Origin of the sequence: Kribbella sp. VKM Ac-2569 (assembly GCF_004216905.1) — a bacterium.
Classification (GTDB): domain Bacteria; phylum Actinomycetota; class Actinomycetes; order Propionibacteriales; family Kribbellaceae; genus Kribbella.
Map to the genome: position 1 here is coordinate 860,205 of NZ_SGXJ01000001.1, position 57,671 is coordinate 917,875.

General features: G+C 67.3%; 49 protein-coding genes and 1 pseudogene (1 of these 50 only partly in view). 18 read left to right on the forward strand and 32 right to left on the reverse strand.

What is annotated here, in order from left to right:
• From EV649_RS03905 to EV649_RS03930, 6 genes are all read right to left on the reverse strand, one after another.
• Nucleotides 1–409, reverse strand: the 5' portion of a protein-coding gene (locus EV649_RS03905) for an aldo/keto reductase (RefSeq protein WP_157996163.1). 398 nt of this gene lie to the left of the window's left edge; the window shows 409 of its 807 coding nt (coding positions 1–409); it begins with the start codon at nt 407–409; its stop codon lies beyond the left edge, outside the window.
• A 69-nt stretch (nt 410–478) separates the two neighbouring features.
• Nucleotides 479–2,935: a LamG-like jellyroll fold domain-containing protein gene (locus EV649_RS03910; protein ID WP_130380573.1), complete on the reverse strand. Its 2,457-nt coding sequence runs from the start codon at nt 2,933–2,935 to the stop codon at nt 479–481.
• 79 nt (nt 2,936–3,014) lie between these two features.
• Entirely contained in the window at nt 3,015–4,085 is a 1,071-nt protein-coding gene (locus EV649_RS03915) for a lactonase family protein (protein ID WP_241997694.1), read from the reverse strand.
• Nucleotides 4,082–5,671 carry a CocE/NonD family hydrolase gene (locus EV649_RS03920; protein WP_130380575.1) on the reverse strand — a complete coding sequence of 530 codons (1,590 nt, stop codon included), beginning with the start codon at nt 5,669–5,671 and terminating at the stop codon, nt 4,082–4,084. The genes EV649_RS03915 and EV649_RS03920 overlap by 4 nt, the downstream gene beginning before the upstream one ends.
• A gap of 59 nt (nt 5,672–5,730) precedes the next feature.
• Nucleotides 5,731–6,660 (reverse strand): oxidoreductase, encoded by a 930-nt coding sequence (locus tag EV649_RS03925; RefSeq protein ID WP_130380577.1) that lies wholly within the window; start codon nt 6,658–6,660, stop codon nt 5,731–5,733.
• Between the two features lie 38 nt (nt 6,661–6,698).
• The gene (locus EV649_RS03930; RefSeq protein ID WP_130380579.1) at nt 6,699–8,168 is read right to left on the reverse strand and encodes a M36 family metallopeptidase; all 1,470 of its coding nucleotides are present in this window, start codon (nt 8,166–8,168) and stop codon (nt 6,699–6,701) included.
• A 219-nt stretch (nt 8,169–8,387) separates the two neighbouring features.
• On the opposite strand from EV649_RS03930, the gene EV649_RS03935 reads away from it, so the two are divergent.
• Nucleotides 8,388–9,503 carry a winged helix DNA-binding domain-containing protein gene (locus EV649_RS03935; protein WP_130380581.1) on the forward strand — a complete coding sequence of 372 codons (1,116 nt, stop codon included), beginning with the start codon at nt 8,388–8,390 and terminating at the stop codon, nt 9,501–9,503.
• A gap of 196 nt (nt 9,504–9,699) precedes the next feature.
• Here the strand turns inward: EV649_RS03935 and EV649_RS03940 are convergent, their stop codons facing one another.
• From EV649_RS03940 to EV649_RS03950, 3 genes are all read right to left on the reverse strand, one after another.
• Nucleotides 9,700–11,184, reverse strand: a complete 1,485-nt coding sequence (locus EV649_RS03940; protein WP_157996164.1) for a TraM recognition domain-containing protein — start codon at nt 11,182–11,184, stop codon at nt 9,700–9,702.
• A gap of 161 nt (nt 11,185–11,345) precedes the next feature.
• The gene (locus EV649_RS03945) at nt 11,346–12,221 is read right to left on the reverse strand and encodes a M48 family metalloprotease (protein ID WP_157996165.1); all 876 of its coding nucleotides are present in this window, start codon (nt 12,219–12,221) and stop codon (nt 11,346–11,348) included.
• A gap of 241 nt (nt 12,222–12,462) precedes the next feature.
• Nucleotides 12,463–13,608, reverse strand: coding sequence for a hypothetical protein (locus tag EV649_RS03950; RefSeq protein ID WP_130380587.1), 1,146 nt, complete (start codon nt 13,606–13,608; stop codon nt 12,463–12,465).
• A 244-nt stretch (nt 13,609–13,852) separates the two neighbouring features.
• Between EV649_RS03950 and EV649_RS41945 the strand changes: the two genes are divergently transcribed.
• A complete protein-coding gene (locus tag EV649_RS41945; protein ID WP_277875611.1) occupies nt 13,853–13,975 on the forward strand; it encodes a hypothetical protein in 123 nt (40 codons plus the stop codon).
• Nucleotides 13,976–14,445: 470 nt separating this feature from the next.
• On the opposite strand, the gene EV649_RS03955 is transcribed toward EV649_RS41945, so the two are convergent.
• The 5 genes from EV649_RS03955 to EV649_RS03975 are packed head-to-tail and all read right to left on the reverse strand — an operon-like array spanning nt 14,446 to nt 21,420.
• Nucleotides 14,446–16,443, reverse strand: coding sequence for a hypothetical protein (locus EV649_RS03955; protein WP_130380589.1), 1,998 nt, complete (start codon nt 16,441–16,443; stop codon nt 14,446–14,448).
• Nucleotides 16,440–19,571, reverse strand: a complete 3,132-nt coding sequence (locus EV649_RS03960) for an ATP-binding protein (protein ID WP_130380591.1) — start codon at nt 19,569–19,571, stop codon at nt 16,440–16,442. Before EV649_RS03960 ends, EV649_RS03955 begins: the two co-directional genes overlap by 4 nt.
• A complete protein-coding gene (locus EV649_RS03965) occupies nt 19,558–20,130 on the reverse strand; it encodes a hypothetical protein (RefSeq protein ID WP_130380593.1) in 573 nt (190 codons plus the stop codon). The genes EV649_RS03960 and EV649_RS03965 overlap by 14 nt, the downstream gene beginning before the upstream one ends.
• Nucleotides 20,130–20,417: a hypothetical protein gene (locus EV649_RS03970; RefSeq protein ID WP_130380595.1), complete on the reverse strand. Its 288-nt coding sequence runs from the start codon at nt 20,415–20,417 to the stop codon at nt 20,130–20,132. Before EV649_RS03970 ends, EV649_RS03965 begins: the two co-directional genes overlap by 1 nt.
• A gap of 49 nt (nt 20,418–20,466) precedes the next feature.
• Nucleotides 20,467–21,420, reverse strand: a complete 954-nt coding sequence (locus EV649_RS03975) for a conjugal transfer protein (RefSeq protein ID WP_198682287.1) — start codon at nt 21,418–21,420, stop codon at nt 20,467–20,469.
• Nucleotides 21,421–22,198: 778 nt separating this feature from the next.
• Here EV649_RS03975 and EV649_RS03980 point away from each other — a divergent pair.
• Both EV649_RS03980 and trxA read left to right on the forward strand, forming a co-directional pair.
• Entirely contained in the window at nt 22,199–23,074 is an 876-nt protein-coding gene (locus EV649_RS03980; protein ID WP_130380599.1) for an aldo/keto reductase, read from the forward strand.
• A gap of 151 nt (nt 23,075–23,225) precedes the next feature.
• Nucleotides 23,226–23,615: a thioredoxin gene (gene trxA / locus EV649_RS03985; RefSeq protein ID WP_130380601.1), complete on the forward strand. Its 390-nt coding sequence runs from the start codon at nt 23,226–23,228 to the stop codon at nt 23,613–23,615.
• Nucleotides 23,616–23,681: 66 nt separating this feature from the next.
• Here the strand turns inward: trxA and EV649_RS03990 are convergent, their stop codons facing one another.
• Together EV649_RS03990 and EV649_RS03995 are read right to left on the reverse strand one after the other, a co-directional pair.
• Nucleotides 23,682–24,083, reverse strand: a complete 402-nt coding sequence (locus tag EV649_RS03990) for a VOC family protein (RefSeq protein WP_130380603.1) — start codon at nt 24,081–24,083, stop codon at nt 23,682–23,684.
• Between the two features lie 247 nt (nt 24,084–24,330).
• Nucleotides 24,331–25,605 carry an FAD-dependent oxidoreductase gene (locus EV649_RS03995; protein ID WP_130380605.1) on the reverse strand — a complete coding sequence of 425 codons (1,275 nt, stop codon included), beginning with the start codon at nt 25,603–25,605 and terminating at the stop codon, nt 24,331–24,333.
• A 102-nt stretch (nt 25,606–25,707) separates the two neighbouring features.
• On the opposite strand from EV649_RS03995, the gene EV649_RS04000 reads away from it, so the two are divergent.
• Nucleotides 25,708–27,246 carry a PucR family transcriptional regulator gene (locus EV649_RS04000; RefSeq protein WP_130380607.1) on the forward strand — a complete coding sequence of 513 codons (1,539 nt, stop codon included), beginning with the start codon at nt 25,708–25,710 and terminating at the stop codon, nt 27,244–27,246.
• Nucleotides 27,247–27,474: 228 nt separating this feature from the next.
• On the opposite strand, the gene EV649_RS04005 is transcribed toward EV649_RS04000, so the two are convergent.
• From EV649_RS04005 to EV649_RS04015, 3 genes are read right to left on the reverse strand one after another with little or no spacing between them, the layout of a single operon-like run.
• Entirely contained in the window at nt 27,475–28,491 is a 1,017-nt protein-coding gene (locus tag EV649_RS04005; protein ID WP_130380609.1) for a monooxygenase, read from the reverse strand.
• On the reverse strand, nt 28,488–29,000 hold the full coding sequence (locus tag EV649_RS04010) for an isoprenylcysteine carboxyl methyltransferase family protein (RefSeq protein ID WP_130380611.1): 513 nt from the start codon (nt 28,998–29,000) through the stop codon (nt 28,488–28,490). The genes EV649_RS04005 and EV649_RS04010 overlap by 4 nt, the downstream gene beginning before the upstream one ends.
• Nucleotides 29,000–30,046: a type III polyketide synthase gene (locus EV649_RS04015; protein ID WP_130380613.1), complete on the reverse strand. Its 1,047-nt coding sequence runs from the start codon at nt 30,044–30,046 to the stop codon at nt 29,000–29,002. The genes EV649_RS04010 and EV649_RS04015 overlap by 1 nt, the downstream gene beginning before the upstream one ends.
• Nucleotides 30,047–30,064: 18 nt before the next feature.
• On the opposite strand from EV649_RS04015, the gene EV649_RS04020 reads away from it, so the two are divergent.
• The gene (locus EV649_RS04020; protein WP_241997695.1) at nt 30,065–30,877 is read left to right on the forward strand and encodes a UbiA family prenyltransferase; all 813 of its coding nucleotides are present in this window, start codon (nt 30,065–30,067) and stop codon (nt 30,875–30,877) included.
• Here the strand turns inward: EV649_RS04020 and EV649_RS04025 are convergent.
• A complete protein-coding gene (locus EV649_RS04025) occupies nt 30,874–31,746 on the reverse strand; it encodes a LysR substrate-binding domain-containing protein (protein ID WP_130380615.1) in 873 nt (290 codons plus the stop codon). The two genes, EV649_RS04020 and EV649_RS04025, sit on opposite strands and share 4 nt — an antisense overlap.
• 124 nt (nt 31,747–31,870) lie before the next feature.
• On the opposite strand from EV649_RS04025, the gene EV649_RS04030 reads away from it, so the two are divergent.
• Entirely contained in the window at nt 31,871–33,397 is a 1,527-nt protein-coding gene (locus EV649_RS04030; protein WP_130380617.1) for an MFS transporter, read from the forward strand.
• A gap of 133 nt (nt 33,398–33,530) precedes the next feature.
• Here EV649_RS04030 and EV649_RS04035 read toward each other — a convergent pair whose 3' ends face one another.
• The gene (locus EV649_RS04035) at nt 33,531–34,982 is read right to left on the reverse strand and encodes a lysyl oxidase family protein (protein ID WP_241997696.1); all 1,452 of its coding nucleotides are present in this window, start codon (nt 34,980–34,982) and stop codon (nt 33,531–33,533) included.
• Nucleotides 34,983–35,188: 206 nt separating this feature from the next.
• Here EV649_RS04035 and EV649_RS04040 point away from each other — a divergent pair, with 206 nt between their 5' ends.
• Both EV649_RS04040 and EV649_RS04045 read left to right on the forward strand, forming a co-directional pair.
• Nucleotides 35,189–37,216, forward strand: coding sequence for a fibronectin type III domain-containing protein (locus EV649_RS04040; protein WP_130380621.1), 2,028 nt, complete (start codon nt 35,189–35,191; stop codon nt 37,214–37,216).
• 68 nt (nt 37,217–37,284) lie between these two features.
• Entirely contained in the window at nt 37,285–38,052 is a 768-nt protein-coding gene (locus EV649_RS04045) for a DUF427 domain-containing protein (protein WP_130380623.1), read from the forward strand.
• A gap of 15 nt (nt 38,053–38,067) precedes the next feature.
• On the opposite strand, the gene EV649_RS04050 is transcribed toward EV649_RS04045, so the two are convergent.
• The gene (locus EV649_RS04050; protein ID WP_130380625.1) at nt 38,068–38,841 is read right to left on the reverse strand and encodes an SDR family oxidoreductase; all 774 of its coding nucleotides are present in this window, start codon (nt 38,839–38,841) and stop codon (nt 38,068–38,070) included.
• Nucleotides 38,842–38,849: 8 nt separating this feature from the next.
• Complete coding sequence (locus EV649_RS04055) at nt 38,850–39,230, reverse strand: helix-turn-helix domain-containing protein (RefSeq protein WP_130380627.1); 381 nt, start codon at nt 39,228–39,230, stop codon at nt 38,850–38,852.
• 117 nt (nt 39,231–39,347) lie between these two features.
• Here EV649_RS04055 and EV649_RS04060 point away from each other — a divergent pair, with 117 nt between their 5' ends.
• On the forward strand, nt 39,348–40,682 hold the full coding sequence (locus EV649_RS04060) for a nuclear transport factor 2 family protein (RefSeq protein ID WP_130380629.1): 1,335 nt from the start codon (nt 39,348–39,350) through the stop codon (nt 40,680–40,682).
• A gap of 174 nt (nt 40,683–40,856) precedes the next feature.
• Nucleotides 40,857–42,803, forward strand: a pseudogene (locus tag EV649_RS04065) (bifunctional SulP family inorganic anion transporter/carbonic anhydrase); the annotation flags it as partial.
• Nucleotides 42,804–42,817: 14 nt separating this feature from the next.
• Here the strand turns inward: EV649_RS04065 and EV649_RS04070 are convergent.
• On the reverse strand, nt 42,818–43,645 hold the full coding sequence (locus EV649_RS04070; protein WP_198682289.1) for a phosphatase PAP2 family protein: 828 nt from the start codon (nt 43,643–43,645) through the stop codon (nt 42,818–42,820).
• 231 nt (nt 43,646–43,876) lie between these two features.
• Here EV649_RS04070 and EV649_RS04075 point away from each other — a divergent pair, with 231 nt between their 5' ends.
• Nucleotides 43,877–45,052 (forward strand): MFS transporter, encoded by a 1,176-nt coding sequence (locus EV649_RS04075; RefSeq protein ID WP_241997697.1) that lies wholly within the window; start codon nt 43,877–43,879, stop codon nt 45,050–45,052.
• Here the strand turns inward: EV649_RS04075 and EV649_RS04080 are convergent.
• The 3 genes from EV649_RS04080 to EV649_RS04090 all read right to left on the reverse strand — a co-directional run bounded on the left by EV649_RS04080 (nt 45,042) and on the right by EV649_RS04090 (nt 48,851).
• Nucleotides 45,042–45,434: a DUF126 domain-containing protein gene (locus EV649_RS04080; RefSeq protein WP_130380635.1), complete on the reverse strand. Its 393-nt coding sequence runs from the start codon at nt 45,432–45,434 to the stop codon at nt 45,042–45,044. The two genes, EV649_RS04075 and EV649_RS04080, sit on opposite strands and share 11 nt — an antisense overlap.
• Nucleotides 45,431–46,645: an aconitase X catalytic domain-containing protein gene (locus EV649_RS04085; protein ID WP_130380637.1), complete on the reverse strand. Its 1,215-nt coding sequence runs from the start codon at nt 46,643–46,645 to the stop codon at nt 45,431–45,433. The genes EV649_RS04080 and EV649_RS04085 overlap by 4 nt, the downstream gene beginning before the upstream one ends.
• 109 nt (nt 46,646–46,754) lie before the next feature.
• On the reverse strand, nt 46,755–48,851 hold the full coding sequence (locus EV649_RS04090) for a S41 family peptidase (protein ID WP_241997698.1): 2,097 nt from the start codon (nt 48,849–48,851) through the stop codon (nt 46,755–46,757).
• A 132-nt stretch (nt 48,852–48,983) separates the two neighbouring features.
• Here EV649_RS04090 and EV649_RS41045 point away from each other — a divergent pair, with 132 nt between their 5' ends.
• The 3 genes from EV649_RS41045 to EV649_RS04100 all read left to right on the forward strand — a co-directional run bounded on the left by EV649_RS41045 (nt 48,984) and on the right by EV649_RS04100 (nt 50,770).
• Entirely contained in the window at nt 48,984–49,430 is a 447-nt protein-coding gene (locus EV649_RS41045; RefSeq protein WP_198682290.1) for a hypothetical protein, read from the forward strand.
• A 175-nt stretch (nt 49,431–49,605) separates the two neighbouring features.
• A complete protein-coding gene (locus EV649_RS41050) occupies nt 49,606–50,037 on the forward strand; it encodes a hypothetical protein (RefSeq protein ID WP_198682291.1) in 432 nt (143 codons plus the stop codon).
• A 28-nt stretch (nt 50,038–50,065) separates the two neighbouring features.
• Nucleotides 50,066–50,770, forward strand: a complete 705-nt coding sequence (locus EV649_RS04100) for a M50 family metallopeptidase (protein WP_130380639.1) — start codon at nt 50,066–50,068, stop codon at nt 50,768–50,770.
• Here EV649_RS04100 and EV649_RS04105 read toward each other — a convergent pair.
• On the reverse strand, nt 50,767–51,492 hold the full coding sequence (locus EV649_RS04105) for a DUF5995 family protein (RefSeq protein WP_130380641.1): 726 nt from the start codon (nt 51,490–51,492) through the stop codon (nt 50,767–50,769). The genes EV649_RS04100 and EV649_RS04105 overlap by 4 nt on opposite strands.
• 4 nt (nt 51,493–51,496) lie before the next feature.
• Complete coding sequence (locus tag EV649_RS04110; RefSeq protein ID WP_130380643.1) at nt 51,497–52,525, reverse strand: aldo/keto reductase; 1,029 nt, start codon at nt 52,523–52,525, stop codon at nt 51,497–51,499.
• Nucleotides 52,526–52,575: 50 nt separating this feature from the next.
• Between EV649_RS04110 and EV649_RS04115 the strand changes: the two genes are divergently transcribed.
• Nucleotides 52,576–53,076 carry a DUF664 domain-containing protein gene (locus tag EV649_RS04115; protein ID WP_130380645.1) on the forward strand — a complete coding sequence of 167 codons (501 nt, stop codon included), beginning with the start codon at nt 52,576–52,578 and terminating at the stop codon, nt 53,074–53,076.
• On the opposite strand, the gene EV649_RS04120 is transcribed toward EV649_RS04115, so the two are convergent.
• Genes EV649_RS04120 through EV649_RS04130 form a run of 3 tightly spaced genes read right to left on the reverse strand, consistent with a single transcriptional unit; the run spans nt 53,069 to nt 55,884 of the window.
• Nucleotides 53,069–54,205, reverse strand: a complete 1,137-nt coding sequence (locus EV649_RS04120; RefSeq protein WP_130380647.1) for a hypothetical protein — start codon at nt 54,203–54,205, stop codon at nt 53,069–53,071. The two genes, EV649_RS04115 and EV649_RS04120, sit on opposite strands and share 8 nt — an antisense overlap.
• A gap of 1 nt (nt 54,206) precedes the next feature.
• On the reverse strand, nt 54,207–55,076 hold the full coding sequence (locus tag EV649_RS04125) for an exodeoxyribonuclease III (protein WP_130380649.1): 870 nt from the start codon (nt 55,074–55,076) through the stop codon (nt 54,207–54,209).
• Between the two features lie 31 nt (nt 55,077–55,107).
• Nucleotides 55,108–55,884 carry a uracil-DNA glycosylase family protein gene (locus tag EV649_RS04130; protein WP_130380651.1) on the reverse strand — a complete coding sequence of 259 codons (777 nt, stop codon included), beginning with the start codon at nt 55,882–55,884 and terminating at the stop codon, nt 55,108–55,110.
• Nucleotides 55,885–55,985: 101 nt separating this feature from the next.
• On the opposite strand from EV649_RS04130, the gene EV649_RS04135 reads away from it, so the two are divergent.
• Entirely contained in the window at nt 55,986–57,473 is a 1,488-nt protein-coding gene (locus EV649_RS04135) for an amidohydrolase family protein (RefSeq protein ID WP_157996166.1), read from the forward strand.
• Nucleotides 57,474–57,519: 46 nt separating this feature from the next.
• A complete protein-coding gene (locus EV649_RS40715) occupies nt 57,520–57,663 on the forward strand; it encodes a hypothetical protein (RefSeq protein ID WP_157996167.1) in 144 nt (47 codons plus the stop codon).
• Nucleotides 57,664–57,671: the final 8 nt, after the last annotated feature.

The following is a 57,671-nucleotide window of genomic DNA, read 5'->3' on the forward strand; positions in this document are numbered from 1 at the left end:
CTGCCCCGAGTGCTTTGACCACGCCGTCGCGCCGCAGCCGATCGAGCACCGGGTACGTCGCGTCGTCCTGCGCGAACACCAGATCGACGGCGAGACCGAGTCGCTCGCTGCTCGCCCTGACCGAGTCCTCGGCGTCGGCGCCGACCACCTTCGTCGACACCAGGAACTCACCGCGTGGCCTCCGCTGCAGCGCCGTACCGAGTCGTCGCTCGGATTCGCCGTACGCCGGGGACGTGTCGAAGAACCTGATGCCGGCCTGGTACGCCGCGTCGACCGTCGCGACTGCTGTCTCGGCTGCGGTCTCGTCTCCTGGGTCTTGGCCGCCTAGATGTGAGCCGCCGAGGCCGAACCGTGGCGGCCGGAACCGGGCCGTGGTGCGGGGTGCGAGCACCTGGCTGGGTGCGGCCATCGCACTCACCTCCGCTGGTCGGTTACCTACCAGGATCAGGGCTCGGCGGCTTCTGCGCATCTCGAACTTTTACCGGCCGGATTCGTACAGGGACCGCACCTCCGCGTCGGTCAAGGCTCGGTCGTACAGATGTACCTGGTCGATCGTCCCGTCCAGGAAGTCGACCTGGTTGCCGCCGAACTTCGCCCGGCCGATCAAGGTGTTGCCGGTCGAGCTGGAATCCAGCGTGCAGGCGGACTTGGCGGCGACGAGCTGACCGTCGACGTACAGCCTCAGTTCACCCTTCACCACGTCGCGTACGCCGGTGACGTGGTACCACTGCCCCGGGTTCGGCTTCGTCGGCGACAGCGCGCGGATCCCCGGGAAGCTCATCGCGAACCGCTGGTCCTGGCCGGAGTACTGCAGGAAGAACGCACTGTCGCGATCGCCGTCCTGGCTGACGAACGTCTGGAACGAGCCGTCCGCCTTGTTCAGCTTCACCCAGGCGCTGGCGGTGTAGTTCTTGCTGGTGTCGAGCAGGGCCGCGCCGGTGTCGGCGTACTGGCCGGATCCGTTCAGCGCGAGACCTTGGCCGTTCTTGCCCGGTCCGTAGACCGCGCCGCCTTGCAGCGTCGCGTCGTTGTTGCCGACGGCATCTTCTCCGGATCCGTCCAGCGGGTAGAAGTGGATGCCGTCGACGCCTGGTGTGCCCGGACCGGGATCCGGGGTGCCGGTGCCGGTTCCGTTCGCATTGTCGACAATCTGTTTGTTGATCGTCCGCACTTGGGCGAAGTCCATCTTCGGCACCCGGCGGTCGTAGGTGAAGAAGCCGTTCAGCTCCCCTTCGACGTCGGTGATCTGGGTGTAGACCGAGCCGCTGATCCCGCACTGCTGGGCGGATCTCAGCACATCGGTCTGGTTCTCGACGTACCTGCGGGTGAGAGTCGCCGAGTCCGGCTCCATCTCGTACGCCGACCCGTCGCCGAACCACATGTGGTCAGGCACCTTCAGGCCGAACCCGCCGTGCTCACCGTCGACCGCCGCGCGGTCGCTCGTCGGCGCGGTGGTCGCCGGGCCGAGGTACGCGTGATAGTCGAGGAGGTCGCCGCGGCCAGAGTCGCCGTGGGAGTTGCAGCAGTTCACGCCGCTGTGGGCGTTGACCAGGCGGGACGGGTCCTGCGCCTTGACCGAGTCTGCGATCGCGCCGGTCTCGGTCCGGTCCCACTCGCCCCAGCCCTCGTTGAACGGCACCCAGACGGTGATCGAGGTGAAGCTCTTGTGCTCCTCGACCATCTCGTGCAGCTCGGACTTGAACTGCGTGCGCCACGGCTCGGGCATCGCGTCGGTCTTCGACGCCGGCATGTCCTGCCAGACCATCAGGCCGAGTTTGTCGGCCCAGTAGTACCAGCGGTCCGGTTCGACCTTGATGTGTTTGCGGACGGTGTTGAAACCGAGCCGCTTGTGCTGCTCGAGGTCGAAGCGGAGCGCCGCGTCGGTCGGCGCGGTGTTCAGTCCGTCCGGCCAGAAGCCCTGGTCGAGGGTGGACAGGTTGAACAGGATCTTCCCGTTCAGCGCCATCCGAAGCTTGCCGTCGGCCCCTTTCTGTAGGCCGACCGAGCGCATCCCGGCGTACGAACCGATTTGGTCTACCATTTTGCCGCGGTCGAGCAGCTTGACCTTGAGGTCGTAGAGGAACGGGTTGGCGGGCGACCAGGTCTTCGGGTTCGGGATCTTCAGCCGAAGCTCGGTGTCCGCCTTGCCTTTCACCTGGCCCACTTGCCGGCGTCCGTCGTACGCCGTGACTTCGACGTCGAGGTTCGCCAGTCCGGAGGTGTCTGCCGTGACCTTGAGGGTCTGGTTCGGGAGGTCCGGTGTGACCTGGAGGCGGCTGATCGAGGCGACGTTCACCGGCTCCATCCAGACGGTTCGCCAGATGCCGGAGCTGCCCTGGTAGAAGATGCCGTGGTCGCCGACCTCGCGCTGCTTCCCGATCGGCTGGTATGTCTCGTCGGTGAGGTCCTCGGCCCAGACGATCAGCTCCTGCGGGCCCTTCGCCTGCAGGGCGCTGGTGACGTCGACGTCGAAGCCGTCGTACCCGCCGCGGTGCGTGGCGACCTGATGCCCGTTCACCCAGACCTTCGCGTCGTAGTCGACCGCGCCGAAGTGCAGCACGAGCCGCTGACCCTTCCAGTTGTCGGGGATCTGGAAGGTACGGCGGTACCACATGCGGTCCTCGTGCTTCTGCAGACCGGAGAGGGCGGACTCGATCGGGTACGGGACGAGCACCTTCTCGTTGAGCGTGCGTCCGAACGGGGGCTGCTCGTCAATTGCGGCGGGCGCCCACTCCCAGAGGCCGTTGAGATTGCGCCATTCCGGGCGGGTCAGCTGCGGGCGTGGGTACTCAGGCAGTGCGTTCGTGGGCGAGACGTCGTGTGTCCACGGGGTGGTGAGGGGCGGTGTACCGACGTGCCAGTCGGGTGTTGCCTGAGCTGTCGGGACCATGACGGCCGAGGCCACGAGGACTGCTGCGGTGAGGACTCTGAGCATGGGCGTCGTCCTTTCGGGGCGGAGAAAGGCGATCCCATGACAACGCTCTCACCACAAAAGCGCAAGAGCTCGCGCATGATCAAACATTGACGCAGACCGGGGTCGGCGTGCTGAAGTCGCCGGTCTGCGTCAGCGTGCCGGCGGTTTGGTCTACCGAAAACGTCACGACGTTGTTCGACTTCTGGTTGGCGACGAACAGCAGGCGACCGGTCGGGTCGAACGCGGCATGCCGCGGCCAGTTCCCTCCACAGCTCGGCGTACCTACTAGCTCGAGACCCGCCTCGTTGGTGCGGAAGATGGAGACGCTGTTGTGGCCTCGGTTGGTCACGTAGACGAAGAGGCCGTCGGCTGAGATCACCACCTCGCCCGGGTAGTTCTCCCCCGCGCCGGTCGGGACCGTGTCGAGCACCGTGAGTACGCCGTTGTTGTAGCCGCAGATCGTCACCGTGCTGTCGAGCTCGTCGGCGACGTACGCGTACATGCCCGACGGATGGAATACCAAATGTCGCGGCCCGGCGCCGGTCTTGACCTTCGCCTGATGCTGGAGCGTGAGCTTCCCGGCGGCGAGCGTGTAGGTGTAGATCGAGTCGGTGCCGAGGTCGACGGCCAGCACATACTCGCCGGCCTGCACCACCTGGTGCGCGTGCGGTGCGGTGCCCTCGTGCTTGACCAGGTCAGTCTGTTGCCCAAGGCTCCCATCCGCCGCGATCGGATGGACCGCGAGGTCGCCGGATCCGTAGTTCGCACTGAGCAGATGGTCGCCCACCTTGGCCAGGTGGCACGGACCGGATCCCTTGTTGGGTTGGCGATTCAGGACCTTCGGTGTAGTGGAGATGTCGATCGCCGTCACCGCACCGATGTCCTGCTCGTTCACGGCGTACAAGAAGTTGCCGTCCCGGATCACGAAGGACGGGTCTGGTATACCGTCGATCGTTCCGGTCTTGGTGATCTTGCCGCCGGCGTCGTACGTCGCGATGCCGATGCCGTCGCCGTACGTCCCGAGGTACAACGTCCCGCCGGCCTCGCGGCGTGCTCCCCGGCCTCCGGTTCCCGCGGGGCCTTCGTGGTCCGGGGCCTCGCGGGTTGCGGCCTGGTGGATCGGGACGAGGGCAGCGGTGAAGCCGAGGAATCCCCGGCGGCTGAGGTTCACGCGGCCACCGGAACGCTGACCCACGACGGATCGCCCGCCGGGGAACTGAACGTCACCGTCGACCCGATCACGCTCCGCCCGAGGTACCGCGGATCGACCGTGTCCACCACGAGCACGAGGTGATGCCCGGCCGGCACCTCCCAGCTCGTCGCCTCCAACCGGATGTCGAGCGGGACCGCCTTGCCCGGCGTCGCCCCGCGCAACGTGTACGGCTTGTGGGAGATCAACGAGCCGACGCCGAGCGCGTCGACGTCGTACAGGTAGGCGAACAGCGACGTACTCGCCGCCGACGGCTTCACGGTGAGATGCATCTTCGGCGACCCGTTGACCACGGTCGCTCGATCGAACGCCGGGCCGGACCAGACGCCCGCGAACGTCCTGTCCACCAGCGGCGTCGCGACCCCGGTCGGGATCGACAGAAGCCCTTGCAGAGCGCCCGATACGAGCGCGACCCCGCTGTCGGCGACGGTTGGTATACCGGCCCCGATCGCCCGGCTCCACCCGGTCGACTCGTTCCCCTGCAGCGCACCGGCCTTCGTCAGGTACGACGTACGCTCCTGGCCGACCGCTGCCCAGTTGGCATACCCACGCCACACGCCGCGCTGCGACTTCAGCTGCACCGGCGCTTCCGTGTCGGCGCCGTTGTCCGCGCCGGTGAGGTAGTGCCGCAACCAGCCGGCCAACTCGTCCCACGTCTCATTTGGTAGACCAATCGCGCCGCTCGTCTCCGGCGTGGCGTGATCACCGTGCGCCAGTAGCAGCCGCTTCGGACCGGTCAGCGCGGTGAAGAAGTCCGTGTACTGCGCCGGCGGAAAGATGGAATCCTCGAACGCGTTCGCGAGGAAGACCGCCGGTTTCCGCGCATTGATTTGGTCTACCATCGTCGCGGCCGAGCGGACCGGCGACAACTGCTTCGCCTCCGCGATCGCACCGTCGAAGTCCCCGGTGACGAATTTCGTCTGCAGGGACGCCATCTCCGGCCCGGGCCGTCCGGTGACGTTGCCCAGGGCAAGCAGACCGGCGACGGCCTGGAGCGCGACCGTGTCGTTCGGATTCAGCGACCGGATCAGATCCGCCCAGCCGCTCATCGCGCCGACCGCCTTGATCCGCGGGTCCTTCGCCGCAGCGAGCAGCGACGTACCGGCGCCGTACGAGATCCCCACCGCGGCGACCCGGCTGGCATCCGCGGGCGTGTGCTCGTCGGCAAAGTCGATCACCTTGCTGACATCGGCGACGGTCGGCGGACCGGCGATGTCGATGCCGCCGCCGGTATCCCAGAAGCCGCGGCTCGAGTACGAGATCACCTGGAACCCGGCGGTGGCCAACTTCGCGCCCTGACCGACGTACTCGACGTTCGGCACACCCCAGCTCGACGGCATCACCACGAGCGGGAACGGCCCGTCGCCCTGGCCGGTCGGCGTCAGTACGACGGCACCGATCTCGATCCCGTCGGCGCCCGGGATGCGCTGGTACGACGTACTGAAACCTGGCGCGGCCTGACTCGCGTCCGCATGCGGACCCTTCGCGATCAAGGTCGTGGCGATCAGGGTCAGGGCTACTGCAAGGGCGGCAGCGAACTTGCGCACTGGAGAACCTCCGGCAACTGGAATTACCGGAGGGTAACCAGAAAGTTGCCGCTATGTCACTACCTCGGCACGGTGAGTGCTGGATCGACGCCGGTCGCCTCCACCGACCACGCCCAGAGACGCTCTGCGAGCTCGGGGTCCTGAGCGGTGCGGGTCGGCAGGACGACCTTCGGCGTACCGCGGTACTCGAAGAAGCTCGGGCCGACGAACGATCCAGGACGCAGATCCGGGTACGTCGCGGCGTACAGACTCGGCCAGGCACCGGCCGCCGCGGACTGTGCGACCAAGCGCGTCGCGGCGCCCCACAACTGCGCCTGCCGGGCGCGCCCGGCGAGCTCGGGACCGGCTGCCTGCAAGTGGGTTGCCGCGTACCCGGGATGCGACCCCACGCTCAGCAGATCGGCCCCGGCGGCGCGGGCGCGACGGTCGAGCTCCAGCATGAAGAGCAAGTTGGCGAGCTTCGACTTCCCGTACGACTCCCACTTCCGGTAGCTGCCCGCCGGCCGGCGCAGGTCGTCCTCGCTGATGCCGCGCACGGTCTTGTGCATGAACGAGCTGACCGTGACAACCCGGCCGCCCTTCACCAGCAACGGAAGCAGCCGTCCGGTCAGCGCGAAGTGACCGAGATGATTGGTGCCGAGCTGCAACTCGAACCCGTCAAGCGTCTGCCGGTACGGCGGCGCCATCACGCCGGCGTTGTTGATCAGCAGATCCAGCCTGTCGTACAACTTGACGACCTCTTCAGCCGCCCGCTGGACACTGGCGAGATCGGCCAGGTCCAGCTCGAGGACCGTCGGCGCCCGTCCGGCCTTCTGCGTCAGCGTTTCCGCCGCCTGCGCAGCCTTCTCTGGATTCCGCGCCGCGACCAGCACGTCTGCGCCATGTCTCAGCAGTTCGAGCGCGGTCTCGTACCCGAGTCCACTGGTGGCCCCCGTCACGAGCGCCAGTCGTCCGGTCAGGTCAGGAATATCCGCCGTACGCCAGGTCATGCGCCCACAGTAACTGGGGGCGCACGACCTGGTGTTGTTTACGGGAGGATCTTGCGGTCCTGGAAGGCCTTCGTGACCTGGGCGGCCGTCGGCTTTCCGTAGAGCAGCCGGGCAGCCTGGACGGTGTCCTGGGCCGCGGCGGCGAACGACGTGTCCGGGTCGTAGAAGAACGTCGACTCGAGGATCAGCTTGTTCGCCTTCGTCCGGCCGAGCGCCTGGTGGATGTCCCACAGCGCGTTCGACCAGATCTCGCCGTCGTCGTGAACCTCACCGGTCTTGTCGTCGATGGTCTTGCCGGTGTCCGTCCGGCGCAGGCAGTGCGGCTCGTCCGTCGTGTACGACGTGGCGTCCCAGTCCATCACGCACGGCAGCTCGAACCCCTTGCTGACCGGAACCGACATCGTCACGGCCCAGTAGTCGCCGAAGCCCTCGCCGATCGCGCCGGCCTCCTCCGACTCGCCGAAGTTGGGCACCACGTCGTCCTGGATCGCGTGCCCGTACTCGTGCCAGATCACCTCGGCATCCTCGGCGTCGTCGACACCGCCCTCGCCGACCGTGATCATGTCCGTCGACGGGTCGTAGAACGAGTTGTCCCCGGCGTACGTGTCGACCGAGAAGTCCTGCGACTCGTTGTTGACCTCGGTGAACCCGAGCTGGTGGATGTACTCCTGCGTCTGGTTGATGTGGTAATACACCATCACCTGCTCGAACTTGTCGTTCGCACGCTGGTAGACGAAGGTGTTGGTCTTGCTCTGGGCCAGGCCGCCCTTGGCCTCGGCAATGTTGACGTAGGTGCCGTTGAGCTTGCCGGATCCGTCCAGGTTGCGCAGGATCACGTTCTTCTGCGCCAGGAACAACGCGTCCTGGTTCTTGTCGTTCTGGTCGGTCAGCTTCTCGTTCTGCTCGCTGACCACCGGGTTCGGGTCGAACACCGAGCCGCGGCCGTCGACGTTGTCGCTGATCACCTTGGACTCGACGACGGTGCCGGAGTCCGCGTCGACGAGCGAGCGGGTGACGCCCTCGGCCGAGCGGCTCGTGACATTCCAGACCAGGCGCGCGTCCGGTCCGCCGATCACCGCCAGTTGCGCGGCGCCGCTGGTTGCGCCCGGCTGCGGAACGAGGTTCTTGTTCGGCCCGGCGATCCGGGCACGGTTCGCGCGCGCTGTGACCGCGGCGTTGGCGGTCTGCGTGGCGGACGCCGGCGCAACCGCCGCACTGACATCCAGGTTCGCCGGTACGGCGTCCCGGCCGTCCGCGATCTGCACCGCGCCGTCCTTGGCCACATGCTTGGCGTAGTACCCGTTGACCACCGGCAGCCCCTTGAAGGTCTGCTGGTACCAATAGTGCTTGCCGAGCAGCGACGTCTTGGTCTTGATCAGCTTCAGCCCGTTCGGATTGGCCGTCGCTGCTTCCGGCGCTGCCCCCGCGGCGCTGGTGAACGACAACCCGAGCGAGACAGTGGCCAGCCCTGCAGTGACGGCCACCAGCGCCTTACGGCGTGTCCTCATCCGTTTCCCTCCCACGTCCAGGTTGCGTAACGCAACCACTACGGTCCGTCGAACCCTAGTTCCGCGCAGTACTCGCTGGGAAGCAGATCGTCACCAGACTCGCACCGTGCAAGGGAAAACCCTGCGTTCCCGGCCTTCAGGACGAGCGCGCAGTAGCGGACCGAATCTGGCCGCTTCTCTGCCTACCGTTGGATCCGCCGACCAGAGAGGATCCCCGCCATGACCAAGCTGAGCCTGCAGGCCCTGAACCGCGCCACCCTGGACCGCCAGTGGCTCCTCGAACGCCACGACGCGAACGCCCTGGACGCGATCGAACACCTCGTCGGCATGCAGGCCCAAGCCCCGCAAGCGCCGTACGTCGGCCTCTGGACCCGGCTCACGAACTTCGATCCCGCCGACCTCTCCACCCTCCTGGAAACCCGCCAGGCCGTCCGCGGATCGATGATGCGAGCAACCATCCACCTGGTCTCCAGCCGCGACTTCCTCGCCTTCCGCCCGCTCGTCCAGCCACGCCTGGAACGCGAGGTCTACCAGAACCAGACCTACGGCCGGCACCGCCTCGAAGGCCTGGACATGGACGCCGTCCTGGCCGCCGGCATCGCCCGCCTGACCGAAAGCCCCGCCACCGCCGCCCAACTCCGCGACCACCTCGCCCCGCTCTACCCCGACCGAGACCCCGCCGCCCTGGCCCACGCCATCCGCTGCCTCCTCCCCACCATCCAAACCCCACCCCGAGGCCTCTGGAACAAATCAGGCCAACCCACCCTCACCACAGCCAACCTCTGGTTCCCCAACACAGCCGCAGACGCGGACGACTCAACTGCGACCGTCGAGGCGATGATCCTCCGCTACCTAGCCGCCTACGGCCCCGCCTCAGTAGCCGACGCCCAAACCTGGTCCGGCCTCACCCGCCTGTCCGAAGTCTTCGACCGCCTCGACCTCCGCACCTATACCGACGCCACCACCAACCGAACCCTCTACGACCTCCCCCACCTAGCCATCCCCCACGAAGACACCGAAGCCCCCACCCGCTTCCTCCCCGAATACGACAACCTCCTCCTATCCCACGCCGACCGAACCCGCTTCCTGGACACCCCCACCCGCCAACGCCTGACCCTCCAAGAAGTCCTCACCAAAGGCTCAGTCCTCCACGACGGCCACCCCAAAGCCCTCTGGAAACTAATCAAAAACACCAAAACCCAAGCCGTCCTGGAAATCTCCCCCTTCACCCCCATATCCCCCCAAGCCTGGACCTCCATAGAATCCGAAGCCCAAACCCTCCTAACCTTCACCACCCCAACAGCCACTCCCCAGATCAAACGCGTAGACCCCTAAGCCACGAACACCAATCCGCGCAACAACAACCCCGCGACCGCATCCACGAGCAACAAAGTCTCAGCCATGACCTGCCCGTCTGCCACCGACGACCAGTTACGCCACCCGGCATCCTTCAGCCGTCAGCGCTAACACCAGTAATGCCGATGAGACCACGGCACATCTTTGGATTCGACTCCGTGCGCCGCGGTCTGCTCTACGCTCGCAGATTGACCAGGACAGGGCCGACTCGGACGCCGTTCGACCGAGCAAGTGAGATCAAGGCTTGTCCGGCAGGTACACCAGTGATGATGTCCGACACGGTCCACCGTGCACGCTCAATACGCTGGACGCTGAAACCTGTCGTTTCGCTCTGAGACGTCCCACCCGGACGACCGAACTGATTGAACTGCGCACCAGAGGTCGCGCTTCGGTTGATGGTTGTCTGACTCACGTACTGATCGCCGAACCATCTCGAGAATATCTCCGCATCCTGCGGATCGATGCCTCCGAAGACGGCCTTACACCCTGTAGAGCCGAAGATCGTTGGACGCACCTCGGCGGGGAAGTCGGACATGGTCTGCGAGAGCAGAACCAAGCCAGCATTGTTCGACCGCAACTTTTGTACGCCCCGCGCCACATAATCATCGACGAATCGACCAGCTTCGTCGATGACGAGGCTCTTGAAGATTGACCTGTCAGTCTCAGATGACGAGGTGATCTGCACGAACTGGGAGACGACGAGACGTGCGAGGATGCGGGAGGCATCGGGGTACTCGGCCTCCGGGAGAGCGACTCGAACACGTACTGGCCGGTTCAGATCGCGCATTTGGAATGTCGGGCCAGGGTGATCTAGGAGCTTACGCAACGCAGGCCGGTCAAGTAGCGCGAAGCGCTCAACCAGACCCGCAGCGGGGTCATCGGTCCTCTGAACCTGAGCTTTGCGACTGTCGAGCAGCGACTTCATTTCCTGTCCGTCAGCACCCTCGAGCCGCTGCTTCACGCGGTCCATAGAGGCGTCGTCGGCCCGGAGAAGCCCAAGTAGCTCAGGCACGGTCGGCCACCGCTGGTACGCGGCTTCAAAGGGAGCCAGGCACGCGTAGAGAGCGTTCTTCGAAGCATCGATGAAGTAGGCCTTGTCGTCGCTCACACGGGGCGGCAACAGCGCGGAAGCCAATCGGTCGGCAGCAATGTCTGCGGTCCTCGATCCTCCGAACAGGCTGAACCCACACGTTGGATTCAGCGGATCAATCGTGACATCGAACCACCCGTCGTACGCAAAGTCCGTCGACTTCGGGTCAACGACGACCATGCTCGCCTTGCCAGTCAGCGCCGCCAGAGACAGATGCTCCACTATCGGTGTTGCGATACCTCGAGTCTTACCCGAACCCGGCGGGCCGATGACGAGCAGCGAGGTCCTGAGGACGTCCAAGTCGATGCCGAAGTCGCCGCTCAACTCGAAGTCACTGCGATGATCGGGAACAACCTGACCGAGTCGCACCTGACCTGCCAAGAGGTTATGCCGTGCGAAGCGCTCGCCGGGCAGGTTCCGCTGAAGAGACGGGTGAACCAATGCAGCACTGCCCTCCTGTTCAAGGGCCGCTGTCAGGTTCTGCAGATCGTGCGACGATCCACTGAGTCGGGCCAGCGCATGAACGATCCTGGCTTGATCGACGTCACTGAAGTCCGCGGACTCCGCCATGCTGTCCAACCGACCAGCGAGATCAGGATGCGACTGGCGGACTGAGTCCCAAGGCCTCTTCGGACTCGGAGCTTCGGTCTGCCCGACAGGCGCGCCGGACCTTGCGTTGCCGCCGCCGGCCAACTTCCTGCGGAGTGATTCGAACTGCGGAAATCGCTTAGTCATGAGCCCGTGTTCTGCAGATAGCGTTCGAGCGCGGTTATGCGGTCGGCGATAGACGGGTGATGCGAGTAGAGAGCGCCTCGCCATCCACTTGCCCGTCTGGCCACATCCTCTCCCTGCGCTTGGAGGTCGTACAGCATCGCGACCGTATCCCGCGCGTATCCAAGATCTGCTGCGACTTGATCCGCCCACAACTCGCCCCGCCTGCTGAACCATGCCAGCGGAATCGGCACCAGGAACGGCACCAACGAGTAGAAAGCCCAGCCCCATCCAACATGGAACACCAACGAGTACATGAGCAGACCCCCATAAGCACTCACGAAGATCGCCAGGAGCAGGCATCCAACGGCTGGAACCTGGGTAGCTCGCCGGAACAGCCAGCGGACCGCGCCAACCACAAACCGTCCTGGCAATGCGTACCAGAACGCGATGAGCCCGGCCCAAGGATGCCCTCCTTGGTGGTGACCGAACTCGTGGGCGAGAACTGCTTGCAATTGCCTAGGGGGCAACGAAACGACGGCCCATCGGCTAACAGCGATCGATCGGCCGGCCATCGCAGACCCATTGATGCTGTCGGATTCCTCGATCCAGAGTTTGTAATATCTTGGATTGACAGCCACTACGGAGCATACGGACCGCCACGCGACATCGATCTTTTGCTGCTCCAGGAGCGTAGGGTGCCGGAGCCGAAAGGCGTACCGAGCGAGATAATCCTCAATTGGCGCCCAGAACACAAGCAATCCTGAGAGAATCCACAGCGCGATCGCCAGGACCACCCAGAAGCCGTTCAAGACAAGCGCCGAAAGCCACGACACCACACCGAAGCTCCACAACGCCCACGGAATGCCAAGCAGCAGTTCAGCCGCAGACGGCACAGAGATCCGAGCCCTGCGAGTGGGCTGGGGCGAAGGTGACGATGCGCCCGGCGACGAGAAGGACCCCGGAGTGGTGTCAGGCGCGTCGGGGGGTTCCCCTCGGCCGTGAGAGCTGCTCGGCTCCCAATCGCCGGAGGAGAAGGAACCCGGCCGGTCCTCAGTTCCACCAGATCTGTTCATCGGACACGCCTCGATCTTGTGGGCGGCTGCACTCGTCGAGCTCCTTTCGCTCTACCTTCTCTCAGTACATCGAGACATGGACGTGATCGTAATGGCCGCCTGTCGCGTCGCTCGGATTGTAGATGCCACCGCCGTTGTACGTTCGCCACGCGCCCGTCCGAGCACTCCATATCTTGCCGTACCAGATGACATACCTGACTCCGGTCGTCCCGGCGCTCTGGACAACCCAGCTCGCGACCTGGTCGCCCTTCGCACGTGCTGCGGCCGACTTCCTGGCATCGGCACCGACCATGACATCGCAGGCCTTGCCCTTCGGGTGATCGCTGGTCGGATTCCAGAGATGCGCATCCCAGCAAGAGATGCTGAGATTCGGCAATGCAGTCCGAATCTTGGCTACCCACGCCGCCGTTCGCGGCGTCACCATTCCACCAGTCCCCGTAGGATCTGGAACGTTCTGCTCCTCGACTGGCCAGTTCCCCGCGATGGGGCGTCCGTCCACGAGACCACCACCGCATTGGTCGGCGATCGACATCGACGGTGTGGCACTTACTGCGACGGGATGCGCGCTTGAGCGTCCTGCATACGGATTGCCGGCACGAGTGAGGTCAATTCCAGCCTCCTCGGCGATGTCTCGAGCGGTGTCCTCATGGCGTGCGTAGGCGTCCGGGAATGCCGAGCGCTGCACTGCCTGGGCCGCAACGGTGTACGGCATCGAATCCCAGTTGTCGACGTCGACAAGGCCAGGCGGACTGGGGGGCTGATCACCGCCGAAGAACGCGTTGGCCGCGTAGACGGGATCCATCAACTGCGAGACGGCACCCCAACCTGTCGAGGTTCGCTGTTGAAAGAGCCCGACTGAGTCGCGATCGCCGTACGACAGATTCTGAAGCTGCGACTCCTGCAAGGCTGTCATGAGCGCCACCAGCGTCGCGCGCCCTGGGAGCCCCCTTGCCACGGCAACGCTGTCGATGATTTTCGCGTATGCGATTTGAGTTGTCCGGAGCTGCCCGCTAGGGACCGGGTCATTCGCATCACCTGGCGCACCCGGGGGACAGGCCGCACTGACCTGACTCGTTCTCGCGCCGAAGGGCGCAAGCATCACAACAACCATCAGCGCCAGAATGCTGCCGACCAAGGCGACCTTCGTCGCAATGCTCGTCGCCCCACTCAGTCCCGAGGCCGCGGCGAGGTCGCGACCGCTAAACATCGCAAGCACCGTGTGATGCGCTCATGGCCCGGTCCCGCCATCCACTGCACTGACCAGCCATCGTGTCCCATCGGGAACCACTGTGACGAGAAGCGGCACATCGAACTGAGCCGCACGCTTCCCCGTTGTCGTGACCTTCACGGTCACCAACCGAGTAATACGCGTGGGCGTATCCACCGGTGCGGTGTCGGGGCGAGGCGCCGTAACGTTGACAGAGACGACGCGCGATGATCCACCTTCTGCTTTGAGCGCGTCATACGTCGCGTCCCCCGCGCTGGTGAAGGTCGTTGCGAGTTCGGACGTCATGTACTGCGTCGCTCTTCCCACCAACTGGTCGTACGTCTCGTTCGCCGGTGTGCGCGTATAGAAGAGGTTGGCCCAGTTGCGTGCTGCCTCATTCGCAGACGCAGTCTGCGAGGCTCCAGGCCGCTGCGTCAGTGGTGGCGGTGTAGTCAGACCCGTCGCTTCGGGCTGTTGAGTCGGGGATGCCCGCGTTGGTTGTGGCACTTCGCTTCCTGGAGCAGCAGGCGTCAGCAGCCCTGCGGACCCGCGGTCCTCTGAACCGCGATTTAGCAGACGAGGTAGTCCGCCACCGATACCCAGCACGAGAATCGCCAGAAGGACGATTACCGCAATCGCCCCGAGTGGGCTTGCCGGCTCGCTACGACGTTGATCACGTAGCGTCGCTCGCTGGCGAGCGATGTCGTCTCGCCTACGCTGTCGGCGAGATCTGCGATCATCGCCATTCGTTCGCGACCCTGCAGCCCAGGGATCGTTGTCGCCGTCTGTTCCTGGCGTGCTCTCGTCCCGTCGTCGCGGGTGCGGAGTCACCGTTTCTCACCGCCCACCCGACGGGCGATGGCTCGTCGGGCCGCTGCCGCGCGCAGCGGAGTACTCGCGATACCGACGTTGCTGGACCGGCGAGGCTCCAACCCTCCGCGGGGTGCGCGCGACCTTCGCCGGACCATCGCGGAGGCTCGCTGAGTAAGCATGCCGCCGTGGCTCGTAGCTGCTCTGCCTGAGCTGAGCAGCCGTCACTGATGGCTTCGCATGGCGCCCTGAGTTGCGCTCCGTCGGGTTCACGGTCGCGGCCTGTCCACGCTTTGACTCATCGGAGGCGCCTCCTCGATAGACGTCTCGCGATCGCGAACCGCTCGGCCGAGCGCCCACCGAGATCGGCGACGGCGCCTTGCGCCCGGCGGTATCGCGCCCACTGGTCGACTTCTTACCCAGCGTCGGCACGGTTCCGCTCAGACCGGGCCTCTTTGAATCCGTCCCCTTCGTCGCAACCGGCGCCCGTCGCTCATTGTCTGCCTCTGGCCGCCCGTACGTCCTGTCCACATCAGGGCGACGCGCGGTCCGGAAGACACGACTCTTCTCCATGCTCTCGGTCTTGCCACTCTCGCCAGACCGCGGGGATCCGCCCGTGCGCTCCCCGTGACGCTCCGACGGGCTCGGCGCCGAACCCCGGCTGCGAATTGCGGTTACTACTCGCCGCACTGCCTGCACCGCACCACGCCGCGCATAGGATCCCATGAGCATGCTTCCTACACCGGGCCGCATCATCGTGGTGAGGGATTCGAGCAATCGGCGAAGTCGGAAGGCCGCAATTAGCACAATCAACGCCAGTCCAGTTACCGGGAGCCAGCCAAGCGTCTGACTGAGGCTGAATACCGCGGTCAGGAGAGACAGGGCGACACCGAAAACAAGCATCGCGGCAACTGACTGCAACACAAGGCCCAGCAATGCCTCAAGCCAGTTCATCCCCCACTGTCTCGCCCTGCCAGGGACGATGAAGAGGCAGGCAAACACGACACCGACGACGAGCATCACCAGGCAGCCAACAAAAGCCATGAGGGCGGTCGCAGCCAGTCCAATGTTGAGGAATGCGAACAAACTGGCCGCCACGGCGGCAATCAGCAAAACACCGATCCGGCCGAACGGGTTCTCGCCCTTCGCCCATTTGACTGTCGGCGTATCGCCGCCGCCTTCAGAATCGGCCACCTGATTCTTGATGTAATCCATGCGCTTGCTGGGATCGACACCGACATCGAGCATTCCCTTGCCGTAGCGCCCGCATGCTTCAAGCGAGCCGAACTCGGCGATGCACCACGGCGTGGCTGCAAAGCCACGCCAGGCCGCATCACCGGATTTCCGAAGCATCGTGTCGCGCGAAGTTCCCGGGAAAGCAGGCTCCGGCGTCTCGAATGGCGTTTTGAGGGTGCTTCCGACCACCTTTCCTGACGCACCCATCACGGTCTCCGCGCCAACCTGACGAGCGCCGTCAACGCCCTTCAGCCAAGTCGCCGGTCCGAGCGCCAAGCTGACCGCAAGTAGGCCGGCCGCGAAGACCCAGACCAGTTGGCTCATAGCAGTTCCGCTTGATCGTCGCTGTACATAGGCCGCGACGGCGCCGAGCGCCAGCGCCGACGGCAGCAGCCAGCCCACCAACTGGCCGCTCACACCACCGATCGCGTCCGAGGTCGAATCGACGAGCGGACGGATGTCGGTGAACGAGAACAACCACCATCCAATGGCGATCGCCGCCCTCGTTGCCGCCACGACGAACAACATGAGCATCTGGGCGAACGAGTTGAAGACCGGCCTAAATGGGTCGCTGAAGCTGCCCTCGAAGTCGAGGGTGTAGGCCATCGGGCTGTATTGCTCAAACAACGTTCGGGTGTCGCCGTGCGTTAGGTCTGGCGTCGGCAGCAGATCGCCGAACCCTGTGGGACTAGTGGGCTTGGGATCAGCGGCCAGCGCAACCTGGGTCGTCAGAATCAGCGAGATGGCAAGGACGGTGAGCGCCGTTCGGGTGCGGCGCTGCCATCTCATGCGACGTGTTCCTTGCCGCTGGGGGACTTGGTGGGTTGGTCGGAGCCGTTGGGGGTGGGGTCGGTGGTGTCGTAGGCGGGGTACATCGCCTCGTTGTAGGCGGCCTCGTCTGCCTCTTGGTCGTAGACCTCGTCGGGGCCGATCGGGGACTCGTAGCGGAGGGAGTGACCGTTGGTGCCTTCGGAGCCGTCTTGGCTGTTGGGGGTTGGCGGATGGCCGTTTTGCTGAGCGACGGCGGGGGCCGCAGGTTGGGACGGCTGAGAGGGCGCTTGCTGCGGGCCCACCGCGGGTTGCGTGGCCGCTACGGGCTCGCGGTCTGCGGCGTTCGAGGGCTGGCGCGATGGTTCTGCGGCGCCAGTGGGCTCCTGTTCGGCGATCCCCGCGGGTTGAGGGGACGTCGGGGCGGGTGCCTCCGGAGCGGAGCTCCCGTTCCCTGCGTAGGTCGGGGCCGCCGCAGGTGGTGTGGGGGGCGGCTGGTTGACCTGGGGAGCCGGCGCGGCTGGGGTTCCCGCGGCAGTGCCAGTCGGAGCTGACGGCCGGGAAGGCGTGTCCTGCGGCGACGTCAGGTGGCTCTGGAACTGGGCAGAAGATGCCGGCTCGAGGATCTCTTCGTCGTCCGCGAAGGGGTCTTCGGGTTCGTACGCCGGCACGGCAGGAACCGTGGCGGTGGCGTGTTCGGATTCGGGGGTGGTTCTGAGTAGGGCTGCTACCTGTTGGCTGGGGATGTCGATTTGGACGGTGGCTACTTCGTCCCAGCGGTCTCGCATGATGCAGTGGCCGTGGCGGATGGATTTGCCGTTGGCGGCGGTGTTGATGCCGCGGACCAGGGTTTGGTAAGGCGCGGTTTGCGGGCGGCCGAGGAGCTCGAGCAGGGAGTCGACCTGTTCGCGGGACCGGAGGCTGAAGGCGAACAGGGTGGTGATCTGCTCGACGAGGCCGGGGAGCTTCAGGATCGAGGCCGGGTCCTGGGTGTCCAGGACCAGGGAGGCGCCCAGGGCGCGGCCCACACGGGCGATGTAGTCCAGGAACGAGGCGCCGTCGGGGGTCTTCGTCAGCAGGTGGACCTCAGGGACGATGACGACCTTGGAGCGGCCGCGGAACTCGCGGCGGCCCGTCGTACGGACCATCCAGGCGAGGCAGCCGCGGAGGCAGGCCATGCCGACGCGTTCGATCGGGGACCAGGACTCAGGGGCCGACTCGGGGGACGGCAGCGTGAGTCCGGGCATCTGGACGACCCAGAGGCCTGGGTTCGTGGTCAGGGAAGAGAGGCCGGACGGCGGGCCGGCGACGACGGAGCCGAGACCTGTCTCGACCAGGTCGCGCAGCGCGAAGCCGACAGTCCGTACCGTTTCGGAGTCGGAGGCGCAGAGCCGCTGGATGACGCCCCACGACGACGGATCGGGTGACTGGATCTCGGCGCGGGTGGCGGCCATGACCGGCGCCTCGGCCGCACCACGCAGATGCGGTGGCAGCAGCAGCATGAGCTGAGACGGGGCCTGCAGTAGCGCGTCGTCAACGGGCAGCACCCGCAGCAGGTCTGCAGCGCCGGAGAACTGCGCCGTGATCTCAATGACAGCAGTGGGTACGCCGTACTCCGCGGCGACTGCTGACACGCCGGCAGCGTCGCCCTTCAGGTCCAGCAGCGGCACCCACGCACCGGCGAACGCGGAGTCCAGACCGCCCAGCATCGCGGCAGTCGTCTTCCCTCGACCAGACCGGCCCAGGAACAGCGTCGTGGTCGCGTCGCCAAGTGCAGAACCAGCTGCGGCGTCGAAACGCACCAGACCGGGTGTAGAGCCGGTCAGGTACCCGATAGCCGGGCCAGTGGCGTCACCGATCGAGGCACCGCCCCAAAACCAGGACCCGAAGAACGCGGTCGACTCACGCACGTGCCCGAGGTCCGGCACGCGCAACTGGTCGCCCGGCAACGACTCCAGCCACAGGTCGCGCTGCTCATCCGCGCCGGCGGCGACAGTGATGCCCCGGTCCGCGTAGTGCGCGATGACCGCGTCGACGTACGCCTCGAGGTCCTCACGCGTGTCCGCGCTGACCAGCAACCGAGGGTGGTCCTCGACCAGCGTCAGACCGCTGCGGTTGATGTCGCGCTTGACCTCACGCATGACGCGCTCGGTCTCGACGATCTCGTCGGCGGTCTCCTCCGCAGTGCCCTTCGCGGCCGAGCGGCGCTGCTCCTTCGCGCTCTTCCGGGTCTCGTCGACCAGGTGACGCGCGGTCTTCTTCGTCAGTACGCGAAACCGGACCGAGGCCTCGACGGTGACGTCGATCTCGTCGCCGTCGTCGTCGATCGCCTTGATCTCCGACAGCGTCCGCAGCCACTCCCCCGCGCCTGGTGTCTCGAGCTCTTCGGGGAAGTCGGTCATCGCGAGGACAGTCGTGTACGCCGCAATCTGGCCACGCGTGTCGTAGATCCGCAGATGGTCGGTGTACGGCACCACGCGACCGGACGTCAGCCGGGCCAGCGAGGCACCGGTGATCAGACCGCGCCGTGGCGCCGCGACCGCACCGCGGTGCATCTCACGGCTGATGAGCCAGGAGATCACCTCGGCCGGCGCGGTGTGGGCCCTCCACACGGTCGAGCCGAGCTGACGAGCGAGCTTGCGCACCCGCTCGTCCAGGTGCGCGAGCTCGCGCGCGCTGACCCGCCACGACGTCGTACCAAGGGCGTCACTGATCGAGCCGCGGACCTGCGCGGTGGCCCGCGGGTCGCGGTCGGACAGGTGTACGCCGAGCGCGACGTACCGCTCCGGCATCCGCATCTCGTCGATCCGGTCGGCCCGGGTCTGCGCCCACGCCTCGTGGTCGCCGAGCCGGTAGTGGCCGGCCACGGAGTCGATGTAGTCCTGACCGGTCGAGCGGCCCCACACCACCTTCAGGTGGCTGAGCCGGTCGCCGAGGATCGTCGCGGCCGCGCTGACCGCGGCGTCGAGGGCCGCGTCCTGCTCGGCCTCGGTGGCCAGGTCGGTGTTCGCCACCGAGATCAGGAACCACGCCTCGGCGCTGCGCTCGGTCACCAGCAGACCGTCGGCGATGGCCACCAGACGCGGTGGTGGCAGGCCGCGCTCGCGACCGACCCCCACCAGGTTCAGGAGCTTGTCAGCGATCTTCATTCAGGCCTCTTCCTGACGATGTCCTGCGACTCACCCGTTGCACATGATCCGAACCCAGCAGGCGGGCCCGCTGGCTGACCGTGATGTCCGCGCCCGCGCGAACCCTCGGGTCGACCTCCACCACGACCTCACGCTCCCACTCCGGCGTGACCCGGGCCTTGGCCAGGTCGGCCACCTTCCGGGTCGAGACGCGCTCCCGCCAGGGCAGGTACTCCGTCTTGTCGGCGGCGCGCGCGCCCAGGCCGATGATCGGGCGGTGCGCACGCAACGCGTACCGGACGGCGAGCGCCCACTCAGTCACCCGCCGACGGCGTTCGTGGAACTTGCCGGGGCGCCAGCCGAACGCGGTGATCACGAACGGCGGCACGACGTACAGACTGACGGTGGGTTTCTTCGGTACGCCGATGAACGGGAACAGCAACGCGATCCAGAGCAGGATGATCACCGCTCCGAAGATGATCATCCGGCGCCGGGCGCCTTCTCCGAGGTCGATCCCGAGCAGGTCGTACTGCCGGGTCTCGATCTCGAAGTGGTGGGTCAGGGTGCGGCCGACTCGCATCAATTACCTCCGGACAGCAATCCCCAGAAGCCCTTGAGCACGTTGATGGTCTGGTTGTTGGCGTAGATCAGCCCGCCCACCAGCACCCCGGCCGCGATGTGGCCGAACAGCTCACCCCACTCGCGCTTGAAGTAGTGGCCGATGGCACGCAACACGAGGATCGCGATGAAGATGTTCCCCGCGATGACCAGGACCCAGTCCTTGAAGTCCGCGCCCGTCGGCACATTGGGGTCGGCCATGGGCACGGCAAGCTGAAGCACGCTCGCAGCCAGTTCGTGAGTCGTCATTGCGGTGTCTCCCTTGTTGCCTCGGTCATCCGATGGCCAGTAGCTGGATTCATCCGACGGCAGCCACTTGCCATCGCTGTGCTCCGTCCGTGGCGACAGTACGCCTCAGCGTGAGCGTGTACGTCTGGTCCAGAGTGGTGTCACCCACGCCGTTCCAGGTGACGGCCGCGGTCGCCCGCCGCTCGTCGTCGTTGCCGGTGTACACCTGCCAGTCCTTGAGTTCACCGAACTTCACCGCCCCGTTCAGGCTGCGGATGGTCGAGCCCGGCGCGGTCACCGCGGACACCTTGTTGTCGGACTCGGCGTACGCCGAGAAGAACGCCTCCGCGTCCTTCTCGGTCACCCCGGTCAGCTCGTCGTCAGGCTTGCCCGCGTCCGGCATGTTGCTCGGCAGCGCCGCCCGCAGGTCCGGTACGAACGTCGGCGGCCCGCTGACCACCACGCGCGACGCGGTCCGTGCGACCGGGACCGAGATGCGTTCCCAGGTGATCGGGCCGGCGGCCCAGCTCTTGCCCTGCTTGGTGAACGTGTACACGCGGACCCGGACGTCCACCACGGCGGTGATGCCGTTGGAGTCGGCCTTGACCTCTCCCGGGTACGCGACGTCGGCGGTCTGCTTGCCGCGACCGTTCCAGCCGGCGCGGCTGTCCAGGCCGGCGGCGAGGTCCAGTCCGATCTGCGCCGGACGGGCGTCGGGGTTGCTCTCGTCCCAGGTCAGGTACGAAACGGCGTACCGCGTCGCGACTGCGCTCGCCTCTGCAGACGGGAAGCTGCTCTGCCCGCTGACCACCGTCTCCGGTGTCTTGTTCGGCGCGATCCAGGAGCGGATGCCGCTGATCGCAGCCAGCAGCAGTACGACGACCACGAGGCCGCGGAAGAACCGCCTGGCCCACGTGGAGAAAGAGGACTCCGGTTCGGTCGACCACGGCGTCTGTCCAGGCTCGAGCACCTCGCGGACCGGGCCTGGCGCCGCGTGCGCGCCGTGGGGCGAACGCTGTTTCAAACGTTCGGGTGTGCGATGCGCCAGGTCCTGCGGCTGTACCTCCGGAGGGCGCGCACCAGGACGACGCGGCGGTGCCATCACGCCACCCGGCGGCGGCGCCGGGTTCTGCGGAGGCTGGCCCTGGGGATTGGCGTACTGCGCGGCTACACCCTGCGCCTGGCGAGGGGTAGGTGACACCGGCCCGCCGGGGTGGGCCCACCACTCCGGCGCGGTGCTTTGCGGGCGTCCTTTGCCCGCCTTCTTCCGGCGCTGATCTGTCCGGCGCTGGTCCGACCAGTGCTCACCTTTTGGCGGCAGATTCAGCAACGTTCGCCACCAACTCATCCCTACCCGCCCCTCAGACAGCAGTTACGCGGACAGTAGCCGGGAGAATACGGCAAGCGACCGCACTCCGGGAGACCTGAGCCCAGGATCCGGATGGTCCATCGCTCCCCGCTGCCATACTGTTACCCCACTCGCGGGCAGTGTCACCCTCACCGTCACTCTTACCGGCCAAGCGTGACACCTTCGGTACCGTCGTCATAGCTCCTCTCTCATGCCCGCTCAGGTCGGGCGGGCAGCGCACACCATGCCACACGCCGCGGACAGGTTCGAAAATCCGTGCGAACAACATGGTAAGAGAACGCACCAACTGATCACTGATAGTAACCGATCGGTCGGTTCGCCTGTGGAAAACTCTCCCGTGGCGAGGGGTCAAAATCGGCTGTGGACAACCGCTTGCCGACAGCGGTCGTGGGCATAAGGTCGGAGTGACCCCTGCTACCCCTGGAGGACCAGGATGGAAACTCGCCGACTGGGCAGACTCGGCCACCAGAGCTCGGTGCTGATCTACGGCGCCGCCTCGCTCGGCGGCGTCGATCAGGACCGCGCCGACGCGTCGATCCAGGAAGCCCTCGACGCCGGCCTCAACCACTTCGACGTGGCCGCCGACTACGGCGACGCCGAGCTCCGCCTCGGACCCCGGATGCCGGAGATCCGGGACCGTATCTTCCTCGCCACCAAGACCGGCCGCCGGACGTTCGAGGAGGCCTGGAGCGAGATCAACCGGTCGCTGGAGCGGCTGCAGACCGACCACGTCGACCTGATCCAGATGCACGCTGTGTGCGACCTGGAGAACCTCGATCTCGTGACCGGCAAGGGCGGTTCGCTCGAAGCGGCGGTCCGGGCCAAGGACGAAGGTATGGTCCGCGCGATCGGCATCACCGGCCACACCGCGCAGGCGCCGTCGGTGCACACCGAGGGACTGCGCCGGTTCGATTTCGACAGCGTGCTGACGCCGCTGAACTACAAGCTGTCCACGGATCCGCAGTACGCCGATGACTACGCGGCCCTCGTGGAGGCCGTCAAGGCATCGGACGCGGCGCTGATGACGATCAAGATGATCGCCCGGCGGAATTGGCAGGAAGGTGAGGAGAAGTCGTACGACACCTGGTACCGGCCGTTCGACGAGCAGCGCTACATCACTGCCGCGACCGCATGGCTGCTGAACGGGCATCCCGAGATCACCGGTCTCGCTACCGCGGGTGAGACCAGGCTGCTGCAACAAATGATCGTTGCAGAGCGCGAGCGGGCCGACCTCACCCCGGAGGCCGCGGCGTCGATCCTCGGCGAGGTGCAGGACTACGCATCACCGTTTGTGGACATGCCGATCTGACAAAGTGTCCCAGGTCACATACGAGACTCCGCATTCCGGTCAGGTCGTACGGCGTACGAGATCGGCCGGCGTACCCGCCCGGAGGTGCGGGAACAACTCGGCCACCGATCGGTGTTGACTAACGCGTACTCATCTACTTTCGGAGGTCGTAGTGGCAACGGTCGAGCTGACCCAGGACAACTTCAACGACGTGGTCGGTAGCGACGGTCTCGTACTGGTGGATTTCTGGGCCGAGTGGTGTGGTCCGTGCAAGATGTTCGGGCCGGTGTTCGAGAAGTCGTCCGAGCAGCACGGTGACATCACCTTCGGCAAGGTCGACACCGAGGCGCAGGGCGAGCTCGCGCAGGCCTTCCAGATCCGGTCCATCCCGACCCTGATGGCGGTCCGCGACGGCGTCGTCCTGTACTCCCAGGCCGGTGCGCTCCCGGCGGCGAGCCTGGAGGACCTGATCGGCCAGCTGCGCGCGGTCGACATGGAAGAGGTCAAGTCCCAGATCGCCGCCCACGAAGCCGAACACGGCACCGAGCCGCACACGCACTGATTCAAACAGTTCAACGGATCCGGGGACTCCCATCGAGTCCCCGGATCTGTTTGTGCGGCGGCAGGCTCAGGAGTCGCGGGAGCTGAGGACGCAGAATTCGTTGCCTTCTGGGTCGGCGAGGACTGTCCAGGTGGTGTCGTCCGGTTGGCCGACGTTTACGCGTTGAGCGCCGAGAGCTTCCAGGCGGGCGATTTCGGCGTCGCGGTCCTGACTGGTGTGCGGCGCGAAGTCGAGGTGCAGGCGGTTCTTCAGGGTCTTGCCCTCGGGCACCGGGACGAACACCATGCCGGGGCCGATCTGCTCCCACGGGAAGTCATGGATCTTTTCCGGCTCGACCCAGCCGGGCACGTTCACGCATTCGTCGTCGGTCTCGATGATGGTCTTCCAGCCGAACGCCTCGGCCCACCAGGCCGCCTGCTTGCGGACGTCGTGGCAGTCGATCACGACGGTGTACCAGCGAAGCACCATGACATGTCCTCCCAGGAGTCAGAGGATCACGGTCGCACAGCCCACCGACAGAAAAGAGCGGGCCCTGGGCAGGAGAAAGACGCCAGGGCCCGCTCTCAGGGCTGACCGGAGCGGCAACGTGGTGGCCTGAGGAGGTGCGGGCAGGTGAGGTGCTGCCCGAGGAGGGTCACCGAAGGGGCTGCTCGAAGAGACGGTCAGCGAGATGGAGGGACCACGTCGTTGGGATCCCTCCAAGCCGGAAGAGTCGTCAGCGGAGCGGGTTGAACGGACGCAGTTCCGCCGGCGCACGGCCGGTGGTGATGGTCTCGGCCAGCAGTTGGCCGGTGATCGGGCCGAGCGTGATGCCCCACATACCGTGCCCGCCGGCGGCGAACACCCGCGGCGACGCGGTCGCGCCGATGATCGGCAGGCCGTCCGGGGTGCAGGGCCGCGGCCCGACCCACTCGAAGGTCCGCGCGTCCAGGTCGGCGTCCCGCAGCAGCGGCCGGGCGGCCTCGACGATCGCGTCGATGCGGCGCGGGTCGAGCTTCGCCTCGGGCTTGCGGAACTCCATCATCCCGGCGACCCGGAGCCGGTCACCCAGCGGCGTGCAGGCGATCCGCTGCGCCGGGAAGTAGACCGGGCCCGCCGGTACGTGCGCCATCGGCACGCTGAAGCTGTACCCGCGACCGGCCTGTACGACGGTCTTGACGCCGAACTGCCGCGCCAGGTCACCCAGCCATGCACCGGTCGCCATCACGACCGCGTCGAACGGATCGGTCTCGCCGTCGCCGGTGACGAGCCGGACGCCGCGGATCTCGTCGACGATGTCCTTCACGACGACGCCGCTGATGATCTGGCCACCGCGGGCGATCACCGAGTCGGCGAGCAGCTGGACGTACTCGCCCGGGTTGATGAACCGCTGCCCGTGCAGCCGGATCGCCGCGCCGATCTCGTCGGACAGCGACGGCTCGATCGCGCGGGCGTCGTCACCGCTGATCGCCTCGAACTCGATGCCTTGGCCGGCGGCGTGGATCTGCTCGATCTCCTCGAGCAGGACCTTGCGCTCCTCGACGGTCCGGTAGGCGGCCAGGAACGACTTGGCCTCGTAGGTCTGTGCCTCGACCCCGGCCTTGGTCAGGAAGTCGAACGCGGGCAGAGCCTGCCGGTTGATCGGGACCAGCGCGTCCATGGCGGTCTTCCAGCGTCCGGCGGTGCTGTTGCGAGCGAAGCGGGTGAGGAATTTGAGGAGCCGCGGGCTCGCGGTCGGTGGAACGTACACCGGTGAGGCAGGGCTCAGCACCGCACGGACGCCGTACTTGAGGACCGCTGGTTCCGGGAGCGGGGTGGCCAGGCCGGGGGTCAGCCAGCCTGCGTTGCCCCAGGACGCGCCGGCGGCGACGCCCTCACGGTCGAGCACGGTCACCTCGACGCCGGCCTCCTGGAGGAACCAGGCGGTGGCCAGGCCGACCATGCCCGCGCCGACGACGGCGACGCGGTCGGGAACGATGTGGTTGCTACCAGCGGAACCAGTAGTGGTCATGTATCGATGGTGGGGCCGCTGCCAGCGGCTGTCATGGTGCGATCACACCATTGCCGGGACGAATGACTGTGCTCATCGCACAATAACCTGCACAATAACCTCATGATTTCCTCGTCCGACCTGATCGTCGCCGTCGGGCCGGCGCTGTTCGAGGTCGTGGTGCCCGGCAAGGGCGACCGTGAGATCCGGGACGTCTTCCTGGCCGACCCACAGGAACCTGCGACGGGTCAGCCAGGCGACCTGGTGCTCGGACTCGGTCTACGCGACGCAGAGGACGCCGTGGAGCTCGTGGAGCGCTGCGCGGCCGGCAACGCCTCAGGAGTGGTTCTCCGTACGGCGCTAGCGCACAAGCCGACCGTGGTGGCTGCAGCGGAGCGGGAGGCCATGACCCTCGTCGCACTGCAGCCGAGCGTGACGTGGGCCCACGTGGTCTGGCTGCTCCGCGGTGTACTCGACCGAGCGGCCGCACCGGACTCCCCTGCCGCTGGCGACGCCGGTGTGCATCAGGAGCTGTTCGCACTGGCTGACGCCGCCGCTGCGATCGTCGACGCTCCGGTGACGATCGAGGACAACCAGTCCAGGGTCCTGGCGTACTCCTCCGGCCAGGACTTCACTGACCCCACGCGTGTGTCGACAATCGTCGGACGCCGAGTTCCACCCGAGGTGATCGCGCACTTCCGGGCCCGGGGCATCTTCCGACGGCTGGCGCGATCCAGCGAGCCGTTCCTGGTACCTGACGGCCCTAACGGCATCCGCCCGCGTCTCGTCGTACCGGTCCGGGCTGGTGGTGAGTGGCTGGGGTCCATCTGGGCCGTTGTCGACGGTCCGGTGAGTGATGCGGTCACTGCGGAGCTCAGCAACGCCGCCTCTGTTCTCGCCTTGCACCTGTTGCGGCTGCGCGCTCAGGCCGACGTGGCGCGGCGGAGTGCGATCGACCGGCTGCGGACGATCCTGCGGCAGTTCTCCCCGGACAACCCAGTCGACGTACGGCTCCCGCGGCAGCCGTGGCGGGTTGTGGCACTCGGGTCGCCCGACGGGTACGACGTACCGCAGCAACTCGACTTGTGGGAGTCGACCGGTCGCCGGCACGGCTGGAGCGAGCCCCAGCTGGCTGACCTCGACGGGACTGTGCTGGCTGTTGTTACAGACACTGACGGACCCGGGTCATGGACCTGGTTGCAGAAACTCGTCCTCGAACAGTCGGCTGGTACGTACGCCGCTGCCGGTGGTCCTGCCCGCGGTCCGGCGGATCTGCCGAGCTCACGCGCCGAGGCGGTCGAGCTGCTAGGTCTGGTACGGCGGGGTGTCGCGCCGGGGCCGGCGTTGCGGGTCGAAGAGGCGTGGCACGTGCTGACGGTGCACCGGGCGGTCACCTCGCTTGATACCACCAAGATGGATGGTCCGCTCGCGGTGCTGTTGCGGCACGACATCGAGCACGACACGGGGTACGTGGAAACGTTGCAGGCCTGGCTGAACTTTCCGGGGCAGCCGCAGCGGGCGGCCCGGGAACTGCACCTGCACACCAATACGTTGCGGCACCGGATGAAACGGATCGGGGAGATCGCGGAGCTCGATCTGTCGGATCCGCGGGAACGCTTGGCGTTGCAGTTGCAGATCGCAGCAGTCCGGACGGAGCACTGAGATCTACGCCACAGCCCTATGTAACAAGGCTTCATATTCCGGCAACTGCTGGGCAACATCCGCCTGACAGAGTCTTCCTTGTCAGCAGGTCCGACCCTTCACCAGGGGGCCGGAAAGGCTGCGGGTTCGAGCTTTTCACCAGGAAGCTCGAGCCACCCGTGGGGCCCGGCGATTGTCTGAGCGATCGCCGGGCCCTACGACATTGCCCGAACCTTGCCCGAACCTTGCCTAGGACAACCGGTTCACGATGGTGCGGTAGACACCCGGGAGCGCGGCCGCGGCAGGGACGATCCGCGGCGCGAGGAGCGGTCGGTTGCGGGCCCACAGCAACGACGCGGTCAGCAGGCGGCATTCCCAGGAGACGCGGCGCCAGGCTGCCTCGTAGTCCTGTGGGCGGTCGGCGCGGACGCAGTCGACCAGCTCGGCGGAGGTGCGCAACGCGACCGCGATGCCTTCGCCGGTGAGCGCGTCGACGTACCCCGCGGCGTCGCCGACGAGCAGGACCCGGCCGGCGGTGCGGGCACTCACGCGTTGGCGAAGCGGACCCGCGCCCATCACGGCGCTCGCGGCCACAGCCCCACGCAGTCGGCGCTTCAAGAGCGGGAACGCGTCGAGGTGTGAGTCGAAGGTGCCGCGCGCGGAGGTGAGGACGGCGACGCCGACGAGATCGTCGGCGACCGGAGTCACGTAGGCCTCCCCCAGACGAGACCAGTAGACCTCGACGAGGTCGGTCCACGGCGAGACGGCGAAATGCTGCCGGAGCCCACGGCGTACCTCACCTGAACTCCCACCAGAAAAATCCAACTGCCGGCGAATGGGTGAGTGGAGACCGTCGGCGGCGGCCAGGTAGCGGGCGGTCAGGCCGGCCGCGGTGACGGACGTGGTGTTCTGGGTGATCGGGCCGACTCGAGCGCGAATGACGGGGATATCTAGCGCCGCTAGCCGGGACATCAGCGCGGCGTGCAGCGTCGTACGGCGTACTCCGAGGCCAGGTCCTGCGGTGAAGCGGGCGTCGACGCTATGTCTTCCGTCGAGGTAGCGGATGCCGTGGAACGGACGGCCTGTGAGTTCCACACCCAGGCGCGAGAGGTACGAGACCGCGCTGTGGGCGATGCCTTCGCCGCACGCCTTGTCGATCGGAGCGGAGCGCGGCTCGACGACGGCAACAGACAGACCCGCCAACGCTGCCCGGATCGCTGTGGCTGCGCCTGCTGGACCGCAACCAGCTACCAGAAGATCGATCACGTCACCAGGGCAGACTTCAGCGCCGCCTCTTCAGACCGGATCCGGACGGCGAGGATCGGGATGTTCAAGAGGGTGAACACCAGCGCGGTCACCCACGCGGTGTGGACCAACGGCAGGGCGATCCCCTCCGCCACGACCGCCACGTAGTTCGGGTGCCGGATCCACCGGTAGGGGCCGCGTGCAACCAGCCGGAGACCTGGTACGACGATGACGCGGGTGTTCCACTGATGGCCGAGGACGCTGATGCACCACCACCGCAGTCCCTGCGCCAGCAGCACCGCCGCGAACATCGTCCAGCCCAGCCACGGAACGAACGGCCGGTGCAGCGCCTCCACCATGCACGCCGCCAGCAACAACGTGTGCAGCGCGACCATGAACGGGTAATGCCCCCGCCCCGACTCCACGCCGCCCTGCGCGAAGCTCCAGCGCGCGTTGCGCAGCGACACCACGAGCTCGGCCACGCGCTCAGCCGCGACCAGGAGCACCAACCCCAGATACCAGCCGTACATCACCACTCCAGCAGAACGAGCTCGGAACAGAAACCAGGACCCATCGCCAGCAACAACCCAGGACCTGCAGGATCCAGCCTCAGGGTGTCACCGAGGACATGCAGCACCGAGGACGACGACAGGTTGCCGACCGCATCGAGCGACTTCCACGTCAAATCGAGCGCCCCGGGCCGCAGCGACAACGTCTCCGCCACCGCCTCCAGCACCTTCGGTCCGCCCGGATGGCTGACCCACGTCGCGATGTCCGGCACGGTCAAGCCACAAGACCCGAGGAAGCCCCGCACATCACTCCCGAGATAGGTGCGTACCACCTCCGGCACGTCCGCACCGAGCACGATCCGGAACCCGCCGGACCCGACATCCCACCCCATCACGCGCTCCGAGTCCGGGTAGAGCCGCGAACGCGTCGCCACCACGGACGGTCCCGACGCGGCCGGATGTTCCGATCCCGTCAGCACCACCGCCGCCGCGCCGTCCCCGAACAACGCGCCACCCACCAGGTTCGGCAGCGACGAATCGTCCCGCTGCAACGTCAACGAACACAACTCCACCGACAGCAGTACGGCGACATGCTTCGGCCAGGCCTTCAAGTAGTCATGGAGCCGCGCAATCCCCGCCGCTCCCCCGACACACCCCAATCCGAACAGCGGCAGCCGCTTCACGTCCTCCCGCATCCCCAGCCGCATCGCTACCCGCGCATCGATCGACGGCGCGGCCACCCCGGTCACCGTCGTGAACATCAGTACGTCGACATCGTCCAGCGTCAGCCCCGCGTCCTTCACCGCGCCCGCGACCGCCTCGGCCCCGAGGTCCACGGCCGCCGCGATCCACGCGTCGTTCGCCTCGCCGAAGTCCTTGAGTACGGCGTACTGCTCCAACGGCAGCGCGAGATGCCGATACGAGACTCCCGCGTTCGCGTGCAGCCGGCGAAGCAACGCCGTACCGCGGCCGTCCGGGAGACAGATCGACTCGAACGCGGCCGTCAGCTCGGACTGCGGATACCGGTACGGCGGGAGCGCGGGCCGGACCGCTGCGATCCGCGTCATCGTGGCATCGTTACGTCGGTGAGAACGCTGCGGACCGTCAAGGGTCTGGCTCTCGCGTGCCACCCGGGCCCGACCGTCGCCGTCACCGCTCTGGTCACCGCCGTCGCGTGGTCGGCCGGGCGAAGTCCGGCCGGGTGTCTCCTCGTCGCAGCAACGATCCTCACCGGCCACCTCTCGATCGGCTGGAGCAATGACGCGATTGATGCCGCCCGCGACACCATTGTGAACCGCCGGGACAAGCCCGTGGTGCTTGGACTGGTGAGTCGCCGGACGCTCGCGGTCGGTGCCGGCGTGATGTTGGTCGTCACCGTTCCGGTCTCCCTTGCCAACGGTTTCGCGTCCGGGTCGATGCACCTGCTGTTCGTGGCGTGCGCCTGGGCGTACAACCTGGGCCTCAAGTCGACCGTGATCTCCTGGCTCCCGTACGCCGTCGCGTTCGGCGGCCTGCCCTCGTTCGTGACACTCGGCACCGCGCACGTGTGGGCCCCGTGGTGGGCGACCGCGGCGGGTGCCCTCCTGGGGATCGGTGCCCATCTGGCAAACGTCGTACCCGACCTCGCCGACGACCTGGCCACCGGTGTCCGCGGCTGGCCGCAGCGCCTCGGCCGCTACGCCCGCCTCATCGCACCGCTCCCGTTGGCGACAGCAACCGGTCTCCTGGTCATCGCACCACCCGGAGCGATGGGCATCATCGGCTGGATCGCCCTCGCACTCGTCGCCGCCCTCCTCGCCACGATCCTCCTGTGGCGCAACGCCCCTTTTCTCATCACCATCGCGATCGCCGCGGTCAGCATCATCTCACTCGTACTGCGGGGGGACGCGCTCGTCTAACCCGCGTCGGGCTTCAGTGGGGCGTTGCTGCCGAGGATGGCGGCGGTGAGGGCTTCGGCCGGCTCCTTCGCGGCACGAGGGTTGGTGATGAGGACCAGGTCGATGGAGGGGAGTTCGGGCAGGCCGGCGCTCGGGGGCGGCTCGACCAGGTCGGCGGGCATCAGGGAACGGGCGAAGATCGCGATCCCGAGGCCGGCGCGGACGGCCGCGAGTACGCCGTTGACGCCGCGGACGATGCACGTGATCCGGCAGGTGCGACCGGCCTGCTCGAGCGACTGCACACCGAGCGACCGGCTCAGCGACGGTGCCTGGTATGCGACCAGCGGGACCGGCACGTCGGGCGCGATCCGGGTCCCGGCGATCCCCGCCCAGACCATCGGGTCCCGCCGTACCAGCCGGCCGTTCGGCTCGTAGCCGCCGCCGGCGCCGTGCTTCACGTAGGCCAGATCGAGGTGGCCGGACTCGACCCGGCGGAGCAGGTTAGGGCTCTGGGCAACGGTCAGCTCCAGGTCGATCCGCGGGTACAGCTGGCGGAAGTCGCGGAGGATCTTCGGCAGCGGCGTGAGCGCCAGGTCGTCGGTCACGCCGAACCGCAGCCGGCCGCGCAGCTCCGAGCCGGTGAAGTACCCGGCGGCCTCCTCGTGCGCGGCCAGGATGGTCCGGGCGAACCCGGCCATCGCCTCGCCGTCCGCGGTCAGCGTGACAGTGCGGGTGTCACGGACGAACAGCGGCCGCCCGACCGCCGTCTCGAGTTTGCGCACGTGTTGGCTCACCGTCGGCTGCCGGATACCCAGCCGCTCGGCTGCCTGGGTAAAGCTCAGCGACTGCGCCACCGCGAGGAACGTGCGCAACTGGTCCGGGTCGTACATCGATATCCTTCCCATTACGTGACGCAATAAGACTAATAGGAGTAATTCGTTGGGGGAATTCAGCACCCAACCCTGAGGATGGACATGTCCTCCCCTGACCAGTCCACTCGTGTAGGGATCGCTCTTGACCACCCGGGCCACCGGTACTGTCCCGTCCACCGACTTCCATCTCCACCGCAACACCGACTCCACCAAACTCCGGGAGACGCAAACGCGCCCCGGATTCAAGGACACCTTCAGCGCACTGCGGGTCCGCAACTTCCGCCTCCTGGTCAGCGGACTGCTGGTCAGCTCGACCGGCGGCTGGATCCAGCGCATCGCCCAGGACTGGCTGGTGCTCACGCTCACCGGCAGCGCCACCGCGGTCGGCATCACGACCGCTCTGCAGTTCCTCCCAACCCTCGTGCTCGGTCTGTTCGGCGGCGTGATCGCGGACCGGTTCCCGAAGCGGAAGATCCTGCTGGTCACGCAGATCACGATGGGCACCTGTGCCGGCGTCCTCGCCCTGACCGCCTTCACCGGTCATGTGCAGGTCTGGCACGTCTACACGATGGCCTTCGTCCTCGGTCTCGCGACCGCGGTCGACAACCCGACCCGGCAGTCGTTCGTCACCGAGCTCGTCCCGCGCGACACGGTCCGGAACGCGATCAGCATGGTGTCGTCGACGTTCCAGCTCGGCAGCCTGATCGGCCCCGCGCTCGGCGGCGTACTGCTCGGCACGATCGGCGCCGGCTGGGCGTTCGCGCTCAACGGGCTGACGTTCTTCGCATCGATCAGCGCACTGCTGCGGATGCGCGAGAGCGAGATGCCCGGGTTCCACGCGGCGCGCAAGGCGAGTGCCGGGATGCGGATCCGGGACGGGCTGCAGGACGGCGTCCGGTACGCCTTCCACGAGCCGGCCGTCCGCTGGGCGATCGCGCTGGTCGGCATCTACGGGATGTTCTGCATCAGCCTGCCGGTGACGCTGACCGCGTTCGCCGACCGGGTCTTCCACACCGGCGCTTCGGGGTACGGCGTACTGAACTCGGTCGTCGCGTTCGGGGCCCTGGCAGGCGCATTGCTCTCGGCCCGCCGCGTCCGGCCGACCCGCCTGCGGAACCTGATCGGTATCGCGTGCCTGCTCACGATCACCGAAGTACTGGCCGCGATCCAGCCCTCGCTGTGGACGTTCATCCCGGTGCTGGCGTCGATGGGGATGGCGACGCTGATGTTCCTGACGGCGGCCCAGTCGATGGTCCAGCTGACCACGCCGGACGGCCTGCGCGGCCGCGTGTCCGGGATCTACAACCTGGTCTTCATCGGGGGTGGCGCGATCGGCGGGCCGTTGGTCGGCTTCCTGGCCCAGCACTTCGGCGCCCGCTCGGCGCTGATGATCGCTGGCCTGGTCCCCGCGATAGCGACGGTCGCGATCGGCCTCCGGCTGCGGCGCGACGGCCGGCTCCGGCTGGTACTCGTCCGGACCCGCTCCCCGTGGCACCAGGTCCCGATCCGCGTGAACCTGCAGCAGACCGAGATCCACCTGTCGGCCCCGAAGAGCACCCCACTGCCGAGCCGCACGTCACGCCCCTTCGCCCTCGGCCGCCGGCAACACGCCCGCACCGACCCCCACCTGCGCCCACTCCGCCCCCGCCGCCGTCCCCAACACCACTGAACTCCACTTTGAGCACCCACCAACCATTTCGGGACGCTCCGTTTGGTTGGTGGGTGCTCAAAGAACGGCTCGCGCCCCCGGCTGGATCGTGGCCGGGGGCGCGAGTGCCGGCGGGCGGGCCGGCGAGGCGGCATCAGGGAGCGTTGATGACGCCGACTGGGGGCACCTTGACGGTGCGGTGGTGCTTGGCGCCGCCGAGGACGACCTTGCGGAGGGCGACGTTGTTCTTCGTGGTGGACTCGAACAGGCGGTTCTCCGGGTTGGCCGTTACCTGGACGTAGTACGTGCCGTTGGCCAGGTTCGTGATGTCGAAGGACTGGCCGGGCAGCGACTGCACGTAGGTGTCGCCGGAGCCGACGTCGAGGACCTCACGGACCGACAGTGAGCCGTGGTCCCCGCACGCGGTGTGCAGGTCGGTGTTGTCCGGGTGCCAGTTCGCGTTCCTCACCGTGTAGTCGATGGAGTCCGTCGCCGCCAGGCAGAACGCCTCCTTCTGGCTGCGCACCACCTCGGTCTGCTTGGCGTTCAGCAGGCTGTAGCGGGCGAAGTCGGTGAAGTGCCAGTGGTTGTGGCCGTCCCGGCCGTCCCATTCCAGCGTCCCCGTGTTCTGGTACCCGACCTGCTTGCCCTGCGCGTTGTAGAAGTACTGGTACGCGTCCATCAGGTCCTTGCCCTGCCGCCGGAACCCGTCCAGCACCAACGGCGACGGGCCCGCGTTCCACACGGTCGCCGAGAACTGCAGGAAGTCCTTGTTCGCGTCCGGCGTACCTTCCTCACCCGGCGCGGACACGATCCCCCAGGCCGGCACGGGCCGCAGGTCCGGCTTCGGGCCCTTCGGCACGCTCGCCTTGCCGGCCGGACGCGCCGCGTTCGGCTTCGGCGCTACCGAACGCGAGCTCACCTTTGCAGCCCCGGAGGCGTCCGACTTCTGCACCGTCACGTTCAACTTCACTGACGAGTCCTTCGCCGGGATCTTGAAGAAGTCCCGGTACGCCTTGTTCACGGTCACCGTCGCCTTGTACTTGCCGACGGCAAGCTGCACCGGCTCCCCGCCGCCGTACGTCCGCGCCGACCATCCGGTCTGCAGTCCCCACACCGCGCCCTGGGTGAACGGGTTCGCCGTACAGCCATTCGGGTACGGCGAAGTTGCCGGGGCATCCGGACGGGTCCGCGACCCGTCGCCGTTCAGGCAGATCGACTGGTCCTTCTCGAGCACCTTCTTGCCCGCGCTGTTGGTGAGCGTGATGTGCAGGAACTTCCCCAGCCCGGAGAAGTCTGTGACGAGTCCCTTCGGCAACTGCCGGACCGGCTTGCCGTGGACGTACTGCGTCGCGACCACCGGCGAGCTGTACGACGCCCGCGTGCTGCGGACCTCGATCGGCGCGTTGCCGGCCACCACATGCGTACCGAGATCCAGGTCGACGCCGTAGTCCTCGACACTGGCCAGGGTGACATCGGTGCCTCCGGCAACCAACTTCAAAGGTGGCGGCGATGACGCCGCCGATGCACCGGCGGCCGCGAGTGCGACCAAACCGGCCGCCCCGGCCGCGGCGACCGCCGTCCGGCCGAGCTTCCTTGTGTTCACGATGACGGAACCCCCTCCTACCTCCGGCCGGCATCCTCACGAGCCGGCCCGTTGCTGGTACGACGACCCGGCCGCGGAGCGAAGTTGATCAAGGTTCCATGGCAGTCCTGTCACACGAAGTAACAGAGGCTCAATACTTGACTGCGTAAATTAAGCCGACCTAGGCTCGACGGCGTCCGCTCACTCCTCCCCCGGAGGACGTTTTCATGTCCTTGAGACGCCGTACGACGCTCGTCCTGGCTGCCCTCGCCCTGGTGTCGACAGCAGTCGTGACCGCCCCAGCCGATGCAGTCCAAGACCAGAAACCCGCCTATCCGCAGATCGCTGCCAAGCCCTACATGGGCTGGAGCAGCTGGAGTCTGCAGTCGACCAACTACCCGGGCGTCAATCCCGACGGCCCCGGCAGCTTCATCAGCGAGAAGAACATCCTCACCCAGGCGAACGCCCTGGCCACGAAGCTCAAGCCGTACGGCTACGAGTACATCAACATCGACGCCGGCTGGCAGGACGGCGGTGACGAGTACGGTCGCCCGGTCGCCAACCTGAAACGGTTCCCCCGCGGCATGAAGGCCGTCGGCGACGACATCCACAAGCTCGGCCTGAAGTTCGGCATCTACACCGTTGTCGGTCTCGGCATCGACGTCTACCGCGACGGCAACACCCCGATCTACGACGCGCCCGGTTGCTTCACGCGCGACATCGTGTACCCGGACCTGCGCAAGACCAACGGCTGGGACGCGGCGTACAAGATCAACTACGAGAGCCCGTGCGCGCAGAAGTACGCCGACTCGATCGCCCGGCTCTTCGCCGGCTGGGGCGTGGACTTCATCAAGATGGACGGCGTCGGGCCCGGCTCGTGGAAGGGTGCGCCGGACGACCCGAACCACAACAACACCGAGGACGTCGAGGCCTGGTGGCGCGCGGTGCAAAACGCCGGCCGGCCGATGATGTACACGCTGTCCTGGTCGCTCAGCCACCGGTACGCCGACGTGTGGAAGCAGAACTCGAACGGCTGGCGGATCGACACCGACGTCGAGTGCTACTGCGACACGATCGTCAAGTGGGACAGCTCGGTGAGGCAACGTTGGTGGGACGTCACGCAGTGGATCGACGACGCCGGGCCGGGGCACTGGAACAACCTGGACGCGATCAACGTCGGCGTCGGCGCGATGGACGGCCTGACGGACGCGGAACGCCAGTCCTACATGACGTTCTGGGCGATCAACTCCGCGCCGCTGTTCGCCGGTGACGACCTGACCAAGCTGGACGCGTACGGCCTGAAGCTGCTGACGAACCGCGAGGTCATCGCGATCAACCAGTCCGGCAACCCCGCGCGTCCGCTGAACCAGGACCAGCTGCAGCAGGTCTGGTACGCACAGAACACGGACGGCAGTACGACGGTCGCGCTGTTCAACCTGGCCGACTCCCCCTCCACGGTGACCGGCAACTTCGACCAGCTCGGTATCGGCGGGAAGGCCACGGTCCGCGACATCTGGGCGAACCAGAACACCCGCAACGTCTCCGGTTCGGTCAGCGCTCAGCTGCCCGCGCACGGGTCGAAGCTGTACAAGATCACGCCGAACGAGGACGTGCCCGTGAGCATCCCGGCCGATCTGACCGCGACAGACGTCAGCAGTACGACGGTGTCGCTGAACTGGCGGCCGAGTGCGGGTGCGACGTCGTACCAGGTGTTTGCCAACGGCAAGCAGGTTGCGACGAGCACGAAGCCGGGCACCGTGGTGAGCGGGCTGCAGCCGCAGACGCAGTACACCTTCACGGTGAAGGGCGTGAAGTACAGCCGTACGTCGGACGTGAGCGCCGAGATCACCATGTACACGTCGAAGTCCGGCGGACCGGTGCGCTACGAAGCCGAGTCGCCGACGAGCACCCTGACCGGCGATGCGAGCGTCTCCGGATGCACGCTGTGTTCGGGCGGCTCCAAGATCGGCAACATCGGCTACTCGTCAACGGTCACGCTCAACAACCTCACCGTGCCTACGACGGGTACGTATCTGGTGAAGATCGCCTACACCGACGGCGACACCAGCCGGCAGAGCATGCTGACGGTCAACGACACGGACAGCTACTGGGTGAACTACCACGGCCTCGGCGACAACGACTGGGGTACGCCGCAGGTCACCTACCTCCCGATGAAGCTGACCGCCGGATCGAACTCGATCAAGGTCAGCAACCCGAACGGCTACATCGCCGACATCGACTGGATCACTGTGTAGGTCCTGTCTGGCCCCACCAATCCGCGGGGCCGGCACCACCAGGGCCGGCCCCGCGCTTTACTGGACGAATGAGCGCCTACCCCGAACCCCTGATCCCGCCCGGCGGCACCGCGCCGGTCCCGCGGCGGATCCGCGCGATGCTCGACGACCGCGTCGTCCTCGACACGACGGACGCGATCTACCTCTGGGAGTTCCCGCCGTACCCGCAGTACTACGTCCCGCTCGCGGACGTCGCCGACGGATTGCTGACCGACACCGGTGAGACCAAGACGTTCGCGCACGGTGTCGCGCGAGTGCACACCGCGGGCGTCGGCAAGGCCTGGGTGTACGACGATGGCGTCGCAAAGGGCCGTGTGCGGTTCCAGTGGGACGCGCTCGACAGCTGGTTCGAGGAGGACGAGGAGGTCTTCGTCCACCCGCGGAACCCTTACTCCCGCGTCGACGCGATCAAGTCCACCCGCCACATCACGGTCACCGCCGCCGGCCAACTCCTCGCCGACTCGACGGCGACCGTCATCGTCTTCGAGACCGGTCTGCCACCGCGCTACTACTTCCCGAAAACGTCCGTCCAGCTCGAGCGCCTCACCCCGTCCGACACCGTCACGGCCTGCCCGTACAAAGGCCGTACGTCGGCGTACTGGTCGGTCCCCTCGGTCCCGGACGTCGCTTGGTCGTACGACTTCCCGACAGCGCCCCTGCTCCCGGTCGCCGGCCACGTCGCGTTCTTCAACGAGAACGTCGACATCACCGTTGACGGCGTACCGCAGGAGCGTCCGGTAACGCCGTTCTCGACCCCAGGTCAGCGACCGACCGACGGAAATGTGAAGAGGCCCTGAAATCGGCTCTGAGCTTCAGATGACCGCGGTCGTCGCGCCGTCCATGGTGATGATCGAGGCGGTGACGTAGCTGGCCCGAGGCGAGGCGAGGAAGATCGCGACGTCGGCGACCTCCTGCGGCTCGCCGGCGCGGCCCATCGGGATCTCGCGGACCATCTCCTGGAGCAGCTCGTCCTTCGGCTTGCCGGTCGCCCGTACTGCGGCTTCCAGCCCCTCGTCGACTCGGGAGGTGCGCGTCATCCCGGGGTTGATCACGTTCACCCGGACGCCCTGGCCCGCGTACGCCTTCGCGTAGCCGGCCGACGCCAGCATCAGCGCCGCGTTGGCCGCACCGCCGCCGATGTGCAACGGGTTCGCCGCGCGACCGCCCTGACCGACGACGTTCACGACTGCGCCGCTGCCGCGTTCCGCCATCCCTCGGATGACGGCCTCGGTCGCGTGCATGTACGTGAAGTACTTCGCGTCCATCGAGGCGTGCAGCGCCGTACTGTCCAACTCGTCGACCGGCGTCCGGCGGGCCGCGCCCGCGCAGTTGATCAGGATGTCCGGTACGCCGATCCGCTCGAAGGCGGCCCGCGTCGCGTCGGCGTCGGTCAGGTCGACCGCTTCGGCCTGGAAGCTCAAGCCTTTGGCGGCGAGCTCCTCCTGCGCCTTCGCCAGGTTGCCGGCGTCCCGCGAGATGCCGACGACCACCGCACCCTCACGCGCCAGCGCCTCGACACAGGCCAGCCCGATCCCTTTGCTCGCACCGGTGACCACCGCGGTCTTCCCGGACAGTTCCAGCTCCACGTGACTCCTCAGAGATTGGCGTCGTACTCGTCGCGGGCGGCGGCGATCTCGTCCATGTGGTCGTAGGCCCAGGTCCGCATCATCGCGACGGCAGCGGCCAGGCTCAGGCCGAGCGGGGTCAGCGTATAGCTGACCGTCACCGGCACAGTAGGAACAACATCACGCCGTACGACGCCGTCCCGCTCGAGGTTGCGCAGGGTCTGGGTGAGCATCTTCTGGGTGATGCCCTCGATGATCGACTTGAGCTGGCCGGAGCGCAGCGTGCCGCCCTTCTCGAGCGTGCTGATCACCAGCACCGTCCAGGTATCGCCGATCCGGCCGAGCACCTGACGCGTCGGGCAGGCGCCTTTCGTGGCGTCCCACCTGCTTCTGACCTGGTCGGTATCCATTAGGTGCCCATAGCAGTAATTAGTGCTGTCTTCCGCCTGCCACGACCGGTTCGTAGCGTCCATGTCATGTCCAGGGTCATGTCCAGGGCCGAGTCTAGGTGAAGGAGTGAAACAGCAATGAGAGCAGTGGTTCCGGTGGACACCGGCACAGTAGGGTTCGCCGAGGTCGACGAGGTCCGGCCGAGCGCGGGCGAGATGGTGATCGAGGTGGCCGCCTTCTCGATCAACCGCGGTGAGACCTTCCAGCTGGAGGCGCCACGGGCTGGGTGGCGACCTGGCAAGGACATCGCCGGTCGAGTGATCGAGGCCGGACCCACCGGTCCACCGGTCGGCACCCGCGTGGTCGCGCATCTGCCGCACTCGGGCTGGGCGGAGCACGTGACCGCACCGGCCACGCAGGTAGCCGTACTGCCGGACAGCATCTCTTTCGACCAGGCCGCCGCGCTTCCGCTCGCCGGGCTGACAGCGCTGCGCCTGTTGCGTACGGCGGGCAGCGTGATCGGCCGGCGGATCCTGCTGACCGGCGCCGCCGGCGGTGTCGGGCACTACTTCACCGAGCTCGCGGCCGGCGCCGGTGCATCGGTCACAGCCGTCGTCTCGTCCCCCGCCCGCGGCGAGCGGCTGCTCGAGCTCGGCGCCGAGACCCTGGTGTACGACGTCTCGGACGCGCGGGGACCGTTCGATCTGGTGCTCGAGTCCGTCGGTGGTGAGAGCCTGCCGGTCGCGTTGTCGAAGCTGGTGCCGGGCGGTGATCTCATCTGGTTCGGCGAGGCCAGCCGGCAACCGGTGACGCTCGACTTCTTCGACTTCTTCACCGCTCCGGAGGCCGCGCGGATCCGGCACTTCCACTACATCCAGGGCCGCGATGACGAAGACCTGGCAACGCTGGTTCGGCTGGTCGGGTCCGGGCGACTCCACCCCGAGCTCGGTCGCGTCGAGGACTGGTCCCGGACCGATGCCGTCCTCGATGACCTGCGTCACCGTCGCATCCGTGGCAACGCCGTACTGACCCTGCCATCCACATCGCACGAGGAGGCAACGCCGATGGATCCCAGGACTGTCGTGACCCGGTACGTCGAGGCGGTGGCGGCGGGTGACGTGGCGACGATCCGGGCCAGCTTCGCGCCGGACGTGGTGTGGATCTATCCGGGTGATCTGCCGCTGTCCGGTGACTGGAAGGGGCGGGACATGGTCGTCGACGAGTTCCTCGGCGCGGCAGCGGGCAACCTGTTCGCGCCCGGTGCGCCGGTCACGATCACGCTGGTCAACGTCGTCGCCGACGGTGAACAGGTCTTCGCCGAGTGGACGGCACAGGCGACGGCCCGGAACGGCGATGCCTATGACAACCGTTGTGGAGGAGTCTTCACCGTTCGGGACGGTGTGATCGTCGCGGTCCGGGAGTATCTCGACACCGACCACGCCCGCCGCGTGCTGTTCGCGAACGAACAATAAGCATCAGGACGAGTCGATGCCCTGAGCAATCGTCACCTTCGACGCCGGAGGCAACGATTTCGGCGGATCGCTGTTCTGGGCTTGAACGGGTCAGTACGATGGGTAACCAGATCGACACTCTTTGTTTCGACGCCTGATGCCCGAGCAATCCTGAGCACCGACGCCGGAGGACCCGTGCCGACCCCTTCCCATTCTCCCCCCACTTCCAGCGAACGTTTCTCCTGGAAGACTGTTCTCCACCATGACCTACCGGCCTCGCTGGTGGTCTTCCTGATCGCAGTACCGCTCTCGCTGGGAATCGCCGCCGCGTCCGGCGCCCCGCTGATCGCCGGCCTGGTGGCCGCTGTGGTCGGCGGCATCGTCGCCGGCGCGCTCGGCGGCTCCCCGCTCCAGGTCAGCGGCCCGGCCGCCGGCCTGACCGTTGTCGTCGCCGGACTCATCACCCAGTTCGGCTGGGCCGCCACAGCCGCAATCACCTGTGCGGCCGGCCTGTTGCAGATCTTGCTAGGAGTCACCCGAATCGGGCGACTAGCGCTGTCTCTCTCCCCCGCCGTCGTCCACGGCATGCTCGCCGGGATCGGCGTCACGATCGCCGTCCAACAACTGCATGTGGTGCTCGGCGGCAAAGCCCAAAGCTCGTTGATCTCCAACGTGACCGCACTTCCCGCGCAGCTGATCGCGCACCACGGCCACTCGGTCTTGGTCGGCGTACTCACCGTCGCGATCGTGCTCAGCTGGCCGCGAATCCCTAAAGTAAAGGTGATTCCGGCACCACTCGTCGCCGTCGTGGCGGTCACGGCGTTGGCCGCCGTCACTATGCCCGACGTGACCCGGGTCGACCTGCCGGACAACCCGCTGCAGAGTCTGATCCTCCCGGTGATGCCCGAGGGCACGCCGCTCGAGATCGCCACCGCCGTACTGACCGTTGCTCTCGTCGCCAGCGTCGAGTCGTTGCTGTCGGCCGTTGCCGTCGACAAGCTTCATCGCGGTAGGCGGAGCAATCTCGATCGCGAACTGATCGGCCAGGGCGCCGCGAACGCGGTGTCCGGTGCGCTCGGCGGGATGCCGGTCACCGGCGTGATCGTGCGCTCGTCGACGAACGTCGCGGCCGGCGCCCGCACCCGCGCGTCGGCGATCCTGCACGGCGTGTGGATCGCGGCGTTCGTGCTCGCGGCAGGGTCGATGCTCGAACTGATCCCGATGGCCGCGCTGGCCGGCGTACTGCTCGTCACCGGACTGCGCCTCGTGCAGCTCGCTCATATCCGCACACTGCGCCGGCACGACGAATTACTCGTGTACGTCGTGACCGCGGTCGGCGTCGGCGTACTGGGACTGGCCGAAGGCGTGCTGCTCGGTCTGGTGCTTGCGCTCGCGCGCGTGCTGTACCGGCTCGCGCGGGCAACCGTGACGGCGACCGAAGCCGATGGCGTGTGGACAGTACGGATCCGTGGTTCGCTGGTGTTCCTCGGCGTTGCGTCGCTGGTGCGGACGCTGCGGTCGATCCCTCCCGGCGCGACAGTTCGGGTCGATCTCACGGTGGATCATCTGGACCACGCGGCGTCCGAGGCGATCGAGGACTGGCGGCGCGGGCACATCGCCCGCGGCGGCTCGGTCGAGGTGTACCGCGCAGGGTCCGCCGAGCAGCTGGACGACGTACCGATCCGGGCGTTGCTGGCGAAACTCGCGGCCGAGGGCCAGCAACCGGCGCACCTGTTCATCACGTGTGCGGACTCGCGGATCGTGCCGACGATGATCACCACCAGCGGCCCGGGCGACCAGTTCTGCGTGCGGAACATCGGGAATCTCGTGCCACCGAAGGGATCGAACAGCAACTCGGTCGACGCCGCGATCGAGTACGCGGTCGACGTCCTCGGGGTGAAGTCGATCGTGGTCTGCGGTCATTCGTCCTGCGGCGCCGCGGCCGCCGCGCTCGCGGCCGACGTACCCGAAGGATCGGGACTGCAGAACTGGTTGCGGCACCTGGAGCCGTCGGTACGGCGGGCGGTCGCGTATGAGGACATCGTGGACCCCGCGACCGGCGTGCGGTTGTCGCCGGCCGACAAGCTGTCCGTCGCGAATGTCGCCGTACAGCTGGAGAACCTGCGGAGTTTCCCGTCCGTCCGCGCGGCCGAGGATCAGGGCCGGCTCGAGCTGATCGGGCTCTGGTTCGACATCGGCGCGGCGACGGCACGATCGGTCGTGGACCGCGCGCCGTTCCTGGTCCGCGCCGACGAGGAGCTGTTGAAGATCAGGAGCAGCGGTACGGCGAGCGCGATCGCGACCAACCCGTCCATCCAGTAGTGGTTCGCGGTGACCACGACGACCGTGAACGTGAGCAACGGATGTGCGATCCACAGCCAGCGCCAGCGTGACCGGGTCGCGCGGATCAGGAAGACCGCGACCATGAATGCCCAGCCGACATGCAGGCTGGGCATCGCGGCGAACTGGTTCGCGACCCCGGAGTGCGTGCTCGGTCCGTAGACCGACTGACCGAGCAGCACCCCCGTGTCCACCCAGCCCGGCATCATTCGGGGCGGGGCCAGCGGGAAGAACATGTGCCCGATCAACGCCAGCCCGGTCAGTGACGCGAGCGCCCAGCGCGCCTTCGCGTACTCGGCCGGGCGGCGGATCAGCAACCAGAGCAGCACCACCGCGGTCAGCGGGAAGTGCACGCTCGCATAGAACACGTTGGCGAGCTGGGCGAGGCCGTCGATCTTCAGCGCGTGGTGCTGGATCGTCGCCTCGCTCGGCAGCCCGAGCCAGGCCTCCCAGCGGATCAGCTCGTCCGCGTGCCGGAACGCCGACCCCGCATGCTCCGCGGACAGGAAACGGCCGAGGTTGTAGACGCCGAACAGGACGGCGAGCAGTGCGATCTCCTTGACGATCCGCCAGATCCCGCCGCGATGCCGCCTCAGCTCCGGCAGACTCGGCTGCCCTACCCGCTCCAGAGTCACCTGCGCCATGCCGACCCCCACATCAAACCGAACGCTCGTTCTCTGAAATTCCACCCTGCGCCTCGAGCCGCCCTCAGATCAAGAACGGTCATTCGTTTTCTCTTGTGATCCCTGGCACTCTTTCAAATTATCGCAACATGCTGATAGTTGCGAACAATATGAAGCAACTCACATCAAGCCATGGTGAAGGCCCCGGCTAAATCGGTCGACGCGGGGTGCAGGCCTCGGGAGAGTGCTCGCATGGAGACGGTCTTCATCCGGTGGACGTGGCTGCGGGCGGTGCTGCACAACGGGTGGTGGCTGGTCACCAGCGTCTATCTGGTCGTCGACGCCGGACTCTCTCCTGCCGAGCTCGTGCTGATCGGGTCCGTGCAGAGTGCGTTCGCGCTCGTCTTCGAAGTACCTGCCGGCGTCATCGCCGACACGATCAGTCGCAAGTGGTCGCTGGTCATCTCCCAGGTGCTGATGGGTACGGCGATGCTCGCGACCGGGCTGTTCGAGTCGTTCCCCGCGCTGCTCGCCACGCAGGTGCTGTGGGGCATCTCGTGGACCTTCGCGAGCGGATCCGACGTCGCGCTGATCACCGACGAACTGAATCGGCCCTCGGAGATCAACCTCGTCCTCGCGCGGGCCGCTCGTGCGCAGCTAACGGGTGCCGCGACCGGTCTCGTCGTCCTCGGGCTGCTCGCCTGGACGACCCGGCGCGACCTCACCATCGTGATCGCCGGCGCCGCGATGGCGGCCCTCGGGCTGTACGTCGCGTTCCGCTTCACCGAACACAACTTCGTCCCGACCCGGACCGCCCGTTGGTCGGCATCGTGGAGCACGTTCCGACGCGGCGTCACGCTGGTACGACGCAGCCGCGCGATCCTCCTGATCTTTGCCGCAACTTTCCTCGTGAACGGCGCCTCGGATGCCGCGGGACGCCTTACCCAGAAGCAACTTCTCGACCTGGGCCTGCCGAGTGCGCCGGACCCGATCGTCTGGTTCACCGCCCTCGGCGTCACGGGGCTCGTCGTCGGTGCCGTCGTACTCAGGCTCGTCACGCAGCGGATCAACGGCGCCCATGCCGCGACCGACTACTCATTGGCCGCCCTCGTCGGAGTGCTGGCCATGCTGCTGCTCGCGTTCGCTCGCGATCCGGTCGTCGGCGCGATCGCCGTCGTACTGCTGAACGGCATCGTCACGCCACTCACTCGCGTGATCAGCACGATCTGGGTCAACGCCCGTACGACCGCCGACATCCGCGCGACGACGCACTCGTTCCTCGCGCAACTGGAGTACCTGGGCGAGATCGTATGCGGCGTCACCATCTCCGCGATCGCCCGACTCACCACACTCCCGCTCGCGCTCATGGCGTGCGCGGTCCTGTTCGCGGCGACCGCCGTACTGATGCGCCGGCCAGTCACCAGGTGATCGTGCCGTCGGTGACCTGCACCAGGGCGTCAGTGGGGATTGCGTCGTACGGCGCGACGACGACCGGGAAGTTGAGGCCGTACAGCTCGGCGGCGATGAGGGCGCCGAGCGGGATGATCGGGTCGGGGCGGGACAGGATGATCGCGGCGGGAGCGGTGCGGGCGCGGATCTGCTCGGCGAGGACGCTGGAGGCGGAGCTGGAGCCGCGGCCGGACTCCATCAGGAGGATGCGGCCGGTGAGGAGGGCGCCACACTGCGGGTGATGCGCGTCGACGATGCGGCCCTCGTTGTCGGTGCCGCCCCAGAAGGACAGCGGCGCGGTGAGGCGGATCGGCGTACCCGTCGCGGTGCCGGGGTGGAGGGTTCGGCCGCGGATGATCATGCGTCGAGGACCACGTGGCCGGCGCGGGCCGAGGCGACGCATTCGGTGAGCGAGCCGAGGATCGCGGAGACGTTGATGTTGCCGGGCGCGTAGTGGGCCCACTTGCCCGAGTTCGTCATCACGTACTTCCAGGTGGGCGACAGGATCGCCGTGACGTACGTACAGGTGTCCACGACGACCGTTACACCGGCGGCCTCCAGCACCTGGAGTACGCCGTTCTCGGCCAGGCGCTCGCGGGTCGCGCGACCGGTCGACAGGTAGAACGGCAACTTCAAGGGCGGTCCCACCACTAGCTCGGACAGCCGGACGCACTCGGCGTACGACGCGTGCGGCGTACCGATGCTCACCGCATCCAACTCCGACGCGACGGACGACAACTCGCGCCGGACTCGCTGCAGTGTTTCCAGATCGACCACTCGCACGGGCAGACCGCCAATCGCCGTCGGTGCCTCCGGCGTGACGCCGACCGCGTGGAACAGCGCGACACCGCCGGCCGACGCGGCCGCTGCGCCGAGAGCCTTCAGGTCGTCCTCTCCCACGTCGGCCGGAATCCCCAGCAGTACAGGGATTTCGGCCCCGACGACCGACCCGATGTGGTGACCGAGCAACGGATACACCAGATCGGTGAACTCGCCCAGCGGCCGGCAGTCGAACACCACAGTCCCCTGCCGTGCCTCGGGAGTCTGCAGCCCGGCGTACGGCGCTCTTCCGGTGATCGCCGCGCAGACGTCGAGGAAGTCGCCGTACCGATCCGTGCGCGCGCCGAGCACCGAGTTCGCGAACACGATCGCGTTCGACTCCGCCCACGCGATGTGCTCACCGAGCGCGGGGCGATTCGGGAGCTGGTACGGCGCGCAGGTGAACGTCGGCGTACAACCGAGGTCGACGTACGCCGCCATCAGCTCCCGCCCCGCCGCTGCGAGTTCATGATCCCGGACGAGGCCTGGATGGATGAGGTCCGTCGATCCCACGTTCAGCGTCGTCGGCACGCGCACGCGGGCGCCCAGGTCGACGAGGCGGTGCGCGAAGTCCAGGCTGACCTGACCGTGGTACAGGCACGAGTCGACGTGCGCCGACGTGATCTCGACCAGCCGCGGCGCGTCCGAGATCCGCGCCTGCCCGACGATCACCCGCATCGCGAGCGCCACACCGCCCCCGTCCCGACCGCCGAGCATCGCCTCTTCGTCGGCGGTCAGGTGCAGAGTGGGCATGCGTTGAACTTAGCGGACCTGCACCACTCACTAACCTGCCCTACGCGGCGAGCGTCACGCTCAAACAAGCGGCCGGGGCGCGGTTGGTGAGTGGTGGCGGTCCGCCCTTCTATACGACCTGCCGACGGGATGCGACGAGCTCGCCCGCGTCGTACCCGTCTGCGCGGAGGAGTTGGCCGGGTTTTACGTCCAGGATGTCGATGCTGAGCGGGCCGCTGTAGTCCTCGGAGCTGATCGGGCGGCCTTCGACGTAGAGGTCGACGCGGTCGATGCCCTGGGCATCTATCGCGACGGTGAGCGTCGTCCCGGTCAACGACGTCTTCAGGTCGAGTCGGCGGACCGGCAGCGCGGCGAGCAGCTCGCCGGCCTTGTTCAGCAGGTCGACGTTGCCCTCGAGCAGGTCGTCCCTGGTCATCCGGTGGGTCTCCTGCGGCTTGACGCCGAGGTCCTCGACCGGCGTACCGGCGAGCTTGCCGACCCGCAGGGTGCGCCGGATCGCGACCCGCAGGTTCGCGCCGTTCGGCAAGGCGACGTACGGCGAGGTCTCGTCGGGTGGCGGTGGTTCGTTCAGGAGCGCCGCGAGCAGACCGTGCGTCCAGACGTTCGCGCCGCCCGCGCCGGTGTTGTCGTCGACGCCGAGGATGGTGCCGATCTCGTGGTCGGCGAACCCGGCGGCGAAGATGTCCGTCGCCGAGTAGACCCGGGCGTCGGTGATGAGCACGACCGGTCCGTGGTACGTCTGGCCGATGTCGTTCGCACCGTCTTCGGGTGTGATCGGTTTCGCCGCCGAGTACTGCGCCCCGGTCTCGATCGCCAGGTCCAGCGAGTCGAACCACGGACCGAGATCGATCCCGGCCGGGTTCTCCTGGTGCCGGCGGCAGATCCGGAGGTTGAGCGGCGAACTGATGAACTGCACCGGCTCCGGCGCGACGCGTCGCGGGGTCATCGTCTGCAGGGTGAACTCGCTCGCGTAGATGTGCCCGCCGCCGTTGTCCCGGACGTCCACGATCAGGCCGTTTTGCGGCAGCACCGCGGCCAGCCGCACGAACTCGTCCCGGAACGCGACCGGGTCCGGCACGCTGAACGTGAAGATCCGCAGGTGCCCGAACGTGCCGGACGACGTCACGACCTCACGGGCCCGGAACACACCAGGCATCGTGGTCGGCAGATCCGCGCCGGTGACCGCCGCCGGGGCAGCCAGCTCGGCCGAGCTCTGGCCGCGTTCGAGTTCGACGACGTCGCGGACGTACAGCGCCTTCTTCGCGCGCGACTTCTCGTCGGAGTCGAGGTCGAGACCCATCGATGCCGAGGCCTCGCTGATCGCATCGAGATCGGTCATCGGCGGAAGGTTCGTGGTGACCTTCCACTGCTCGCGCAGTTCCTGATCCGAACCGTCGAGGCCGACGTACGTCAGCGTCACCCAGTCCTCGTCGGGTGGTGCCTGGATGACGAGTGGGCGCAGGGTCAGCGACTCCAGGCCGCGGGCCAGGTTGGCGGCCTCGTTGCTACCGGCGAAGACGGCACCGTTGAGCGCGACCGCGCGGGCGATCGGCGTACCGTTCCAGTGCGTCACCTCGGCGCCGGGACCGAACTGCGGGGCCTGGTAGCCCGTGATGGTGCGGGTGATCAGGTAATGGTCGGAACCGTCCGCGTCGTGGCACTTCTCGATCATGAACGGCAGGAACGCGATCTTCCCGGCGAACGGCACCGGCAGCAGGTAGTTGGTGTGCAGATCGCGGACCGAGTGGAAGATGCTCGACATCTCGCGATGGAACAGCCACTCGGCCTGCATCGTCTCCGCCGTCTGACGCTCCATCCGCGCGCGCATCACGCGCAGCCGCTGCAACGGATTCACGGCGTGCATCGCGACCTTCAAGGGCAAGTGCACGTAGTTCTCGCTGAGCAGCAGAAGCGCCTGATCCACCAGGAGTTTCCGCTGGTCGAGCGTCAGCGTGCCGGCCGCGTCGAGGAAGTCCGCCAACGGGACAGCACCCGCCGCGTCCGTCCCGACTGTTTCCCGCACTGCCGGCCGACGCGCGGCCGTCTTGCTGGCCGCCGTCCTCTTCGCTGCGGTCTTCTTCGCTGCGGTCTTCTTCGCTGCGGTCTTCTTCGCTGTGGTCTTCTTCTTTGCCGCGGTCTTCTTGGCGGCTGTCTTCTTGGCTGCTGTCTTGTTGGCCGGGCGCTTGGTCGTGCGTGGTTGAGACATCTTTCCCCCAATGCGGCAGCCCCTCCCCGGGCCGCGATCCCTCCACCGTCGTCCGCGCGCCAGGCGATGTCAACGGCCCGCCACGCCGTTCCACCAGGACATCTCACCGCCTTGTCAATCATTATCGAAAGCATGCGGATCAGCCGTTTGTTCTTGACGGCCGCCCTCCTGATCGGCGTGCTCGTCCCGACGCCCGCGCAGGCGGCGGCAACCTTCCCACGCATCGACGCGAGCGGCTTCCAGCTCGTGTCGGGTGACACGTTCGCGACGTACGGCGCCCGCGTCGCGCAACTGGAGACCAAGCCGCCGCTCGCGCCGGTCGGCGTTGCCGAGGTGCTCGCCGCGTCCAACCGGACAGGGCGGCCGTTGTGCCATGCGACGTACCTGAACGCCCCGCTCAATCCGCAGGGGTTCTGTTGGCAGGACGGCGAGGACGACGAGAACGTCTGGATCCCCCAGGGCGTCAGCGGTTCCGGCGACGCCCAGCCTGCCGGCGGGGCGGTCCTGCGGGTGTTCGACCTGCGGCACATCTGGCGGACGGACACCAGCACCGGTGAGGTCGGACTAGGTCGTGGCTGATGGTCCAGTGCGGCGAGGTGCCGTGCCGAGTGCCGCGCAGTAGGCGCTGGACCATCAGCCACGACCTTGGTGCCGACGGCAAGTATCACGCGTTGTGGCACGCGTTCGCGCTGCCGCAGATCGGTGCCTACTGGTACGCCGGTGGCGGGTGCGCGAACACGACCGGGACCAAGCCGTGCTTCGCGTCGCTCGGGATCGACCACGGCGGGACGGGATCGTTCGTGGCGGTGGAGCACACGACGCGGGGCGGCGGATCGTTCGCTGGCCGCTCGACGAGTCGACCGGGCTGCTCCGTGCGGGCGCCGACGGGGTCGTGCACGCGGTCGAGGCGTTCGACTCGCCGGTGTGGGGGATGCAGGGCGCGACGTCGTACAGCAACAGCTTCGTGATCACCGGCGTGTGTCCGGAGTACGCCGGGAACATCGGTGACGGCATCGACTACCCGAGTTGCCCGCATCGCGGCCTCGGCGGCGAGTCGACAACGGTCTGGACCAAAGCACCGAAGAACACCGAGAACCTGTCCTACTGGCCCGCGACCGGTGAACTGTGGCTGATCAGCGAGCAACTCCGCGAACGGGTCACGGTCCACATCCCCTTCCCCCAGTAGTTGACCACTCGCCTGTAAGGATGGGCGGGTGAAGGAGTTCTGGGACAACATCACGTCGGTTCAGCCGGAGCCGTCGCTCCAATTGATCATCGGTACGGGAGTGGCCGCGCTGCTGCTGATCGCCTGGCGCCCGATCTGGAAGCACACGCGGCAGGTCGTGACGATCGCGCACGAGGGCGCGCACGGACTGATCGCCGCGTTGGTCGGCCGCAAGCTGTCCGGGATCCGGCTGCACTCGGACACGTCCGGCGTCACCGTGTCGCGTGGCAAGCCGACCGGCGGCGGGATGATCGCCGTACTGCTGGCCGGCTACCCCGGTCCCGCTCTCTTCGGCCTGGCTGCCGCGTTCGTCCTCAGCCGCGGGTTCGCCGTTGCGCTGCTGTGGGGACTGCTGGCGGCGCTGGTGATTCTGCTGCTCCAGATCCGCAACCTGTTCGGGCTGTGGTCGGTGCTGGTGTTCGGAGCCCTGGTGTTCAGCGTGACGTGGTGGGGCTCTCCGTCGGTGCAGTCCACCTTTGCGCACCTGCTCACGTGGTTCCTGCTGCTGGCCGCGCCGCGTGCCGTGCTGGAGTTGCAGCGCTCGCGGCGGCACGGTCAGGGGCGTAGCTCCGACGCGGATCAGCTCCGGCGCCTCACCGGCGTACCTGCGTTGATGTGGGTCGGTGTGTTCGGGCTGGTCACGCTTGCTTGCCTGGCGTTGGGCGTGCTCTGGTCAGGCGTGCTCCCGAGCTAGGGAGGTGGCAGGGTGACGCCGAAGCCGGTCACTGCGAGCCGCAGCAACACCTGTCCTGGCCTGAGCAGGTCAGCCACCTTCGCCGCGCTCAGCACCTCTAGCTCACCCAGCCGCTTCTCATAGCTGCCTTGTACGCGTGCCTGCTGCAGCTCGACTGTGTTGTGCCAGACCTTCTGCCGGGACTCGCGCAGGAAGCGTTGCGACGCGAGCCGGTTGAGTGGTGTAAGGACGCGATCGATCAGGCTGCGCGCACCGGTCGCGGCGAGCTCACCGTCCTCTGCCGCGACCCGTTCGGCGAGCACACCGTCGATCCGTTCGTGATCGCGCCGGCGTCGATCCATCAGCTGCGGATCCAGGAACTCGTCGTCGCTGATCACCGCGAGCAGCGCCTGCGGCAGGTCGTAGTTCACGTGCGCATTGATACCGAGCAGCACATGCGCCAACGCCGGCAGCTTCGCCGACGCCTCGAAGGCCAGTCGCCACGGACGCGCCACCGACGTACCGTCGTGGGCCTGCAGGTAGAGCTCCGCGAACCGCACGTCCCAGACCTCGACCCAGTCCGGATCCTCGAACCGGCCGTGGTCGATCGCCCGTCCCACAGCCTGTGTGGTGCGCAGATACGTCTCCAGGAAGAACCGCCGATGCACAATCTCCGGCGGCAGCTCGTCAACCCGCAGCCGCATCTGCGCTACCACGTCCGCGATCGGACCACGATCGGTCATCGGATCAGGCACGCCCTCCGCTGATCGGGCGGGCGCGTTGGTCTACGCCTGGGCCGCCGTACGGATAGTCGGCTGCACCCGGGTCGCTGGCCTCGTCGAGTTTCGCGGTCTCCTCCGGGGTGAGGTGGAGGTCCGCTGCGGCGAGGTTGTCGTCCAGCTGCTCGAGCGTGCGCGCGCCGAGGATCACCGATGTCATCGCAGGCCGGTCGACCAGCCACGCGAGGGCGACCTGTGCCATCGAGATCCCGCGCGCCTCGGCGATCTCGCGGACCGCGTCGACGACGTCGCGGACACGCTGGTTGCGGCTGCGGCGGTACCAGGATTCGACGCCGCGGTCCGGGTTCTCACCGAGCCGCGTCGCACCGGCAGGCTCCTCGTCGAACGAGTACTTGCCGGTCAGCCAGCCGCCACCGAGCGGCGACCACGGCAGCAGGCCCAGGCCGTTCTCCTGCGCGGCCGGGACTATCTCCCACTCGATCTCACGGACCAGCAGGTTGTACTGCGGCTGCAGCGTGACGAGCGGCGACCACCCGCGGTACGCGATCAGGTCGCACGCCTTCTGCAGCTGCCATCCGGTGAAGTTCGACAGGCCGCCGTACGAGATCTTGCCGGCGCGTACGGCGTCCTCGAGGAAGCTGAGCGTCTCCTCGAGCGGCGTGACCGGGTCCCAGGCGTGCAGCTGGTAAAGATCGATGTGGTCCACGCCGAGTCTCTGCAGTGACGCCTCGAGCGCCTTGCGGAGGTGCCGGCGCGACGTACCGACGTCGTTCGGCCCGTCACCGGTCGGGAACCGGCCCTTCGTCGCGAGAACGACGTCGGCGCTGCTCTTCTTCGCCAGCCAGCGCCCGACGATCTCCTCGGACACGCCGGCCGTGTACACGTCCGCGGTGTCGACGAAGTTGCCGCCCGCCTCGACGTACCGGTCGAGCTGCGCGTGCGATCCTGCCTCGTCGGTCTCGTTGCCGAAGGTCATGGTGCCGAGCGCGTACGTCGAGACAACGGCGCCACTCGCGCCGAGAGTGCGATATTCCACGATTGCTCCCTCTCATCGAAGTGTCTGAAGCGAAGACTACGGTGGCGGGTATGAAGACAAGTGAACTGCTCCTCGATGCGCACAGCCGGGTTCAGGAGGTGCTGCACGACGTCGTCACCGGGCTCGACGACAAGATGCTCACGTCGCGGCCGGATGACACGGCGAACTCGATCGCCTGGCTGGTCTGGCACCTGACCCGGGTCCAGGACGATCACCTGGCGGACGCGGGTGGATATGAGCAGGTCTACACCGCCGACGGGTGGTTCGAGCGGCTCGGGCTGCCGCTCGACGAGGCCGACACCGGGTATGCGCACACCTCCGACCAGGTCGGTCTCGTGAAGCTCTCGGCGGATCAACTGCTCGGGTACTACGACGCCGTACACGCACGGACCGCGGAGTTCCTCAGCACCGTGACCGACGAGGGCCTCGACCGGATCGTCGACCGTCGATGGAACCCACCGGTCACGCTCGGAGTGCGACTGGTCAGCGTCATCGACGACTGCGCGCAGCACTCGGGCCAGGCGGCGTACGTGAAGGGTCTCCTCAGCTGAGGGTGGTCTGCCAGAGCGAGGTGCCGGCGATCAGGTAGAGCTTGCGATTCGGCATCAGTACGGCGTCGGTCACCGTGCCCTCCGGACCTTGCGCGTCCTGGACGGTCCACTGGCCGTCCCGCCCGGTGAGCACCTTCACCTTGTTGTCCTGGGCAACGACCTGGACGACCTTGTCGCCGTCGACGATCGGCGGCGGCAGCTTGTCCTTGTCCCCCACCGGGATCGACGGCACGCCCTGGAGCCGCTTCGCCGCCCCGGAGGCGTCGAGCTGCCAGATCGCGAGCTGACCGTCGACGTACCCGGAGATCACGCAGTCCTTCGCGCAGGTCGCGGTGTTGGCCTGACTGCGGCTGCCAGGATCGGGCAGCACGATCCGGGTCCAGCCCTGGTTGAGCTTGGTGGATCGCCAGACAGCGGCCTCCTGCGCGACGGTGTTGGGCGCGAGCCGGACCTGCGAGCCGACGAGGACGATGCTGTCGCCGAGCGTCGTACCGAAGCCGGGCCCGACCAGGAGGGACGGCGTACTTTGCAGTGCGGTCTTCGTCGGGTCCTGCCTGGTCCATTTGCCGTCGCTCTGCGGCAACCAGACCATTGCGTCGTTGCCCGTCTGGACGCCGCCCCAGGTGCCGAGGAGCGCGCCACCGCTCGGCGTGCGAACCGCGCTGAACAGGTCGCCCGCGGTCTGGCCGCCGAAGGTCCAGAAGTTCTGTGGTTGCTCGACGAGTCCGGTCTGCGGCGTTCCGGTCCAGACCGTCCAGCGGGTGTTGGAGTGCGCGCCGCCCGATGCCCCACCCAGCGCGAGGAGTTGCTTGCCGTCGTACGCGATCGAGTACCAGATCGCCTCGAAGGCGTACGGGCTGGCCGGGTTCGGTTTCACTGTGATCGGTGTGCGCTTGCCCGTGCTGTCGAGGAGTTGGAGCTCCGGGACAACCTTGGCGCCGCGGTGCCGCAGGCCGACCAGCAACTGGTTGTCGTAGGCGGTCAGGGTGACCGGCTCGGCCGGGCCGACGTCGACCTTGGTCCAGGCGATCGGCTGCGGCTTGTCGTCAGCTTTGTCGTCAGCTTTGTTGTCACTGCAGGCGGTGAGGGTCGCTAGCACCAGGATCACGACCGCAGCGAGGCGCCGCATGTCAGCGGCTCTGCGGAAGCTTGGTCGTCTTCTTCCGGCCGGTCCGCGGCGCGGACGGGGGCGGCACGACCGGACCGATGTCGCCGTCCGGCGCGGTGTCGAGGTCGATGATCACCGGTGCGTGGTCGCTCGGGCCGGTGCCCTTGCGGGCCTTGCGGTCGATCCACGCGGCCTTGACCCGCTCAGCGACCGGGACGGTGGCGAGCATCAGGTCGATCCGCATGCCGAGGTCCTGGTGGAACATACCGGCGCGGTAGTCCCAGTAACTGAAGATGCGGTTGTCCGGCCAGCGGTCGCGGACGACGTCGTGCAGGTCCTTCGCGGCCATCAGTTCCGCGAGCGCCTGCCGCTCGGGCGGGGTCACGTGCGTTTGACCGACGTACGCCACGGGGTCGAAGACGTCGGCGTCGGTCGGGGCGATGTTCATGTCACCGCAGACGATCTGATCGGCCGGTCCGTTCGCCACGACCTCGGTCAGCGCCGCCAGCCAGGCGAGTTTGTAGTGGTAGTGGTCGGAGTCGGGCACGCGACCGTTCGGCACGTACAGCGAGTGGATCCGGACACCGCCACAGGTCGCGGCCACCGCGCGCGCCTCGGGATTCGGGAACCCGGGCGCGCCGGCGACTCCGGTCACCACGTCCTCGAGTCCGACCTTGGACAGCAGGGCGACCCCGTTCCACTGCAGCTCGCCGTACAGACCGATCTCGTAGCCGCGGCCGGTCAGCTCGGCACCCAGCAGCTTGGTGAACGCGTCGTCCGCGAGCTTCGTCTCCTGCAGGCACACGACGTCCGGCTGCCGCTCGTCCAGCCAGTCCAGCAACCGCGGCATCCGCTGCTTGACCGAGTTCACATTCCACGTGGCGACTCGCATCCGACCAAGGTAGCGCCAGCCACGGACCATTTCAGCCGAGCTTCGGCGCCCGCCAGACGAGAGTGTTCAAGAGGTCGGTGCCAGGACGTTCGACGCTGTTGTTGTGCCGGGGTTTGTCCTTGCGTCCCCAGGCATCGTTCCCCAGCCACGGCGGTACGCCGAACGGCAGGTCCCGCGGCGGGATCGGCGCGTAGTCGGACTCTGCGAACTTCACGCCATAGTTGGGAATTGTGGTGTCGCCGTCCGGATCCGGCGTCACGATCGCCCGCAGCTCGACGATCGCGTGCCGCCAGCTGTCGACGAGCACCTTCGGGCTGCGACTCGACGGATGCGGTACCTCGAACAGCGGTACGTCGGGCCTGTCCGTCCACAGGTGCACGGCTGAGCGGGCCTGGGTGCCGAACGCGACGATCGCCTGCAACTCGGGGCCGGTGATCAGGTCGAGCAGCGTGTTGCGCCAGGCGAGGTGGTCAGGCCGAGAGAGCAGCGGTGCCGCCTGCTGTGCGCGAGACGGTCTGAGCGCATAGGCGTAAGCGTTGACCAGTGCGTAGCTGCGGGTCAGACCGAGCTTGCTCAGGAAGCCCTGCACGCGCTGACCGGCGTCACCGACCAGCGTGCGACCGGCGATGCGTTCGGTCGGGCCCGGGTCGGACGCGATCGCGAGCAGCCGGGCCGTGCGATTGAGCCGTCCCCGATAGAAGACCGGACCCCAGTCGTGCCAGAACAATTCCCGGAAATCCGCGTAACTGGGAACCTTCGCGAAGTGTCGCGCCACCGGAGCCGGCGGACCGGGATCGAAATCACCCATCGAACTACCTCCCCCTCGGCGATACGCTCATGATCAGGGGCGGCAACGGGGATTCTACGGGAGGGTGGGCCATGTTTGTACTGCGTGGAACCGTAATGACGATGCGATCCGGCGGGGAAGTTCTCACCGGCGGCGCGGTGTACGTCGGTGACGACGGGCTGATTGCGGCGGTCACGCCGTTGGATCCCGTCCCGGCAGGATTCGAAAATGCGCCGCGGATCGCCGCGGGCGGGTTGATCTGCCCGGGTCTGATCGATCTGCACAACCATTTGATGTACAACAGCCTGCCCTTGTGGACGGAGCCTGCACGCGCCGTTCCGTGGACCTCGCACAACCAGTGGGGGCGCGCACCGACGTACAGCAGCCAGATCAGCCAGCCGGCCCGCCTGCTCGGCGCCACCGCGGGGCGGGCGCTGCTCCGGTACGTCGAGACTCGGGCGATCGTCGGCGGTACGACGTCGATCCAGGGGAACCCGCGCGGCGCCGTACCGCCGGACAACGACCTGATCCGGAACGTCGACTCGGAGAAACTCGGGACACACGACGATTTCATCCGGGTCAGCACCCTCGTCGCCGAGAACGCGGCCGCGCTGGCGCCGTACGCCGCCGCTGTGCAGGCCGGGCGTGGATTCATCGCGCATTCGGCGGAGGGGTCGGATCCGAAACTGCGATCCGAGTTCCGGCTGCTGGCCGATGTCGGTGTGGTGAAACCGCAGCTGGTCGCGATTCACGGCGGGGCGCTGAATGCCGATGATTTCGCGGCGATGAAGGTCGGGAATTCGAGTCTGGTCTGGTCGCCGTTCTCGAACTTCTGGTTGTACGGGGCAACGGCAGATGTGAAAGCCGCGCATGCGGCCGGGGTGCGGTTGTGCCTCGGGTCGGACTGGGGTCCGTCGGGAACGCGAAATGTCCTGTGGGAGTTGAAGGTTGCCGATCTGTGGAACAAGACGCAATCGGTCTTCACCGACGAAGAACTGGTCCGGATGGTGACGTCGAATCCCGGTGAGGCGTTGTCCGGGGTCTGGCCGCGTCCGGTCGGTCGGCTCGAGCCCGGCGCACTCGCGGACCTGGTCGTCGTACGGCGCTCTGCCGCGGGCACCTATCGCAGTGTGATCGAGGCGACCGAGGCCGACATCCGGCTGGTCGTCGTGGGTGGTCGTGCCCGCTACGGCCTCCGGTCGCTCATGACACCGCTCGCGCCGGCGGCGACGCCGATCAGGGTCGGTCGGCTGTCGCGCGCGATCGACTACGGCGACCCGGCCGTCACCTGGAAGACCGTCGTAGCGGACCTGGAGAAGATCCGCAGCGACCCGGCCGGGGCGTCCGCTCGCGCAGCTGCCACCTTCGCGGGTTTTGTTGGGGATGGTGTTGCCGGGAACGGTTTCGCCGACTCGTTCGTGTTGTTGCCCGACATGCCAGCACCCGAGGTCGACGACGAGATCCTCCGCGGCGGCCCAGCCACTCCCTCCCCCGATCCCGTCACCATCCCGCCTTTGGAGCCCCTGACCACCGGCACGGCCTGGTTCGACACGGTCGACGCAAACCCGTTCCACAACGGCCTCCTCAGCGGCCTCCGCGCGTACGCCTGAGGTACTCGACCTGCTCGCGGAGCGGGAACGACCGGCCGGTGAACCGGTGGAGCACCCGAAGGTCGGGATCATCTCGATGCTGCGGCCGGTGCGCCCGTCGATGGCGGGCTCGACCAAGCGGTCGGAGCCGGTCAAGGGGTCAGTCGTGTGGTACGCCGCACTGGCGCCGTCGTACCCAGCCTGGAGCTGACTCGAGGT

Coding starts and splice junctions, on each gene's coding strand:
- EV649_RS03910 (WP_130380573.1), bottom strand. CDS start 2,935: ATGCTCAGAGTCCTCACCGCAGCAGTCCTCGTGGCCTCGGCCGTCATG.
- EV649_RS03925 (WP_130380577.1), bottom strand. CDS start 6,660: ATGACCTGGCGTACGGCGGATATTCCTGACCTGACCGGACGACTGGCG.
- EV649_RS03930 (WP_130380579.1), bottom strand. CDS start 8,168: ATGAGGACACGCCGTAAGGCGCTGGTGGCCGTCACTGCAGGGCTGGCC.
- EV649_RS03935 (WP_130380581.1), top strand. CDS start 8,388: ATGACCAAGCTGAGCCTGCAGGCCCTGAACCGCGCCACCCTGGACCGC.
- EV649_RS03940 (WP_157996164.1), bottom strand. CDS start 11,184: ATGGCGGAGTCCGCGGACTTCAGTGACGTCGATCAAGCCAGGATCGTT.
- EV649_RS03950 (WP_130380587.1), bottom strand. CDS start 13,608: ATGTTTAGCGGTCGCGACCTCGCCGCGGCCTCGGGACTGAGTGGGGCG.
- EV649_RS03955 (WP_130380589.1), bottom strand. CDS start 16,443: ATGAGATGGCAGCGCCGCACCCGAACGGCGCTCACCGTCCTTGCCATC.
- EV649_RS03960 (WP_130380591.1), bottom strand. CDS start 19,571: ATGAAGATCGCTGACAAGCTCCTGAACCTGGTGGGGGTCGGTCGCGAG.
- EV649_RS03965 (WP_130380593.1), bottom strand. CDS start 20,130: ATGCGAGTCGGCCGCACCCTGACCCACCACTTCGAGATCGAGACCCGG.
- EV649_RS03970 (WP_130380595.1), bottom strand. CDS start 20,417: ATGACGACTCACGAACTGGCTGCGAGCGTGCTTCAGCTTGCCGTGCCC.
- EV649_RS03980 (WP_130380599.1), top strand. CDS start 22,199: ATGGAAACTCGCCGACTGGGCAGACTCGGCCACCAGAGCTCGGTGCTG.
- EV649_RS03990 (WP_130380603.1), bottom strand. CDS start 24,083: ATGGTGCTTCGCTGGTACACCGTCGTGATCGACTGCCACGACGTCCGC.
- EV649_RS03995 (WP_130380605.1), bottom strand. CDS start 25,605: ATGACCACTACTGGTTCCGCTGGTAGCAACCACATCGTTCCCGACCGC.
- EV649_RS04000 (WP_130380607.1), top strand. CDS start 25,708: ATGATTTCCTCGTCCGACCTGATCGTCGCCGTCGGGCCGGCGCTGTTC.
- EV649_RS04010 (WP_130380611.1), bottom strand. CDS start 29,000: ATGTACGGCTGGTATCTGGGGTTGGTGCTCCTGGTCGCGGCTGAGCGC.
- EV649_RS04015 (WP_130380613.1), bottom strand. CDS start 30,046: ATGACGCGGATCGCAGCGGTCCGGCCCGCGCTCCCGCCGTACCGGTAT.
- EV649_RS04025 (WP_130380615.1), bottom strand. CDS start 31,746: ATGTACGACCCGGACCAGTTGCGCACGTTCCTCGCGGTGGCGCAGTCG.
- EV649_RS04040 (WP_130380621.1), top strand. CDS start 35,189: ATGTCCTTGAGACGCCGTACGACGCTCGTCCTGGCTGCCCTCGCCCTG.
- EV649_RS04045 (WP_130380623.1), top strand. CDS start 37,285: ATGAGCGCCTACCCCGAACCCCTGATCCCGCCCGGCGGCACCGCGCCG.
- EV649_RS04055 (WP_130380627.1), bottom strand. CDS start 39,230: ATGGATACCGACCAGGTCAGAAGCAGGTGGGACGCCACGAAAGGCGCC.
- EV649_RS04060 (WP_130380629.1), top strand. CDS start 39,348: ATGAGAGCAGTGGTTCCGGTGGACACCGGCACAGTAGGGTTCGCCGAG.
- EV649_RS04070 (WP_198682289.1), bottom strand. CDS start 43,645: ATGGCGCAGGTGACTCTGGAGCGGGTAGGGCAGCCGAGTCTGCCGGAG.
- EV649_RS04075 (WP_241997697.1), top strand. CDS start 43,877: ATGGAGACGGTCTTCATCCGGTGGACGTGGCTGCGGGCGGTGCTGCAC.
- EV649_RS04080 (WP_130380635.1), bottom strand. CDS start 45,434: ATGATCATCCGCGGCCGAACCCTCCACCCCGGCACCGCGACGGGTACG.
- EV649_RS04085 (WP_130380637.1), bottom strand. CDS start 46,645: ATGCCCACTCTGCACCTGACCGCCGACGAAGAGGCGATGCTCGGCGGT.
- EV649_RS04090 (WP_241997698.1), bottom strand. CDS start 48,851: ATGTCTCAACCACGCACGACCAAGCGCCCGGCCAACAAGACAGCAGCC.
- EV649_RS41045 (WP_198682290.1), top strand. CDS start 48,984: ATGCGGATCAGCCGTTTGTTCTTGACGGCCGCCCTCCTGATCGGCGTG.
- EV649_RS04105 (WP_130380641.1), bottom strand. CDS start 51,492: ATGACCGATCGTGGTCCGATCGCGGACGTGGTAGCGCAGATGCGGCTG.
- EV649_RS04115 (WP_130380645.1), top strand. CDS start 52,576: ATGAAGACAAGTGAACTGCTCCTCGATGCGCACAGCCGGGTTCAGGAG.
- EV649_RS04120 (WP_130380647.1), bottom strand. CDS start 54,205: ATGCGGCGCCTCGCTGCGGTCGTGATCCTGGTGCTAGCGACCCTCACC.
- EV649_RS04125 (WP_130380649.1), bottom strand. CDS start 55,076: ATGCGAGTCGCCACGTGGAATGTGAACTCGGTCAAGCAGCGGATGCCG.
- EV649_RS04130 (WP_130380651.1), bottom strand. CDS start 55,884: ATGGGTGATTTCGATCCCGGTCCGCCGGCTCCGGTGGCGCGACACTTC.
- EV649_RS04135 (WP_157996166.1), top strand. CDS start 55,986: ATGCGATCCGGCGGGGAAGTTCTCACCGGCGGCGCGGTGTACGTCGGT.